The organism is Pseudogemmobacter hezensis (assembly GCF_013155295.1).
Taxonomy (GTDB): Bacteria; Pseudomonadota; Alphaproteobacteria; order Rhodobacterales; family Rhodobacteraceae; genus Pseudogemmobacter; species Pseudogemmobacter hezensis.
Window position 1 is genome coordinate 1 of the sequence record NZ_JABJXT010000023.1, and the last position, 53,857, is coordinate 53,857.

At 61.6% G+C, this 53,857-nt stretch carries 64 protein-coding genes; 50 read left to right on the forward strand and 14 right to left on the reverse strand.

Annotation, left to right across the window (positions count from 1 at the left end):
• From HOY34_RS18580 to HOY34_RS18700, 25 genes are all read left to right on the forward strand, one after another.
• Positions 1–318 (forward strand): EF-Tu C-terminal domain-related protein (locus tag HOY34_RS18580; RefSeq protein WP_495553237.1); only part of this gene is annotated, 318 nt, incomplete at its 5' end.
• Positions 319–674: 356 nt separating this feature from the next.
• Positions 675–983, forward strand: a complete 309-nt coding sequence (gene rpsJ / locus HOY34_RS18585) for a 30S ribosomal protein S10 (protein WP_092899250.1) — start codon at positions 675–677, stop codon at positions 981–983.
• A gap of 10 nt (positions 984–993) precedes the next feature.
• Positions 994–1,716 (forward strand): 50S ribosomal protein L3, encoded by a 723-nt coding sequence (gene rplC, locus HOY34_RS18590; protein ID WP_172365642.1) that lies wholly within the window; start codon positions 994–996, stop codon positions 1,714–1,716.
• A complete protein-coding gene (rplD, locus tag HOY34_RS18595) occupies positions 1,713–2,333 on the forward strand; it encodes a 50S ribosomal protein L4 (RefSeq protein ID WP_172365644.1) in 621 nt (206 codons plus the stop codon). The genes rplC and rplD overlap by 4 nt, the downstream gene beginning before the upstream one ends.
• Positions 2,330–2,626, forward strand: a complete 297-nt coding sequence (locus tag HOY34_RS18600) for a 50S ribosomal protein L23 (protein ID WP_172365646.1) — start codon at positions 2,330–2,332, stop codon at positions 2,624–2,626. Before rplD ends, HOY34_RS18600 begins: the two co-directional genes overlap by 4 nt.
• A 114-nt stretch (positions 2,627–2,740) precedes the next feature.
• Entirely contained in the window at positions 2,741–3,343 is a 603-nt protein-coding gene (locus HOY34_RS18605) for a hypothetical protein (protein WP_172365648.1), read from the forward strand.
• 141 nt (positions 3,344–3,484) lie between these two features.
• A complete protein-coding gene (locus HOY34_RS18610) occupies positions 3,485–4,000 on the forward strand; it encodes a hypothetical protein (protein WP_172365650.1) in 516 nt (171 codons plus the stop codon).
• A 298-nt stretch (positions 4,001–4,298) separates the two neighbouring features.
• The gene (gene rplB, locus HOY34_RS18615; RefSeq protein WP_172365652.1) at positions 4,299–5,138 is read left to right on the forward strand and encodes a 50S ribosomal protein L2; all 840 of its coding nucleotides are present in this window, start codon (positions 4,299–4,301) and stop codon (positions 5,136–5,138) included.
• A gap of 3 nt (positions 5,139–5,141) precedes the next feature.
• On the forward strand, positions 5,142–5,420 hold the full coding sequence (gene rpsS / locus HOY34_RS18620; protein WP_172365654.1) for a 30S ribosomal protein S19: 279 nt from the start codon (positions 5,142–5,144) through the stop codon (positions 5,418–5,420).
• Positions 5,421–5,423: 3 nt separating this feature from the next.
• Positions 5,424–5,804: a 50S ribosomal protein L22 gene (rplV, locus tag HOY34_RS18625; protein ID WP_092899236.1), complete on the forward strand. Its 381-nt coding sequence runs from the start codon at positions 5,424–5,426 to the stop codon at positions 5,802–5,804.
• Positions 5,804–6,529, forward strand: coding sequence for a 30S ribosomal protein S3 (gene rpsC / locus HOY34_RS18630; protein WP_112311934.1), 726 nt, complete (start codon positions 5,804–5,806; stop codon positions 6,527–6,529). The genes rplV and rpsC overlap by 1 nt, the downstream gene beginning before the upstream one ends.
• 13 nt (positions 6,530–6,542) lie before the next feature.
• A complete protein-coding gene (rplP, locus tag HOY34_RS18635) occupies positions 6,543–6,956 on the forward strand; it encodes a 50S ribosomal protein L16 (protein WP_172365656.1) in 414 nt (137 codons plus the stop codon).
• Between the two features lie 192 nt (positions 6,957–7,148).
• Positions 7,149–8,432 carry a Hint domain-containing protein gene (locus HOY34_RS18640; RefSeq protein WP_172365658.1) on the forward strand — a complete coding sequence of 428 codons (1,284 nt, stop codon included), beginning with the start codon at positions 7,149–7,151 and terminating at the stop codon, positions 8,430–8,432.
• A gap of 213 nt (positions 8,433–8,645) precedes the next feature.
• Positions 8,646–8,846: a 50S ribosomal protein L29 gene (gene rpmC, locus HOY34_RS18645; RefSeq protein WP_112311936.1), complete on the forward strand. Its 201-nt coding sequence runs from the start codon at positions 8,646–8,648 to the stop codon at positions 8,844–8,846.
• 11 nt (positions 8,847–8,857) lie between these two features.
• The gene (gene rpsQ, locus HOY34_RS18650) at positions 8,858–9,091 is read left to right on the forward strand and encodes a 30S ribosomal protein S17 (RefSeq protein WP_112311937.1); all 234 of its coding nucleotides are present in this window, start codon (positions 8,858–8,860) and stop codon (positions 9,089–9,091) included.
• An 89-nt stretch (positions 9,092–9,180) separates the two neighbouring features.
• The gene (rplN, locus tag HOY34_RS18655) at positions 9,181–9,549 is read left to right on the forward strand and encodes a 50S ribosomal protein L14 (RefSeq protein WP_112311938.1); all 369 of its coding nucleotides are present in this window, start codon (positions 9,181–9,183) and stop codon (positions 9,547–9,549) included.
• Between the two features lies 1 nt (position 9,550).
• Entirely contained in the window at positions 9,551–9,856 is a 306-nt protein-coding gene (gene rplX, locus HOY34_RS18660) for a 50S ribosomal protein L24 (protein ID WP_172365660.1), read from the forward strand.
• A gap of 1 nt (position 9,857) precedes the next feature.
• Positions 9,858–10,418, forward strand: a complete 561-nt coding sequence (gene rplE / locus HOY34_RS18665) for a 50S ribosomal protein L5 (RefSeq protein WP_172365662.1) — start codon at positions 9,858–9,860, stop codon at positions 10,416–10,418.
• 18 nt (positions 10,419–10,436) lie between these two features.
• Positions 10,437–10,742: a 30S ribosomal protein S14 gene (rpsN, locus tag HOY34_RS18670; RefSeq protein ID WP_172365664.1), complete on the forward strand. Its 306-nt coding sequence runs from the start codon at positions 10,437–10,439 to the stop codon at positions 10,740–10,742.
• Between the two features lie 12 nt (positions 10,743–10,754).
• Positions 10,755–11,153: a 30S ribosomal protein S8 gene (rpsH, locus tag HOY34_RS18675; protein ID WP_092899217.1), complete on the forward strand. Its 399-nt coding sequence runs from the start codon at positions 10,755–10,757 to the stop codon at positions 11,151–11,153.
• A gap of 10 nt (positions 11,154–11,163) precedes the next feature.
• Complete coding sequence (rplF, locus tag HOY34_RS18680; RefSeq protein ID WP_172365666.1) at positions 11,164–11,697, forward strand: 50S ribosomal protein L6; 534 nt, start codon at positions 11,164–11,166, stop codon at positions 11,695–11,697.
• Positions 11,698–11,708: 11 nt separating this feature from the next.
• The gene (gene rplR / locus HOY34_RS18685) at positions 11,709–12,068 is read left to right on the forward strand and encodes a 50S ribosomal protein L18 (protein WP_172365668.1); all 360 of its coding nucleotides are present in this window, start codon (positions 11,709–11,711) and stop codon (positions 12,066–12,068) included.
• A gap of 138 nt (positions 12,069–12,206) precedes the next feature.
• Positions 12,207–12,776, forward strand: a complete 570-nt coding sequence (rpsE, locus tag HOY34_RS18690) for a 30S ribosomal protein S5 (RefSeq protein ID WP_172365670.1) — start codon at positions 12,207–12,209, stop codon at positions 12,774–12,776.
• 5 nt (positions 12,777–12,781) lie between these two features.
• On the forward strand, positions 12,782–12,973 hold the full coding sequence (gene rpmD, locus HOY34_RS18695) for a 50S ribosomal protein L30 (RefSeq protein WP_112311946.1): 192 nt from the start codon (positions 12,782–12,784) through the stop codon (positions 12,971–12,973).
• A gap of 72 nt (positions 12,974–13,045) precedes the next feature.
• A complete protein-coding gene (locus HOY34_RS18700) occupies positions 13,046–14,074 on the forward strand; it encodes a glycosyltransferase family protein (protein WP_172365672.1) in 1,029 nt (342 codons plus the stop codon).
• On the opposite strand, the gene HOY34_RS18705 is transcribed toward HOY34_RS18700, so the two are convergent.
• Positions 14,071–14,652 (reverse strand): TonB family protein, encoded by a 582-nt coding sequence (locus HOY34_RS18705; RefSeq protein WP_172365674.1) that lies wholly within the window; start codon positions 14,650–14,652, stop codon positions 14,071–14,073. The two genes, HOY34_RS18700 and HOY34_RS18705, sit on opposite strands and share 4 nt — an antisense overlap.
• Positions 14,653–14,873: 221 nt before the next feature.
• Here HOY34_RS18705 and rplO point away from each other — a divergent pair, with 221 nt between their 5' ends.
• The 14 genes from rplO to yihA all read left to right on the forward strand — a co-directional run bounded on the left by rplO (position 14,874) and on the right by yihA (position 29,298).
• Positions 14,874–15,350 carry a 50S ribosomal protein L15 gene (rplO, locus tag HOY34_RS18710; RefSeq protein ID WP_172365676.1) on the forward strand — a complete coding sequence of 159 codons (477 nt, stop codon included), beginning with the start codon at positions 14,874–14,876 and terminating at the stop codon, positions 15,348–15,350.
• Between the two features lie 113 nt (positions 15,351–15,463).
• Complete coding sequence (gene secY / locus HOY34_RS18715) at positions 15,464–16,822, forward strand: preprotein translocase subunit SecY (RefSeq protein ID WP_172365678.1); 1,359 nt, start codon at positions 15,464–15,466, stop codon at positions 16,820–16,822.
• Between the two features lie 15 nt (positions 16,823–16,837).
• Entirely contained in the window at positions 16,838–17,425 is a 588-nt protein-coding gene (locus tag HOY34_RS18720) for an adenylate kinase (RefSeq protein WP_172365680.1), read from the forward strand.
• Between the two features lie 179 nt (positions 17,426–17,604).
• Positions 17,605–17,973: a 30S ribosomal protein S13 gene (gene rpsM, locus HOY34_RS18725; protein ID WP_172365682.1), complete on the forward strand. Its 369-nt coding sequence runs from the start codon at positions 17,605–17,607 to the stop codon at positions 17,971–17,973.
• A gap of 15 nt (positions 17,974–17,988) precedes the next feature.
• Positions 17,989–18,387, forward strand: a complete 399-nt coding sequence (gene rpsK, locus HOY34_RS18730) for a 30S ribosomal protein S11 (protein WP_172365684.1) — start codon at positions 17,989–17,991, stop codon at positions 18,385–18,387.
• A 145-nt stretch (positions 18,388–18,532) separates the two neighbouring features.
• A complete protein-coding gene (locus HOY34_RS18735) occupies positions 18,533–19,549 on the forward strand; it encodes a DNA-directed RNA polymerase subunit alpha (protein ID WP_172365686.1) in 1,017 nt (338 codons plus the stop codon).
• Between the two features lie 146 nt (positions 19,550–19,695).
• Entirely contained in the window at positions 19,696–20,106 is a 411-nt protein-coding gene (gene rplQ, locus HOY34_RS18740; RefSeq protein ID WP_172365688.1) for a 50S ribosomal protein L17, read from the forward strand.
• Between the two features lie 377 nt (positions 20,107–20,483).
• A complete protein-coding gene (locus HOY34_RS18745) occupies positions 20,484–21,941 on the forward strand; it encodes a trypsin-like peptidase domain-containing protein (RefSeq protein WP_172365690.1) in 1,458 nt (485 codons plus the stop codon).
• Between the two features lie 23 nt (positions 21,942–21,964).
• Entirely contained in the window at positions 21,965–23,281 is a 1,317-nt protein-coding gene (locus tag HOY34_RS18750; protein WP_172365692.1) for a replication-associated recombination protein A, read from the forward strand.
• Between the two features lie 73 nt (positions 23,282–23,354).
• Positions 23,355–24,227, forward strand: a complete 873-nt coding sequence (ttcA, locus tag HOY34_RS18755) for a tRNA 2-thiocytidine(32) synthetase TtcA (protein WP_172365694.1) — start codon at positions 23,355–23,357, stop codon at positions 24,225–24,227.
• Positions 24,228–24,313: 86 nt separating this feature from the next.
• Positions 24,314–25,852 (forward strand): putative bifunctional diguanylate cyclase/phosphodiesterase, encoded by a 1,539-nt coding sequence (locus HOY34_RS18760; RefSeq protein ID WP_172365696.1) that lies wholly within the window; start codon positions 24,314–24,316, stop codon positions 25,850–25,852.
• Between the two features lie 160 nt (positions 25,853–26,012).
• Entirely contained in the window at positions 26,013–27,893 is a 1,881-nt protein-coding gene (yidC, locus tag HOY34_RS18765; protein ID WP_172365698.1) for a membrane protein insertase YidC, read from the forward strand.
• Complete coding sequence (locus tag HOY34_RS18770; RefSeq protein ID WP_172365700.1) at positions 27,890–28,651, forward strand: MOSC domain-containing protein; 762 nt, start codon at positions 27,890–27,892, stop codon at positions 28,649–28,651. The genes yidC and HOY34_RS18770 overlap by 4 nt, the downstream gene beginning before the upstream one ends.
• Complete coding sequence (yihA, locus tag HOY34_RS18775; protein WP_172365702.1) at positions 28,648–29,298, forward strand: ribosome biogenesis GTP-binding protein YihA/YsxC; 651 nt, start codon at positions 28,648–28,650, stop codon at positions 29,296–29,298. The genes HOY34_RS18770 and yihA overlap by 4 nt, the downstream gene beginning before the upstream one ends.
• A 79-nt stretch (positions 29,299–29,377) precedes the next feature.
• On the opposite strand, the gene HOY34_RS18780 is transcribed toward yihA, so the two are convergent.
• The 4 genes from HOY34_RS18780 to HOY34_RS18795 form a co-directional block, all read right to left on the reverse strand.
• Entirely contained in the window at positions 29,378–30,109 is a 732-nt protein-coding gene (locus HOY34_RS18780; protein ID WP_172365704.1) for an SDR family oxidoreductase, read from the reverse strand.
• A 64-nt stretch (positions 30,110–30,173) separates the two neighbouring features.
• Complete coding sequence (locus HOY34_RS18785; protein WP_172365738.1) at positions 30,174–31,037, reverse strand: 4-(cytidine 5'-diphospho)-2-C-methyl-D-erythritol kinase; 864 nt, start codon at positions 31,035–31,037, stop codon at positions 30,174–30,176.
• Entirely contained in the window at positions 31,018–32,952 is a 1,935-nt protein-coding gene (locus HOY34_RS18790; protein ID WP_172365706.1) for a tetratricopeptide repeat protein, read from the reverse strand. The genes HOY34_RS18785 and HOY34_RS18790 overlap by 20 nt, the downstream gene beginning before the upstream one ends.
• Positions 32,953–33,289: 337 nt before the next feature.
• Complete coding sequence (locus HOY34_RS18795; protein WP_253944546.1) at positions 33,290–34,972, reverse strand: electron transfer flavoprotein-ubiquinone oxidoreductase; 1,683 nt, start codon at positions 34,970–34,972, stop codon at positions 33,290–33,292.
• Positions 34,973–35,288: 316 nt separating this feature from the next.
• On the opposite strand from HOY34_RS18795, the gene greA reads away from it, so the two are divergent.
• On the forward strand, positions 35,289–35,759 hold the full coding sequence (gene greA, locus HOY34_RS18800; protein WP_172365708.1) for a transcription elongation factor GreA: 471 nt from the start codon (positions 35,289–35,291) through the stop codon (positions 35,757–35,759).
• Positions 35,760–35,839: 80 nt separating this feature from the next.
• The gene (locus HOY34_RS18805; protein ID WP_253944547.1) at positions 35,840–36,955 is read left to right on the forward strand and encodes a hypothetical protein; all 1,116 of its coding nucleotides are present in this window, start codon (positions 35,840–35,842) and stop codon (positions 36,953–36,955) included.
• An 18-nt stretch (positions 36,956–36,973) separates the two neighbouring features.
• On the opposite strand, the gene HOY34_RS18810 is transcribed toward HOY34_RS18805, so the two are convergent.
• The 7 genes from HOY34_RS18810 to HOY34_RS18840 all read right to left on the reverse strand — a co-directional run bounded on the left by HOY34_RS18810 (position 36,974) and on the right by HOY34_RS18840 (position 41,265).
• The gene (locus HOY34_RS18810) at positions 36,974–37,543 is read right to left on the reverse strand and encodes a GNAT family N-acetyltransferase (protein ID WP_172365744.1); all 570 of its coding nucleotides are present in this window, start codon (positions 37,541–37,543) and stop codon (positions 36,974–36,976) included.
• Positions 37,544–37,583: 40 nt separating this feature from the next.
• Positions 37,584–38,084 (reverse strand): molybdopterin-guanine dinucleotide biosynthesis protein B, encoded by a 501-nt coding sequence (gene mobB / locus HOY34_RS18815; RefSeq protein WP_172365710.1) that lies wholly within the window; start codon positions 38,082–38,084, stop codon positions 37,584–37,586.
• A complete protein-coding gene (gene mobA, locus HOY34_RS18820; RefSeq protein WP_216654837.1) occupies positions 38,081–38,752 on the reverse strand; it encodes a molybdenum cofactor guanylyltransferase in 672 nt (223 codons plus the stop codon). Before mobA ends, mobB begins: the two co-directional genes overlap by 4 nt.
• 83 nt (positions 38,753–38,835) lie before the next feature.
• Positions 38,836–39,462: a hypothetical protein gene (locus HOY34_RS18825; protein ID WP_172365714.1), complete on the reverse strand. Its 627-nt coding sequence runs from the start codon at positions 39,460–39,462 to the stop codon at positions 38,836–38,838.
• A 61-nt stretch (positions 39,463–39,523) separates the two neighbouring features.
• Positions 39,524–39,673, reverse strand: a complete 150-nt coding sequence (locus HOY34_RS18830) for an aa3-type cytochrome c oxidase subunit IV (RefSeq protein WP_172365716.1) — start codon at positions 39,671–39,673, stop codon at positions 39,524–39,526.
• Positions 39,674–39,835: 162 nt separating this feature from the next.
• Entirely contained in the window at positions 39,836–40,249 is a 414-nt protein-coding gene (locus tag HOY34_RS18835) for a DUF6173 family protein (protein ID WP_253944548.1), read from the reverse strand.
• Entirely contained in the window at positions 40,246–41,265 is a 1,020-nt protein-coding gene (locus HOY34_RS18840; RefSeq protein ID WP_172365718.1) for an MBL fold metallo-hydrolase, read from the reverse strand. Before HOY34_RS18840 ends, HOY34_RS18835 begins: the two co-directional genes overlap by 4 nt.
• Positions 41,266–41,467: 202 nt before the next feature.
• Here HOY34_RS18840 and HOY34_RS18845 point away from each other — a divergent pair, with 202 nt between their 5' ends.
• The gene (locus HOY34_RS18845; protein WP_172365720.1) at positions 41,468–41,614 is read left to right on the forward strand and encodes a hypothetical protein; all 147 of its coding nucleotides are present in this window, start codon (positions 41,468–41,470) and stop codon (positions 41,612–41,614) included.
• Positions 41,615–41,787: 173 nt separating this feature from the next.
• On the opposite strand, the gene HOY34_RS18850 is transcribed toward HOY34_RS18845, so the two are convergent.
• Both HOY34_RS18850 and HOY34_RS18855 read right to left on the reverse strand, forming a co-directional pair.
• Positions 41,788–43,764: a DNA gyrase/topoisomerase IV subunit B gene (locus HOY34_RS18850; protein ID WP_172365722.1), complete on the reverse strand. Its 1,977-nt coding sequence runs from the start codon at positions 43,762–43,764 to the stop codon at positions 41,788–41,790.
• 82 nt (positions 43,765–43,846) lie between these two features.
• Positions 43,847–44,881, reverse strand: coding sequence for a GlxA family transcriptional regulator (locus tag HOY34_RS18855; RefSeq protein WP_172365724.1), 1,035 nt, complete (start codon positions 44,879–44,881; stop codon positions 43,847–43,849).
• 122 nt (positions 44,882–45,003) lie between these two features.
• Between HOY34_RS18855 and bcoG the strand changes: the two genes are divergently transcribed.
• The 8 genes from bcoG (at position 45,004) to HOY34_RS18895 (ending at position 53,770) form a co-directional block, all read left to right on the forward strand.
• Positions 45,004–45,918 carry a 3-dehydrocarnitine:acetyl-CoA trimethylamine transferase BcoG gene (bcoG, locus tag HOY34_RS18860; RefSeq protein WP_172365726.1) on the forward strand — a complete coding sequence of 305 codons (915 nt, stop codon included), beginning with the start codon at positions 45,004–45,006 and terminating at the stop codon, positions 45,916–45,918.
• Positions 45,919–46,038: 120 nt separating this feature from the next.
• Entirely contained in the window at positions 46,039–47,505 is a 1,467-nt protein-coding gene (locus HOY34_RS18865) for a carnitine 3-dehydrogenase (protein WP_172365728.1), read from the forward strand.
• Between the two features lie 4 nt (positions 47,506–47,509).
• Entirely contained in the window at positions 47,510–48,673 is a 1,164-nt protein-coding gene (locus HOY34_RS18870) for an acyl-CoA dehydrogenase family protein (protein ID WP_172365748.1), read from the forward strand.
• A 5-nt stretch (positions 48,674–48,678) separates the two neighbouring features.
• The gene (locus tag HOY34_RS18875; RefSeq protein WP_172365730.1) at positions 48,679–48,987 is read left to right on the forward strand and encodes an Rdx family protein; all 309 of its coding nucleotides are present in this window, start codon (positions 48,679–48,681) and stop codon (positions 48,985–48,987) included.
• Between the two features lie 281 nt (positions 48,988–49,268).
• A complete protein-coding gene (locus HOY34_RS18880) occupies positions 49,269–51,269 on the forward strand; it encodes an acetate--CoA ligase family protein (protein WP_172365732.1) in 2,001 nt (666 codons plus the stop codon).
• Complete coding sequence (locus HOY34_RS18885) at positions 51,262–52,065, forward strand: carnitinyl-CoA dehydratase (protein ID WP_216654838.1); 804 nt, start codon at positions 51,262–51,264, stop codon at positions 52,063–52,065. The genes HOY34_RS18880 and HOY34_RS18885 overlap by 8 nt, the downstream gene beginning before the upstream one ends.
• Before the next feature lie 265 nt (positions 52,066–52,330).
• Positions 52,331–52,735, forward strand: a complete 405-nt coding sequence (locus HOY34_RS18890; protein ID WP_172365734.1) for a hypothetical protein — start codon at positions 52,331–52,333, stop codon at positions 52,733–52,735.
• A 408-nt stretch (positions 52,736–53,143) separates the two neighbouring features.
• On the forward strand, positions 53,144–53,770 hold the full coding sequence (locus tag HOY34_RS18895; RefSeq protein ID WP_172365736.1) for a hypothetical protein: 627 nt from the start codon (positions 53,144–53,146) through the stop codon (positions 53,768–53,770).
• Positions 53,771–53,857 lie beyond the last annotated feature (87 nt).

Sequence of the window (53,857 nt, forward strand, 5' to 3'; positions counted from 1 at the left end):
GGTCAGGTTCTGGCGAAGCCGAAATCGGTTAACCCGCACACCCAATTCGAGGCTGAGGCCTATATCCTCACCAAAGAAGAGGGCGGCCGCCACACCCCGTTCTTCGCGAACTACCGTCCGCAATTCTACTTCCGCACCACCGACGTGACCGGCATGGTGAAACTGCCGGAAGGCACGGAAATGGTTATGCCGGGCGACAACCTGAAGTTCGAAGTCGAGCTGATCGCTCCGATCGCCATGGAAGAGAAGCTGCGCTTCGCTATCCGTGAAGGCGGCCGCACCGTTGGTGCAGGCGTTGTTGCGAAAATCATCAAGTGATCCGCAAGTGATCTGGGGGCCACAAGCCCGCAGATGACGACCTGATTACGAAAGGCCGCCCCGAAACGGGCGGCCTTTTTCGTGGCCACTCATCATCAGGTCTGCTTTGGTGCCTGACGGCCTGGGCCTTTGCCTGCTTTGCGGTCCTGTCGGGAAAACTGCGGGCTGGCGGCATCGGCGCCCTTGCTTTTGAGGGGGATTGGTGCAAAAGGGGCGCGTGGCAGGAAAACTGCCATATGCCTGATTCTTCGGGTGGGTTGGTCATTCCGCCCGTTCAGAGAAAAAGACCGTCAACAATGTGAACCTATCGGGTGCGGCCATCCTGGCTTTACCATGACGTTCCGAAGGAAGAAGCAATGCAAGGTCAGACCATTCGCATCCGCCTCAAGGCCTTCGATTACCGCGTGCTGGATGCCAGCACCCAGGAAATCGTTTCCACGGCCAAGCGCACCGGTGCAGAAGTCCGCGGGCCGATCCCGCTGCCGAACAAAATCGAGAAATTCACGGTTCTCCGTGGTCCGCACATCGACAAAAAGTCGCGCGACCAGTGGGAAATCCGCACCCATAAGCGTCTTCTCGACATCGTCAATCCGACCCCCCAGACCGTGGACGCGCTGATGAAGCTCGACCTCGCCGCTGGCGTGGATGTCGAGATCAAGGTGTAAGGGGGCAAAGATGCGTTCCGGTATTATCGCAAAGAAGCTGGGCATGACCCGGCTGTTCCAGGAAGACGGCAAGCAGATCCCGGTCACGGTTCTTCAGCTTGACGCGCTTCAGGTCGTGGCAAACCGCACCGACGAAGTTGACGGCTATACCGCTGTTCAGCTGGGTGCAGGCACGGCAAAAGTTTCGCGCACCACCGCCGCGCAGCGTGGCCACTTCGCCAAAGCGAATGTTGCCCCCAAGCGCAAGCTGGTTGAGTTCCGCGTTTCGGCTGACAACCTGATCGAAGTGGGCGCCGAGCTTTCGGCTGAGCACTACGTCGCAGGCCAGTTCGTCGACATCGCCGGCACCTCGATCGGTAAAGGCTTTGCCGGTGCGATGAAACGTCACAACTTCGGTGGTCTGCGCGCCTCGCACGGTGTGTCGATCTCGCACCGTTCGCATGGTTCGACCGGTCAGTGCCAGGACCCCGGCAAGGTGTTCAAAGGCAAGAAAATGGCTGGTCACATGGGTGCCGTGCGCGTCACCACCCAGAACCTGCAAGTGGTGAAAACCGATGCAGAGCGTGGCCTGATCCTGGTCAAGGGCGCAGTCCCCGGTGCAGCCGGTGGTTGGGTCACTGTCAAGGATGCCGTGAAAAAAGCTCCGCATGCTGATGCACCGCGTCCGGCGGCTCTGCGTTCGGCAGCTGCAGCTGCTCCGGCTGTGGAAGCAGTCGAAGGGGGTGAAGCATGAAACTTGATGTGATCAAACTCGACGGCGGCGCCGCTGGCTCGGTTGACCTGGATGAAGCTCTGTTCGGCCTTGAGCCGCGCGCAGACATCCTGCACCGCGTTGTGCGCTGGCAGCGTGCAAAGTCGCAGGCAGGCACCCATTCGACGCTGACCCGCGGCGAAGTGTCTTACTCGACCAAGAAGATCTATCGCCAGAAAGGCACCGGCGGCGCACGTCACGGTTCCAAGAAGGCCCCGATCTTCCGTCACGGTGGTGTGACCAAGGGCCCGACCCCGCGCTCGCACGCCCATGACCTGCCGAAGAAGTTCCGTGCGCTCGGTCTGCGCCACGCGCTTTCGGCCAAGGCCAAAGCTGGTGAACTGGTGATCCTCGACAGCCTCGCGCTGGCCGATGCGAAAACCGGCGCTCTGGCAAAGACCCTGGGCGAGCGTGGCTGGAAGCGTGTTCTGGTCATCGACGGTGCGACGGTTGACGCGAATTTCGCGCTGGCTGCCCGCAACATCGAAGGCGTGGACGTTCTTCCGACCATCGGCGCCAATGTCTATGATATCCTGAAGCGTGACACCCTGGTGATCACCAAAGCAGGTATCGAAGCTCTGGAGGCTCGCCTGAAATGAGCGTTAAAGCTGAACATTACGACGTGATCCGCAAGCCGATCATCACCGAGAAGGCAACGCTTGCCTCGGAAAATGGTGCGGTTGTGTTCCAGGTTGCGATGGATTCGACCAAGCCGCAGATCAAAGAGGCCGTTGAGGCTGTCTTTGGCGTCAAGGTCAAAGCCGTCAACACCACCATCACCAAAGGCAAGGCCAAGCGTTTCCGCGGCCGCGCCGGTGAGCGTTCGGACGTGAAAAAGGCCTATGTTACCCTCGAAGAGGGCAACACGATCGACGTGTCGACCGGCCTCTGATCGTTTGATATTCCTATCGGAAAGCCCCTGCGCAAGCGGGGGCTTTTTTCTTTGCGCGAAGCCTGGGTCAGGCTAGCATTGCGCCATGTGTAAAGCAGAGGTGCGGTTGTGATTTTGCGATGGATATCCAGGCTTTTCGGCCGCAAGCCTGCGCCTGCGCCAGAGTTTCCCCATTACGTCACCGCGAAGCTGAACGCGAAGCTGCAGCCGCTGGATCGTGGCTTTGTCTTTGAGGAGCCGCTGACTGCGCAGCTTGAGGCGCGGGGCCTCGGCACTGTCAGCGGCGGCGGCACCATGTTTTCCAGGGAAACGGGGATCGACTGGATTGACCTGGAGATTGGTCTGCATGACCTTTCGGATACAACCATCACGACGGTGCTTGAGACACTTTTGCAGATTGGGGCCCCGAAGGGGTCAGAGCTGCAGTTTTCCGACCGGGATCCCATCCCCTTTGGCAAAACCGAAGGTCTGGGCATCTTCCTCAATGGCACCGATCTGCCGAAAGAGGTCTATGAGACTTCGGATGTGAACAGCACGATTGAGGCGATTGGCGCGGCTTTGGCCGATATCCCGCATTACTGGGGGTATTGGCAGGGACCGACCGAGACGGCGCTTTATTTCTACGCAGACAGCTATCAGGCGATGGTTGCGGCGGTGACGCCTGTTCTGGCGCGGGATCCGCTTTGCGAAAAAGCCCGGTTAGAGCAGGTCGCCTGAGCGCCCGGCTGAGCAACTGGCGGGTTTTGTCAACCCAGGGGATACCTGCATTGTAAGCCTGCCCTGATGCGGGCAAAAGAGGGCAGGTGCCCAGGCCTCAATGCAGCTGCCCGGGCATGGCATCCTCATATCGGAGTGAACATGTCATTCTCAAAAACCGCCCTTTTCGCCATCGGGCTTTCGCTGGCGCTGCCCGCGGCTGGCAATGCGTTTATCTTCTCGTCAACCCTGCCGGAATTTCAGGTCAGCGGTGGTGATGCCGTGACCGACAATCCGGTGGGAATCCAGGCCCAAAACGAATGCTATCCGGCCAGCGACGATCTCTCGGAGCCGGGGAAGATCCTTGCGGATGGCGACTGGGTGGTGACCAGCGAAGTCTCTTTCTATGATTTCGAGCTGGTCAGCTTCGCCGCCATTGCCACCCCGAAAGAGGGCGGGGCCTGCGAGTTCTTCGACGGCAAGATCGCGGTCTGGAAGGATGGTGCCTTTGTTGCGCTGATCGAGGAAGGCGTCGCTGACCAGCTGCTGATCGGCCACATTCGCCCCGTCGATGGCACGGTGGTCGAGATCCGCAGCGGTGCCGCCCAGCCTGAAACGGTCGGCTATGTCGCCTATGACGCCGCAGCAGAAGAGCTGTTCCTGTCGAAAACGCCCTGAGAAAGATGGCGCCCCCCGGCTCTGGTTCCCTGTGCCCCCTGCCGGGGCAGGGCTTTTGCGGAAAAAGGCGGATTGGGCTGTTGCTGCGCAGACCGCTTTCTGTTACGAGCCATCCATTCCAGAGCCCCCCGGATTCGTCCGGGGGTCTTTGGTTTTGTCCGAATCCTTTCCTGGAAGGGATAAGGACATTTCAGCCGGGGATCTTCGGAGCCCTTAACCCAGGGCCGAAAAGCCGACCAAAGGTCATCAGACCACCGGGCGGCACTTATGGCCCAGAAGCAAACGGAAGACAGAGAACATGGCACTCAGGTCTTATAAACCTACGACGCCAGGCCAGCGCGGGCTGGTTCTGATCGACCGTTCGGAGCTGTGGAAAGGCCGTCCTGTTAAAGCGCTGACCGAAGGTCTGCGCAAACATGGTGGCCGGAACAATACCGGACGGATTACTGTGCGCCACCAGGGCGGCGGGGCAAAGCGCCTCTACCGTATCGTGGATTTCAAACGCGCAAAATGGGATGTCGCAGCGACCGTCGAACGGATCGAATACGACCCCAACCGCACCGCATTCATTGCACTGGTGCGTTATGCAGACGGCGAGCAGGCCTATATCCTCGCGCCGCAACGTCTTGCAGTTGGTGACCAGGTGGTTGCCGGTGCAAAGGTCGACGTGAAGCCCGGCAATGCGATGCCTTTCTCGGGCATGCCGATCGGTACCATCGTGCACAACGTGGAACTGAAGCAAGGCAAGGGCGGCCAGCTGGCACGCGCTGCAGGCACCTATGCACAATTCGTCGGTCGTGACGGTTCCTATGCTCAGATCCGCCTGTCCTCGGGCGAGCTGCGTCTGGTCCGTCAGGAATGCATGGCCACCATCGGTGCCGTGTCGAACCCCGACAACTCGAACCAGAACTTCGGTAAAGCCGGTCGTATGCGCCACAAAGGCGTGCGCCCGACTGTCCGCGGCGTCTCGATGAACCCGATCGACCACCCGCATGGTGGTGGTGAAGGCCGGACCTCGGGTGGCCGTCACCCGGTTACGCCCTGGGGCAAACCCACCAAGGGCGCCCGTACGCGCAGCAACTCGACCACGGATAAATACATTGTCCGCTCGCGTCACGCCAAGAAGAAAGGGCGCTGATCCATGGCACGTTCCATCTGGAAAGGCCCGTTTGTCGATGGCTATGTCCTGAAAAAGGCAGAGGCGTCGAAGGCTTCGGGCAAGAACGAAGTGATCAAGATCTGGTCGCGTCGCTCGACCATCCTGCCGCAATTCGTCGGGCTTACCTTCGGCGTCTATAACGGCAAAAAGCACGTCCCGGTCGCTGTGACCGAGGAAATGATCGGTCAGAAATTCGGTGAATACTCGCCGACCCGTACCTACTACGGGCATGCTGCCGACAAAAAAGCCAAGAGGAAGTAAGCCATGGGTAAGGAAAAAAATCCGCGCCGCGTGGCGGATAATGAGGCGATGGCCGTTGCACGTATGCTGCGCACCTCGCCCCAGAAACTGAATCTGGTTGCGGGCCTGATCCGTGGCAAGAAAGTCGACAAGGCGCTGGCCGACCTGACCTTCTCCAAGCGTCGTATCGCTGGCGAAGTGAAGAAAGTCCTGCAGTCCGCGATTGCGAACGCCGAGAATAACCATGGTCTCGACGTTGACAACCTGATCGTGGCCGAAGCCTGGTGCGGCAAGAACCTGGTGATGAAGCGGGGCCGTCCGCGGGCTCGTGGCCGGTTCGGCAAGATCATGAAGCCGTTCTCTGAGATCACCATCAAGGTTCGTCAGTCCGGGGAGTCCGCATAATGGGACAGAAGGTCAATCCGATCGGCATGCGTCTTCAGGTCAACCGCACCTGGGACAGCCGCTGGTTCGCTGAATCGAAAGACTTCGGCAACCTGCTTCTGGAAGATCTCCGCATCCGCGAGTTCATCCACAAAGAAGCCAAACAGGCCGGCATCTCGAAAGTCGTCATCGAGCGTCCGCACCGCAAGTGCCGCGTGACCATCTACTCGGCACGTCCGGGTGTGATCATCGGCAAAAAAGGCGCTGACATCGAGACCCTTCGCAAGAAGGTCGCTGCTTTCACCGCCTCGGAACTGCATCTGAACATCGTCGAAGTGCGCAAGCCCGAAGTCGATGCCCAGCTGGTGGCCGAGTCGATCGCACAACAGATGGAGCGTCGCGTGTCGTTCCGTCGTGCGATGAAGCGTGGCGTTCAGAACGCGATGCGCATGGGCGCCCTGGGCATCCGTGTGAACGTGGCTGGTCGTCTGGGTGGTGCGGAAATCGCGCGTACCGAATGGTACCGTGAAGGCCGCGTGCCGCTGCATACGCTTCGTGCTGACATCGACTATGCGCTGTCGGAAGCCGAAACCCCCTACGGGATCATCGGCGTGAAAGTCTGGATCTTCAAAGGCGAAATCCTTGAGCATGATCCGCAAGCACACGATCGTCGCCTGGCAGAGGCAGCGGATGCTCCGGCACCCCGCGGTCCGCGCCGTGAGCGTGGCGACCGTGAGCGCGCCTGAGGAGTATTGAACAATGCTGCAACCAAAGCGCACTAAATTCCGCAAGATGCACAAGGGCCGGATCTCCGGCGAGGCAAAAGGCGGTTCCACCTTCAACTTCGGTTCCTTCGCCCTCAAAGCGACCGAGCCGGAGCGTGTGACGGCCCGTCAGATCGAGGCGGCTCGCCGCGCGATCACCCGTTACATGAAGCGTCAGGGCCGTGTCTGGATCCGTATTTTCCCGGATACCCCGGTTTCGGCCAAGCCGACCGAGGTCCGGATGGGTTCGGGCAAAGGTTCGGTGGATTACTGGGCAGCCCGCGTGAAGCCGGGCCGCATCATGTTCGAGATCGACGGTGTGGGCGAGGAAATCGCCCGTGAAGCACTGCGTCTCGGCGCGATGAAACTGCCGGTGACCACCCGCATCATCCAGCGCGAAGACTGGTAAGTCACAGCGCCTGAAATTTCTGCAAACCCCCGCTTCGGCGGGGGTTTTTGTTTTGCGGGGGGGGCATCGGGAAATCTGAGGTGATTTCGCAATGGCAAACACAACTCAACGATGTATCCTGCGGCCCGAAGACCCTGCGACAGCATTTGAGGTCTGAAACATCGGACACAGATCCGAGGCCAGGAGGACAGAATGGCGATTTACACTCCGACCTATATCTATCTGGGCAATAAGCCCGCCCTGATTAACCCTGACTGGAATGGGGTGGGTGCGGCGCGCAGCACCTCGGAAACAGAGGCGCAGGTCGTTGCCGGCTGGAGTTTTGACTCCGACGGCATGCAGGGCGTTCAGGTCACTGGCAACGTGCCGACGGGCAACAATTTCCGGCGTGGCATTGATGAGCTGACCTATACGCTCAACGACGGAAGTGGCGGCAGCATCACCAGGCATGCGGTCTATACCAGCCATGTCGTGGTCAAGGTGACGATTGACGTGGTGCGCTATGAACCAGGCAATCCGGCCGCCAATGCGCAGGGACATGTCCATAGCACCGTCGATCTGCGCGGTGTCGTCGTGCAGATGGAAAATGGCGATATCTTTATGCGCCCATATTATCTGGACCAGTCAGCCTGGGAAACGACACTGAATTCCTGGGCGATTGACCAGATCCATATCACGAGCGTCGCAAACCAGTCTGACAATACCGATGCCGCGACTGGCGGCTTCAGTGCTGCGACAAGCTTCCCGCCTGAATTCGTCGGCGATCTTCCGGTCGCGCCCTGCTTTGCCGCCGGAACCCTGATCGCCACCGCAACGGGTGAACGGGCAATTGAGGATCTGGCGGCTGGCGATCAGATCATGACCGCCAGCGGAGAGGCACGCCCGATCCGTTGGATCGGCAAACGCAGGGTTTCAGCCCTGCAGCTGCAGGTGGCGGGATATCTGCGTCCGGTGCGTATTGCGGCAGATGCGTTTGGGCCGGGGCGTCCGGCGCAGGATCTGCTGGTATCACCTCAGCATCGTGTGGTGGTCAGCTCGCATATCGCAGAGCGGATGTTTGGTCAGGGACAGGTGTTGATCGCCGCCAAACATCTGGTTGGATTGCCGGGGGTCACGATTGCCGCAGAGGTGACAGAGGTTACCTATTTCCACCTGCTGCTGGATCAGCATCAGATCATTGCGTCGAATGGGCTGCTGACGGAAAGCCTTTTGCCGCGCGATCAGGTCTTGTCAGGCCTGGGCACTGAGGCCGAACGCGAGTTGCGCCACCTTTTCCCGCAGCTCTTTGCGGCCGAGGCTGAGGTCGAGGCGGCGCTGCCCTGCATCGCCGGGCGTCGGGCACGCTCGTTGCTGCGCCGCCACAGCAAGAACCAGCATCAGCTGGCTGCTCCTTCTGTTGCTGCTTCCCTGGGGAAGGCCACCTGCGTGGCTGCCGCCTGCGTGACTGCAGCCTCTGTGGCGTTCGCTGCGTGTTAAGCCGCCTGCTCCCGGCGAGGGCAGGGGGCTGGCCTCGCCTGGAATATGCGATTTTCCTGAGGTTTTGCTTGCCTCGGGGGGGCTTGCCTGGTATCAGACGCCATCCACGGCTCCGGGGCGACTCGGATTCGGGGGTATTTCATTGATCCACCAGGTCAAAGGTCACCCGGCCATATGCCGGGGCTCTCTGGTGAATGTAAAAGGAAAAGGCGCATGACCGCCAAAGAACTGACCGGGAAAACCCCGGACCAGCTGCGCGACCAGCTTGTCGCGCTCAAGAAGGAAGCCTTCAATCTGCGCTTCCAGCAAGCGACCAATCAGCTTGAGAACACCGCCCGCATGCGCACCGTGCGCCGCGAAGTGGCCCGTATCAAAACCGTTCTCGGCCAAAAAGCCGCTGAAGCTGCGAAGTAAGGATCAGACCCATGCCGAAGCGCATCCTGACTGGCACCGTTACCTCGGACAAGAACGAGCAGACCATTACCGTTCTCGTCGAGCGTCGTTTTAAGCACCCGCTGCTGCAAAAAACGGTCCGTAAGTCGAAGAAATACCGCGCCCATGACGCGGAAAACAAATTCAAAGTGGGTGACACTGTTCGTATCGAAGAGTGCGCGCCGATTTCGAAGACGAAGCGTTGGACGGTGGTGGTCGAGGCCTGAGCAATCAGTCCTCTCCATACCGTTCAGCTTATAACTGAGCGATACCCCGGGGCGGTTGATCGCTGTCCCCGAAGGTCGGGAGAAACCAAATGATCCAGATGCAGACCAATCTGGATGTAGCTGATAACTCCGGCGCCCGCCGGGTTCAGTGCATCAAGGTTCTGGGCGGCTCGCACCGCCGCTACGCATCCGTGGGCGACATCATCGTGGTGTCGGTCAAGGAGGCGATTCCTAAGGGTCGCGTTAAGAAAGGTGACGTGCGTAAAGCCGTCGTCGTTCGCACCGCGAAAGAAGTTTTCCGCGAAGATGGCACCGCCATCCGCTTTGACCGTAACGCTGCCGTCATCCTGAACAATCAGGGCGAGCCGGTTGGCACCCGTATCTTCGGGCCGGTCGTTCGTGAGCTGCGCGCGAAGAACTTCATGAAGATCATCTCGCTGGCGCCGGAGGTGCTGTGATATGGCTGCTAAGCTGAAAAAAGGCGATACCGTTATCGTTCTGACCGGCAAGGACAAGGGCAAGAAGGGCGAAATCTCGTCCGTTTCGCCCAAGGACAACAAAGCCGTGGTCGATGGCGTGAACATCGCGATCCGTCACACCAAGCAATCCGCAGGCAGCCAGGGCGGCCGCATCCCGAAAGCGATGCCGATTGACCTGTCGAACCTTGCTCTGCTCGACAAGAATGGCAAAGCGACCCGCGTCGGCTTCCGTGAGGAAGACGGCAAGAAAGTCCGTTTCGCCAAGACCACCGGGGAGGCTATCTGATATGCTCGACACCGCTGCATATACCCCGCGTCTGAAAGCCGAGTATAAGGCAAAGATCCGCGCCGCTCTGAAAGCCGAATTCGGCTATAAGAACGACATGCAGATCCCGCGCCTTGACAAGATCGTCCTGAATATGGGCGTCGGCGAAGCGGTGAAAGACACCAAGAAAGTCAAGCAAGCCTCCGAGGAACTCTCGCAGATTGCTGGCCAGAAGGCTGTCATCACCAAGGCCAAGAAATCCATCGCAGGCTTCCGCGTTCGTGAAGAGATGCCGCTCGGCACCAAAGTCACGCTGCGCGGCGACAAGATGTATGAATTCCTTGATCGTCTGATCAACGTGGCTCTGCCCCGCGTCCGCGACTTCCGCGGCGTGAAAGGCACCTCGTTTGACGGCCGTGGCAACTATGCCATGGGCCTGAAAGAGCACATCGTTTTCCCGGAAATCGAATTCGACAAAGTCGATGAGGTTCTGGGTATGGACATCATCATCTGCACGAACGCCAAGTCGGATGCCGAAGCAAAAGCCTTGCTGAAGCATTTCAACATGCCGTTCACGGCCTGATCGCGAGGAACCTGAAACATGGCGAAGAAATCCATGGTGAACCGCGAAGTGAAGCGCGAAAAGCTGGTTGCACGTCACGCAACCAAGCGCGCTGCACTCAAGGCGGTGATCAATGATCAAGAGAAGCCGATTGAAGAGCGCTTTGCTGCGACTCTGAAACTGGCTGAAATGCCCCGCAACTCTTCGGCTGTGCGCATGCACAACCGTTGCCAGCTGACGGGTCGTCCGCATGCTTACTACCGTAAGCTGAAACTGTCGCGGATCATGCTGCGTGAACTGGCCTCGTTCGGCCAGATCCCGGGCATGGTCAAGTCGAGCTGGTAAGGGAGAGAGCAGATGCCTGTTAATGATCCCATCGGCGATATGCTGACCCGTATCCGTAACTCGTCGCTGCGCGGCAAGTCCACGGTTTCCACCCCGGCTTCGACCCTGCGTGCCCGCGTCCTGGACGTGCTGCTGGCAGAAGGTTACATCCGCGGTTATGAAAAAGCTGAGACCTCGAATGGTCAGGGCGAATTCACCATCAGCCTGAAATACTACGAAGGCGAGCCGGTCATCCGCGAGTTGAAGCGGGTCTCGAAGCCGGGCCGTCGCGTGTATATGGGCGTTGAGCAGCTTCCCTCGGTCCGCAATGGCCTGGGCGTCGCTATCGTCTCGACCCCGAAGGGCGTTTTGTCGGATGCAAATGCACGCGCAGCCAATGTTGGCGGCGAAGTGCTTTGCACCGTGTTCTGAGGAGGGTTTAATGTCTCGTATCGGCAAGAAACCCGTCGAACTGGTGAAGGGCGTTACCGCGTCCGTCTCTGGTCAGACCATCGAAGTCAAGGGGCCGAAAGGCACCCGTTCCTTCACCGCTGGCGACAATGTGTCGGTCACTGTTGAGGGCAATGAAGTGAAAGTCACCCCGCGTGGCCTTTCCAAAATTGCCCGTCAGCAATGGGGCATGTCGCGCTCGATGATCGAAAATCTTGTGATCGGTGTCAGCACCGGCTTCAAGAAAGAGATGGAAATTCAGGGCGTTGGTTATCGCGCGGCGATGGCTGGCAATGTTCTGAAACTGTCTCTCGGCTTCTCGCACGAAGTGAATTTCGAAGTGCCGAAGGGGATCACTGTTACGACCCCGAAGCCCACCGAGATCACCGTCGAGGGCATCGATCAGCAGGAAGTCGGCCAGGTGGCAGCGAACATCCGCGACTGGAAGCGTCCCGAGCCCTATAAAGGCAAAGGGATCCGCTACAAGGGCGAGTTCGTCTTCCGCAAGGAAGGCAAGAAGAAGTAAGGGGCGCAAAAATGGCTTTGACAAAAAGAGAGCTGTTCCTGAAGCGCCGCTTGCGCGTACGGAACAAAATCAAATCGGCGAATGCAGGTCGTCTGCGTCTCTCCGTTCACCGCTCGTCGAAAAACATCAGCGTTCAGCTGATCGACGATGTGAATGGCGTGACCCTGGCCGCAGCATCCTCGCTGGAAAAAGAACTGGGCGTCGTTGGCAAGAACAACGTCGAAGCAGCCGCGAAAGTGGGTGCAGCGATTGCAGAACGCGCCAAAAAGGCCGGTGTGGAAGAAGTTTACTTCGACCGCGGTGGCTTCCTCTTCCACGGCAAGATCAAGGCTTTGGCCGAGGCTGCCCGTGAAGGTGGTCTGAAGTTCTGATCCATGCGGGCGGCGCTGGTTGTTTAATCAGCCTGGGCCGCCCCGATGATCCGGGGGTGTCGCTTTGGTGGCGCCCACCTGGATTGACCCTAATCAGGCGCGGCTAGCCCCGTGCCATTCACGGAAAGGTACTGTCACATGGCAGAACGTGAAAACCGCCGGGATCGCCGCGAAAGCCGCGAAGAAACCCCGGAATTCGCAGATCGTCTGGTTGCGATCAACCGCGTGTCGAAAACCGTCAAGGGCGGTAAGCGCTTTGGCTTTGCTGCTCTCGTCGTTGTTGGCGACCAGCGTGGCCGCGTCGGCTTCGGCAAGGGTAAAGCGAAAGAAGTGCCGGAGGCCGTCCGCAAGGCGACCGAGCAGGCCAAGCGTCAGATGATCCGTGTGCAGCTGAAAGACGCCCGCACCGTTCACCACGACATCGAAGGCCGTCACGGTGCAGGTCGCGTTGTGATCCGCTCGGCAGTTCCCGGTACCGGGATCATCGCCGGTGGTCCGATGCGCGCTGTGTTCGAGATGCTGGGCGTGCAGGACGTTGTTGCGAAGTCGCTCGGCTCGCAGAACCCCTACAACATGATCCGCGCAACCTTCGAAGGCCTCTCGAAAGAGAACTCGCCGCGTTCGGTTGCTGCACGTCGTGGCAAGAAAGTGGCTGACATCCTGCGCAAGCCGGAAGCTGAAGCTGCGCCCGAAGCTGTGGAGGGCTGATCGAAATGGCTAAGAAAACCATCGTCGTCCAGCAATACGCCTCGGCAGCCCGTCGCCCGGCGATCCAGACCCAGACCCTGATCGGTCTTGGCCTGAACAAGCTGAACCGCACCCGTGAGCTGGAAGATACCCCTTCGGTTCGCGGCATGGTCAACAAGATCCCGCATCTTGTGAAGATCATCGAAGAGCGCGGCTGAGCCTCTTCACATTTCTGAAAACGCCCCGGTTTCTGACCGGGGCGTTTTCATTTTTGCGCCGCTGCGGTTACAATGGCCGGAAAGAGGGGGCGCCAGAAAGAGGGGGCGGGCGTGCATCTGGTGAATTATTCCGAGCTGATGGGGCCTGACTGGCGCTTTCCCGATCCCTCGTGCCAGATCCCTGGTCTGACCTCTGAATGTCATGTGATCGCGCCTGGCAGCCGGTCATGGGGGCTGCGGCTGAATTCCTGGGCGGCGGCGCGGCGGGCGGTGCGGGCGGCGCGGATGCGGGTTGATGCGACCCTGGTCAGTCACCTGCCGGGGGCCACGCTGCGGGTGGCGGCGCTGGCAGGGCAGGGGGCGCGCCATATCGCGTTTGCCTTCAATTTTACCGATCTGCCGCAGGGGCGGAAGCTGCGGGCCTACCGCGCTGCATTGTCGCGGGTTGATGAATTCGTGATCTTTTCAAATTTCGAGCGTGATCTCTACTCACGCCATTTCGGCCTGGAATCCCAGCGTTTCAGCTTTCTGCCCTGGGCGATGCAGGCCCCGCAGCCCGGTCCGGTCGAGTCGCCCTTTGATCGCCCCTGGCTGGTGGCGCTTGGCGGTGAGGGGCGTGATTATCAGACGCTGCTGGCCGCGGCCCGGCTGCGGCCCGATCTGCGGCTGGTGGTGATTGCCCGGCCCTATAACCTGGCCGGGCTGGATCTGCCCCCGAATGTCCGCGCCTTTACCAATCTGCCCGCGCCGCAGGCCTGGGGGCTGGTTGCCGGGGCCGCCGGGATGCTTTTGCCGCTGCGTGAGGGGCGCACGCCGAACGGGCATATCACCCTGGTCGGGGCGCAGCTTTTGGGGGTGCCGCTGGCGATTACCGACTCGCTTGGTGTCAGGGATTATGTTGATGAGACCAACAGCCTGCTGCTGCCGCCCTCAGACACCGGGGTGCTTGCCGAGGCGATGGACCAGCTGAGTGCAGCTGGCCCCGCTGTTGCAGCCCTGGCCGCCCGCGCGCAGCAGACCGCCAGAGTGCGCAGCAACCCGCAGGTCTGGTGCGACTGGTTCAAAGCCCGGGCGGCAACCGCCACCGAAGGGTCCGTTTAGTCGGCGGCGGGTTCGGGCGCAGCCGGTGTCGCGGGCGTTTCAGCGTCAGGCACATTTGCAGACCCTTCCGCAGGTACATCGGAGGGCACCTCGGGGGCGACCGGGTCCGTCAGCACCGCTTTGAGGGTGATTGAGTAGGTGACGCTATCTTCGGTGATATCGGGTGAGAATGCCGGGAAAGGCTCGGCCCTACGCAGCGTCGCCATTGCCAGATTGTCGAAATCGGTGTTGCCCGAGCTTTCGCCAATACGGCTGCTGATCAGGCGGCCGTCCGGGCCTGTTGTAAATACGACGAGGGTGCTGAATTCGCCGCGCAACCCCTGATCGCGCAGGGCATTCGTGTTCAGCCTTTGTCTTTGAAGGCGCTTCATCAGCGCCGCCTTATAGGCGTCGAGGTTCTCCGGCGGCGCGGCCTCGGACCCGGCCGCGGGTGCCAGTTGATCGGCAGGCTGCGCCTGTGCCTGCTCTGCGGTTGGCGAGGCGGCCTCATCCTGCGCACTGGCGCCAAACGGGGTAACGGCCAGCGCAAAAGCGGCTGCAAACGACAGGAACGGGGCACGGCTGGAACGGGCGGTCATTTCTTATCCTGAAAAAGGGCCGGGCTTGCTGTCCGGCCCGAGGTTGGCTGACTTTACCGTGCATAATGGTCGCAGTTCCGGCGGTGACGCCGGACTTGCCACAGGCTGGGTGGTGGTCTATAGGCCCCAGGGTGGCCCATCGGGCTGCGACTCACAACCAAGAAATGCCGTGTTGGCCCCATCCGTCGCAGGCGGGGCTGTTCCGGCCAGGAGTATGCGACATGAAACTGAATGAACTTCACGACAACGAAGGCGCAGCCCGCAAGAAAAAGCGCGTGGCACGCGGCCCGGGTTCGGGCAAAGGTAAAACCGCAGGTCGCGGTATCAAGGGTCAGAAATCCCGTTCGGGTGTGGCTCTGGGTGGTTACGAGGGTGGCCAGATGCCGCTTTACCGTCGCCTGCCCAAGCGCGGCTTCTCGAAGCCGAACCGCAAGGAATTTGCAGTCGTCAACCTGGGTCTGATCGAGAAATTCATCGGTCTGGGCAAGCTCGACATCAAAGCCGAGATCAACGAGGACGCGCTGGTTGCAGCTGGCCTGACCACCAACAAGCGCGACGGTATCCGCATCCTGAACAAGGGCGAGATCAAATCGGCTGTCAAACTGAACGTGACCGGCGCTTCGGCTGCTGCTGTCGAGGCCATCAAGGCTGCTGGCGGCTCGATCACGGTGAAAGCAGAGGCTGCTGCGGCTGCATAAGCCCAATAAAGCGGTTGTGAGCGGCGAAATCGTCGCTTACATCTCCACTCAGTTTTCCTGCGCCGCCGGATCGGAGAACGGTCCGGCGGCGCTGTCCATGAAAGAGACCGGAAATGGCATCTGCCGCAGAGCAAATGGCCGCCAACCTCTCCTGGGGGGCACTGGCCAAGGCGACCGATCTTCGCCAACGCATTTTCTTTACGATCGGCCTGCTGATCATCTATCGGCTTGGCACCTATATTCCGGTGCCAGGGATCGAAGGTCAGGCGCTGAAGAATACCTGGGCAGAGATCGGGCAGGGGATCGGCGGCATGCTGAACCTCTTCACCGGCGGCGCCATGAGCCGGATGGGCATCTTCGCCCTTGGCATCATGCCCTATATCTCGGCCTCGATCATCGTCCAGCTGCTGGGCACGATGTATGAGCCCTGGAAGAACCTGAAAAAAGAGGGTGAGCTGGGCCGCAAAAAGCTGAACCAGTACACCCGTTACGGCACCGTGATCCTGGCGATTGCCCAGGGCTATGGCATCGCCGCCTCGCTGCAGGCTGGTGATCTGGCACATAATCCGGGGATGTTCTTCATCGCGGGTGTGGTGATCACGCTGGTTGGTGGCACCATGTTCCTGATGTGGCTGGGTGAGCAGATCACCGCACGCGGCATCGGCAATGGCATCTCGCTGATCATCTTCGTCGGCATCGTCGCCGAGATCCCGGCCGCGCTGATGCAATTCCTGGCGCAGGGCCGCTCGGGCGCGATCTCGACCCCGGTGATCCTGGGTGTGATCGTCATGGTCGTGGTGGTTATCGCCTTTGTCGTGTTCATGGAGCGTGCGCTTCGCAAGATCCACATCCAGTATCCGCGCCGTCAGGTGGGGATGAAGGTCTATGACGGCGGCTCTTCGCATCTGCCGATCAAGGTGAACCCGGCGGGCGTTATCCCGGCGATCTTCGCCTCGTCGATCCTGCTGTTGCCGACCACCATTGGCACCTTCTCGGGCAATACCACCAATCCGGTGCTGAACTGGATCGCGCTTTACATGGGCTATGGCACCCCGCTGCATGCGGTGATGCTGGCGCTGATGATCGTCTTCTTCAGCTATTTCTACACCCACAACGTCAGCTTCAAGGTTGATGAGGTGGCTGAGAACCTGAAGAATCAGAACGGCTTTATTCCGGGCATCCGTCCTGGCAAAAAGACCGAGGATTACCTGACCTATGTCACCAACCGGGTTCTGGTGCTGGGCGCGGCCTATCTGACCGCCGTCTGTCTGCTGCCCGAATTCCTGATCGCCAACCTTGGCCTGCCTTTCTACTTTGGCGGTACCTCGGTTCTGATCGTGGTTTCGGTGACCATGGACACGATCAATCAGGTGCAGTCGCATCTGCTGGCGCATCAGTATGAAAGCCTGATCGAAAAGTCGCAGCTGCGCGGCAAGCGCAAAACCGGCCCGCGTGCGCCGGCCCGTCGATAAGCGAGAGGATTAGCCTTGGCGAAGAACATCATCCTGCTCGGCCCCCCCGGGGCCGGCAAAGGCACCCAGGCCAAGCGGCTCGTGGACGGGCGCGGCATGGTTCAGCTTTCGACCGGCGATATGCTTCGCGCGGCCAAAAGCTCGGGCACCGAAATGGGAAAAAAGGTCGCAGCGATCATGGATGCCGGGCAGCTGGTAACCGATGAGATCGTGATCGGCCTGATCGCCGAGCAGCTGGACAAGGGTGCGCCCGGTGGGTTCATCTTCGACGGCTTCCCCCGCACCCTGGGGCAGGCGGATGCGCTGGCGGCACTGCTGGCGGCCAAAGGCACCGGGCTGGACGCAGTGATCGAGCTGGTCGTCGATGATGAGGCTCTGGTTGGTCGCATCGTGAAACGTGCCGAGGAAACCGCTGGGGCGGGCCAGCCGGTGCGCCCCGACGACAATCCCGAGGTCTTTGCCCGCCGCCTGCGCGAGTATTACAAGCAGACCTCGCCGCTTTTGGGCTATTACTATGCCAAAGGCGGCCTGACCCAGGTCGACGGTATGGCCGCGATGGAGAGCGTTGCCGCTGCCATTGCGAAAGTTCTTGACAAGGCATGAAAATATCCCTGCGGGCCTTGACCCGCAGGGCTTTTGACCATATTGCACAGCGTCCCGGGTGGAATCACCATTCCGGGGTTTCCCTTTGCAGGGAAGATCGAATCGGCCGGGGCAGATTATCTGGCCGGTTGTGAAAAAAGGTTCTGGAGCTACGGAACCGCAACGAAAGGAATATACGCGTGGCACGTATTGCTGGCGTCAACATCCCCACCAACAAGCGCGTTCCGATTGCGCTTCAGTATATCACCGGCATCGGCCCGCATGTTGCAGGTCAGATCGTCACCGCGCTGAACATCGACCCGGCTCGCCGCGTCAATGATCTCTCGGATGCTGAAGTTCTGGCGATCCGCGAATATATCGACGCAAACTTCACCGTTGAGGGTGACCTGCGCCGTGAAGTTTCCATGAATATCAAGCGTCTGATGGACCTTGGCTGCTATCGCGGCCTGCGCCATCGTCGCGGTCTCCCGGTGCGTGGTCAGCGGACCCACACCAACGCTCGTACCCGCAAGGGCCCGGCGAAACCCATCGCTGGCAAGAAGAAGTAAGGGGAGGCCTGACACATGGCACGTGATCCGAAAGCCGCCCGTGGTGGCAAGCGTAAAGAGCGCAAGAACATCGCCGCTGGCGTTGCTCATGTGAACTCTTCGTTCAACAATACCAAGATCCTGATCTCTGACGTTCAGGGCAATGCTATTTCTTGGTCGTCGGCTGGCACCATGGGCTTCAAGGGTTCGCGCAAATCGACCCCTTATGCTGCTCAGATGGCTGCTGAAGACGCAGGCCGCAAGGCGCAGGAACATGGCGTGAAGACCCTTGAGGTCGAAGTGCAGGGCCCGGGCTCGGGTCGTGAATCGGCGCTGCGGGCTTTGGCCGCTGTCGGTTTCTCGATCACTTCGATCCGCGACGTGACCCCGCTGGCGCACAATGGTTGCCGCCCGCCCAAGCGTCGCCGCGTCTGATCTGTTGCGATAAAGGCCGGGCCGTGCGATTGCATGGCCCGGTTGTTCCTGTTTGACGCTCTCACTTTGAGAATTTCGTTAAAGACCCTCGGGCGCCCTCGCTTCACCCGGAACATGGAAGCGCTGGCAGGTATGGAGGCATAGCATGATCCACAAGAACTGGCAGGAACTGATCAAGCCGACGCAGCTGGTTGTGAAGCCTGGCAATGACGCATCGCGCGTGGCCACGGTCATCGCAGAGCCGCTGGAGCGTGGCTTTGGTCTGACGCTGGGGAACGCGCTGCGCCGCGTTCTGCTGTCGTCGCTGCAAGGCGCGGCTATCACCAGCGTTCAGATCGACAATGTCCTGCATGAGTTCTCCTCGGTGCCGGGCGTTCGTGAGGACGTGACCGATATCGTGCTGAACCTGAAAGGCGTTTCGCTGAAGATGGAAGTCGAGGGGCCGAAGCGCCTGTCGATCTCTGCGCGCGGCCCGGGTGTTGTCACCGCCGCGTCGATCTCGGAAACCAATGGCATCGAGGTCCTGAATAAGGATCACGTGATCTGCCACCTGGATGACGGCGCTGACGTCTTCATGGAACTGACGGTGAATACCGGCAAGGGCTATGTCTCGGCCGATAAGAACCGCCCCGAGGATGCGCCGATCGGTCTGATCCCGATCGATGCGATCTATTCGCCGGTCAAGCGCGTGTCTTACGAAGTGCAGCCGACCCGTGAGGGCCAGGTGCTGGACTATGACAAGCTGACGATGAAGATCGAAACCGACGGTTCGCTGACGCCGGATGACGCTGTGGCCTATGCTGCGCGCATTCTGCAGGACCAGCTGGCGGTGTTCGTGAACTTCGACGAGCCGGAAGCGGCACGTGGTGGCGAAGTGGATTCGGGCCTCGAATTCAACCCGCTGCTCTTGAAGAAGGTCGACGAGCTGGAACTGTCGGTCCGTTCGGCGAACTGCCTGAAGAACGACAATATCGTCTATATCGGCGATCTGATCCAGAAAACCGAAGCCGAGATGCTGCGCACCCCGAACTTCGGCCGCAAATCGCTGAACGAGATCAAGGAAGTGCTTTCTGGCATGGGCCTGCATCTCGGGATGGAAGTCGAAGACTGGCCGCCGGAAAATATCGAAGATCTGGCCAAGCGGTTTGAGGATCAATTCTGAACAAGGCCGGGGGGCTAAGGCCCCCCGGACCCCCCGCCGCCCGCTATGTGTGTGAGGGCAGTGAGGATCCCCGGGCAATTCCGCCCCAACGACGTCGGTCCAACGCAGGCCGGCAACACAAAGTAAAAACGCTATAGGAGATTTCCATGCGTCACGCCCGCGGCTACCGTCGCCTGAATCGCACCCATGAGCACCGCAAGGCGCTGTTCTCGAACATGTCCGGCTCGCTGATCGAGCACGAGCAGATCAAGACTACCCTTCCGAAAGCGAAGGAACTGCGTCCGATCATCGAGAAGCTGATCACGCTGGCAAAGCGTGGCGACCTGCACGCCCGTCGTCAGGCTGCTGCCCAGCTGAAAGAAGACAAAGACGTCGAGAAGCTCTTCGCTATCCTCGGCCCGCGCTACAAAGACCGTCAGGGCGGCTATGTGCGCGTTCTGAAGGCTGGTTTCCGTTATGGCGATATGGCTCCGATGGCGATCATCGAGTTTGTTGACCGTGACACCTCGGCGAAAGGTGCGGCTGACCGCGCCCGTCTGGAAGCTGTCGAAGAATAAGTGCAGGCTGTGCCCGGTTCCCGGGTGCAGGTGCAGATTACGCAAAACCCGCCCCTTGTGGCGGGTTTTGTCGTTTTGGCCCTTTGATGCGGGCGGGGGCATCCCCGGATTGCGCAGGCTGTGGTTGCCGGAAGGAAATATCGGCGCCTTACCGTCAGATTTGGCGCGACCGGACAGAAAGCCGTTGCCCGGGCCCTCTGGCGATGGTGTGTCGCGCAGTGTGCAAACTGCGCGACAGCGGTTGGCAGCCAGATCGACGATGGATGCGATCCGGAAGGCGGTCAGCCTCAGGCTTCTGTGATGGATCGTGCAGTTGTCTGGCAGCCATGCGGGGGCCATATTGGCAGCGACAAGAACAGGCTGATCGGAGAGATGCGATGCGCCCCTTTACCTTTTCGTGCCGGACCACGCCGGCCCTGATTTTGCCAGCCCTGACTTTGCCGATCCTGCTGGCGGCGCTGGTTGCGGGCGGCCCCCTGGGGGCGCAGACCAGCCCGCCAGTCACCCTCCCCGAAAACCAGGCGCAGATGGCGATGTCTTTCTCGCCGGTGGTGAAATCGGCCTCGCCTGCGGTGGTCAATATCTATGTGCGCCAATTGGTTGAAACCCGGCGCAGCCCCTTTGCGGGGGATCCCTTTTTCGATCAGTTCATGCGGGGGATGGGGCATGAATTTGGCCCCTCGCGCCAGCGGATGGAGAATTCGCTGGGCTCGGGTGTGATCGTCTCGCCCGATGGAATCGTGGTTTCGAATTTCCATGTGACCGGCAATGCCACCGATATCCGCGTCGTGCTGTCGGATCGGCGCGAATATCCGGCGCGGGTGCTGCTGTCGGATCGCCAGAGCGATCTGGCGGTGCTGAAGATCGACGTGGATACGCCGCTGCCTGCGCTGGAGATCGCCGACAGCGAGGCGCTTGAGGTCGGTGATCTGGTGCTGGCGATTGGCAACCCCTTTGGGGTGGGGCAGACGGTCAGCTCTGGCATCGTTTCAGGGCTGGCGCGTTCGGCTTTGCAGGTGGGTGACGGGTCGGGCTATTTCATCCAGACCGATGCGCCGATCAATCCGGGCAACTCGGGCGGTGCGCTTGTCGATATGCAGGGGCGGCTGATCGGCATCAACTCGGCGATTGTGACGACCAGCGGCGGCTCGAACGGGATTGGTTTTGCGATTCCGTCGAACCTGGTGGCGCGGGTGGTGGCCGAGGCCCGTGAGGGCGCCAGCAGTTTCACCCGGCCCTGGGCGGGGATTTCGGGCCAGATCGTCGATGGCGGCATGGCCGAGGCGCTTGGGATGGATGTGCCGCAGGGCGTGCTGATCTCGGACCTGCACCCGCAAAGCCCCTTTGCGGCGGCCGGGCTGGTTGAGGGGGATATCGTCCTCAGCCTTGGCAGTCAGGCGATCAACTCTCCGCAGGAATTTGTTTACCGCCTGTCGGTTTCGGGGGCAGGGCAGGGGGTGCCGCTGACCTGGCTGCATGATGGTGAGACCCATTCCGGCGAGGTGCTTTTGGGCCCGGCCCCCGATACCCCCGACCGTGAGGCGCTGACGCTGGATGCGGGCGACGGCCTGCAGGGCCTGTCTCTGGCGCGGATCAACCCTTCGCTGATTGCGGAATATGGGCTGCCCTTGCAGGCCACCGGCGTCATCGTGACGGGTGCCGAGGGGATTGCCGCCCAGGCCGGGCTGCAGCCGGGCGATATCCTGACGGTGCTGAATGATCACCCGGTCATGGTGCCGGGCGATGTGCAGGCGGTGGCACAGCTGGGCGCAAGGCGCTGGCAGGTCGAGCTGATCCGCGACGGTCGCCCGATCAGGCTGCGCTTTCGGCTGTAAGCGCTTCGTGCAAAGCTGGGCGCATGGCTGATCTCTTTGATTCCAACGACCCCAAACCTGTCGCGCCTTTGGCCCCCCGGCCTCTGGCCGACAGGCTGCGTCCGCGCAACCTGTCAGAGGTGATCGGGCAGGGCCATGTGCTCTCGCCCGAGGGGCCCTTGGGCGCGATGCTGGCTTCGGGCAGCCTGTCCTCGCTGATCCTCTGGGGGCCGCCCGGGGTTGGTAAGACCACGATTGCGCGGCTGCTGGCCGATCATACCGACCTTGCCTTTGTGCAGATCTCGGCGATTTTCACCGGGGTGCCAGAGCTGCGGAAGGTCTTTGAACAGGCGAAAATCCGGCGCGGCAATGGCCAGGGCACGCTTCTATTCGTTGACGAGATCCATCGTTTCAACAAGGCGCAGCAGGATGGCTTCCTGCCCTATATGGAGGATGGCACCATTCTTCTGGTCGGTGCCACCACCGAAAACCCGTCGTTTGAGCTGAACGCCGCGCTTTTGTCGCGCTCACAGGTGATCGTGCTGGAACGCCTCAGCCTGACCGATCTCGAACATATGACCCAACGCGCCGAGCGCGAGCTGGCCCGCGCCCTGCCGCTTTCGGGCGAGGCGCGTGATGCGATGCTTGAGATGGCCGATGGTGACGGGCGGGCGCTTTTGAACCTGATCGAGCAGGTCGCAGCCTGGAAAGTCACCGCGCCGCTGTCACGTGATGAGCTGTCAAAGCGCCTGATGCGCCGGGCGGCGCGTTACGACAAATCCGGCGACGAGCATTACAACCTCATATCCGCGCTGCATAAATCGGTGCGCGGCTCTGACCCGGATGCGGCGCTTTACTGGTTCGCCCGTATGCTGGAAGGCGGCGAGGATCCGCGTTTTCTGGCCCGTCGTTTTACCCGCATGGCCATCGAGGACATCGGCCTGGCCGACCCCCAGGCGCAATCGGTTTGCCTTGACGCCTGGAACACCTATGAGCGGCTTGGCTCGCCCGAAGGCGAGCTGGCGCTGGCCAATGCGGTCGTCTATCTGGCGCTGGCCCCGAAATCGAATGGGGTCTACGTCGCCTATAAGGCGGCGCGGGCGGCGGCGAAAGAGACCGGATCGCTGATGCCGCCGCGCCACATCCTGAACGCGCCGACAAAGCTGATGAAGGAAATCGGCTATGGTGGCGGCTATGATTACGATCACGATGCCGAGGATGGTTTCTCGGGACAGGATTATTTCCCCGAGGGCATGAAGCGCCCGGTCTATTACAATCCGCCCGAACGTGGGTTTGAACGTGAACTTCGCAAGCGAATCGAGTATTTCGCAAAGCTGCGCACCAGGCGTCAGGGCGGGTAAAGGGCAGCCAGAGGGCTTGACCTGTTAACCGTCCGGGGCCATTTCTCCGCAGCATTTGAATATGAGGCAGCCGATGCTGGACGAAGCCGACGACATCCATCCGCTGTTTTACGGGGCGCCAAAGTCCACCGAATTTCGCAAATTGCGCAAGCGGCTGGTGCAGCAGGTGCGCGAGGCGATGGACGCTTACGGCATGATCCAGCCCGGCACGCGCTGGCTGGTTTGCCTCTCTGGCGGCAAGGACAGCTACACGCTGCTGGCGGTCCTGCACGAGCTGAAATGGCGCGGGCTTTTGCCTGTCGATCTGCTGGCCTGCAACCTTGATCAGGGCCAGCCCGGCTTTCCCTCAACTGTGCTGCCCGAGTTTTTGCAGAAGATGGGCGTCGAGCACCGGGTCGAGTATCAGGACACCTATTCGGTGGTGACCTCAAAGATCAAGCCTGGCGGCACGATGTGTTCGCTGTGCTCTCGGCTAAGGCGTGGAAATCTTTACCGTATTGCACGCGAAGAGGGCTGTTCGGCGGTGGTCCTGGGCCATCACCGTGACGATATTCTCGAGACGTTTTTCATGAACCTTTTCCATGGTGGCAGGCTGGCCAGCATGCCGCCGAAACTGGTGAATGAAGAGGGCGATCTCTTCCTTTACCGCCCGCTTGCCTTCGTGGCCGAGGCCGATTGTGACCGCTTTGCCCGGGCGATGAATTACCCGATCATCCCCTGCGATCTGTGTGGCAGCCAGGAGGGGTTGCAGCGCGCCCAGGTCAAGAAACTGCTGGATGAATGGGAGGCCCGCACGCCCGGCCGCCGCCAGGTGATGTTCCGCTCGCTGATGAATGTGCGGCCATCGCATCTGGCCGACCCCGGGATCTTCGATTTTCTGGGCCTGGCATTGGGTAAGCCCGGAGAAGTTGATGAAAATTCGAAGCAACTTCGTCTGCCGGATTAAGAAAGCCCATACCGGTTTCGCCAATGCTCTTCTGCGGTGGTCACGGGCTTTGCCCTGGCCAATGCCTTCGTGGAAAGGGTTTCAGGATGTCGGTTCTTCAGCTTTCAGCCCGCACGCGCCGGATTCTGAGGCCCTTTGGATGGTTCCGGCGGCCTGAGTTCCTCTTGTTCCTGCCCGCGCTGACCCTTGCCGGCTTCTGGCTGGGCGGTGAGCGGGCGCTTATTCTGATCGCTCTGGGACTTCCCCTGATCATTGCCATCGCAGGGCCCGACCCAGGGCGGACCGCGCTGATCGCCGGGGATCAGGACGAGGGCAGCTCTTTGCAGCGCGCGATCTCGGCTATGGATCGCATGCTGCCTTCGGTTTCCGAAAATGGCCGAAACACCGCCTGTGTGATCGTTCAGTTCGACAATCTCTCTGTCATCCTGGAACGCCATGGTCGCGCAGCCCATGCCGAGGTGCTTGAAAGGGCGACGGATCGTATTCGCGGTGCGCTGCGGGCGGGCGATTTCGTGACGAACCCCTTAGGCGCATCGGCGGTTGTGGTAATGTCACCAGTGCGGCGGCTGGATCTTGAAAGCATGATCCAGCTTTGCTCGCGGCTGCAGGATGCCGTGGCAGAGCCGATCTCGCTTGGGGGCGCGCGCCTTTACATCACCTGCTCGATCGGCTTTTGCATCGGTGGCCTCTCGCCCGAGGCGACGGGGCGCTCGTTGCTGGATGCGGCTCAGGCCGCAGCGGATGAGGCGATGGCGCATGGGCCGGGGGCGATTCGGGCGTTTTCGCGCGATATGGCCGAACGCAAAGTGGCACGGGCGGCCCTGCGCGACGATCTTGAAGAGGCGCTGGACAAGGGTGAGATAAAGGCCTGGTTCCAGCCGCAGATCTCAACGGATACCGGCGAGATCTCCGGGCTTGAGGCATTGGCCCGCTGGCATCATCCGACACGGGGGGTCATTCCGCCAGGAGACTTCCTGCCTCTGGTCGAAAGCAGCGATCTGAGTGATCGCCTGAGCGAGGCTATGCTGTCCAATTCGCTGATCGCGCTTAGCGCATGGGACAAGGCCGGGCTGCAGGTGCCCTCGGTCTCGGTCAATTTCTCGGCGGCAGAGTTGCGAAATCCGCGGCTGCCTGACCGGATCCGCTGGGAGCTGGACCGCTTTGCCCTGAAGCCCGCGCGTCTGACCGTCGAGATCCTTGAAACGGTAGTCGCCCAGGCCGAAAACGATGTGATTGTTTCAAACATTGCCCAGCTGGCTGCGATGGGCTGCGGGATTGATCTTGACGATTTCGGCACCGGACACGCCTCGATTTCTACGATCCGTCGCTTTGCGATCCGCCGCCTGAAGATCGACCGCAGCTTCGTGACCCGTGTCGATCAGGACCGCGATCAGCAGCGTATGGTCGCTGCGATCATTTCCCTGTCCGACCGGCTGGGGCTGGAGACCCTGGCTGAGGGGGTGGAAACGGCGAATGAGCACTCGATGCTTTCGCAACTGGGCTGTGGCTTTGTGCAAGGCTACGGCATTGAGCGCCCCTTGCAGCCCGAAGACGCGACCGAGTGGATCCGCAAGCATCAAAGCCGCCCTGATCGCATTCCCCGGATCGGGGCCAGCGGCAGATGAATATGCCCGTGTCCCGGGGGCAAAAACCTGGCCATAAGATCGCAAAACCCTGAGACCGGGCTGACGAAGGCAGGCTTTTGCGGCGAAAGCGCTTGACCTTTCGCCCCCCCTTCTGTTGAACACCGCTGATCTTTCCTTATATGCGGCGGCGGTTCAGAATATGGACGAGAACAACTCTAAGAACCTCATTCTCGCCATGGTGCTCAGCGCTTTGGTGATAGTCGTCTGGTTCTATCTCTTTCCGCCGCCTGAGCCAGAGGTCCAGGCCGAAGCGCCGGTCGCAACGCAAACGACAGGTGGCGAGACCCCGGTTGCCGAAGGATCGGCCACTTCGGAACCTGTGCCAGAGGCACCGCGCCTTCGCGTTGATACGCCGCAGCTGGAGGGCAGCATCTCGCTGCTCGGCGGCCGCATCGACGATCTGCGCCTGAAAAACTACCGTGAAGCCATCGAGCCCACGTCTCCGATCGTTCGGCTGCTGACGCCGCAAGGAGAAGAGGGGGCCTGGCTTGCGCTTTTCGGCTGGGGCCGCAGCGGATCGCTGGCTGCCGAAGATGTACCGGGGGCTCAGACGGAATGGCGGCTTGCATCTGGCGGAACGCTTTCCCCGGGCAATCCGGTGACCCTGATCTGGGAAAACAGCAAAGGCCTGACCTTTACCCGTGAACTGGCCGTCGATGATGAATTCATGTTCACGATCAAAGATTCTGTCGTCAACGGCGGTGCAGGCGATGTTTCCCTGTTCCATTACGGCCAGATTCGCCGCTACGGCAAACCCGCGGGCCTGAAAGGCTTCTTCATCCTGCACGAGGGCGCAATTGCACGGGCAGACGGCAAGCTGACCGAGACAACCTACAACAATATGACCGAGCTCGACCTCAACGAGCGCGAGGGGGCACCTGCCTCGGTTGTCGATGCCACGACCGATGGCTGGATTGGTTTCACCGACCATTACTGGATGTCGGTTCTGGTGCCCGAGCAGGGCAAGCCGGTCACCCAGGTCACCAAATATCTGCCTGCAAGCAATCTTTACCTCACCGAGGCGCGCCAGCCGCTGACGATTGTCACGCCGGGCGAGACCCTCAGCACCTCGACCCGGTTCTTTGCCGGTGCCAAGGAATGGGAGGCGATCCGCGACTATCAGAATGAGCCGGGCTTCTTCGCACGTCTCTTCGGTGACAAGGTCGATGAGACACGCGCCCCGATCCCTGGCTTTATCGACTCGATTGACTGGGGCTGGTTCTACTTCCTGACCAAACCGATCTTTGCACTGCTGCACCTGATCCACGGGCTGATCGGCAATATGGGTCTGGCAATTATCGCGCTGACCTTCGTGCTGAAGCTGATCGTGCTGCCGCTGGCCTATAAATCTTACGTCTCGATGGCGCGGATGAAAGAGCTGCAGCCCGAGATGGAGGCTCTGAAAGAGCGTGCTGGCGAAGACAAACAGCGGCTGCAAAAGGAAATGCTTCAGCTTTACCGCGATAAAAAGGTCAATCCGGCGGCCGGCTGTCTGCCGATCCTGATCCAGATTCCGATTTTCTTCTCGCTGTATAAAGTGATTTTCGTCACCATCGAGCTGCGCCAGGCCCCTTTCTTCGGTTGGCTGAAAGACCTTTCGGTGCCGGATCCCTCATCGCTTTTCAACCTGTTCGGCGCGCTGCCCTGGGCGGCACCCGCAACCGGCTCGCTGCTTCATCTGGTCTTTATTGGCGTGTTGCCAATCCTGCTGGGCGTTTCGATGTGGCTGCAGCAAAAGCTGAATCCGGCCCCCGCTGACCCGGTGCAGGCCTCGATTTTTGCCTGGATGCCCTGGGTATTCATGTTCATGCTGGGCGGTTTTGCCTCGGGGCTGGTGGTGTATTGGATTACCAACAATATCATCACCTTCTCGCAGCAATATGTGATCATGCGCAGCCATGGGCATAAGCCGGACCTGTTTGGAAACATCAAATCCGGGTTCCGCAAAAAACAGGCCGCGGCCAACGCAAATGCAGCACCTTCTGCAAAGGCAGGCACGAAAAATACCGGGAAGAAATGAGCCAGGCCGCCAGCCTTGCCCATATTTTCCGCCATCCGATAAAGGCGCATGGCCGCGAAGAGCTGGCTTCGGTTCAGCTCTTCGCGGGCGAGGCTATGCCCTGGGACAGGCATTGGGCGGTGGCGCATGATTTGTCAAAGTTCAGCGCCGATTCCCCCGCCTGGATGCCCTGCATCAACTTTCAGCGTGCGGCGCGCAGCCCGGCGCTTATGGCAATTGAGGCGCGGTTCGACGACAGAACAGGCGTCATGGAGCTGCGGCACCCGGCGCTGGCCCCGCTCAGGTTTCACCCCGAGACCGAGGGCGACAGGCTGGTCGAGTGGGTGCGGCCCATCAGCCCGCAGGAACGTTTTCGTCCGGTATCGCTGGTTCGTGCGCCCGGTCGGGCGATGACTGACACCGCGTTTCCCAGCATCTCGGTGAAGAACCTCGCGTCAAATCGGGCACTGGGCGAAAAGGTCGGGCGCGATCTGTCGATCCATCGCTGGCGCGGCAATCTGTGGATTGACGGCCTTGCGCCCTGGGCAGAGATGGGCTGGATCGGCAGGCGGCTGCGCATCGGTGAGGTCGTGCTTGAAATTTGCGAGCCCGTCGGGCGTTGCCGGGCGACCATGGCCAATCCGGAAACGGGTGAAGTTGACGTCGACACGCTTGAGGCGCTGAAAGAGGCTGTCGGCGTGCAGGATTTTGGCGTATTCGGCACTGTTCTTGAAGGCGGCGAAATTCGCCCGGGCGATCACGTGGAGGTGCTTGCATGACGATGGTTTTCAGCCTTGCCCCTGAGGCAGAAGAGCCGGCGCGTGAAACGGGCCGACTGCTGTTCGCGGGCCCGGTGGATTTCGTCAAAGGCGTGACGACGATGGCGGCTTTGCCGCCTGCAGATCGCGTTGAGATCTGCTTTGCGGGGCGTTCGAACGTTGGAAAATCCAGCCTGATCAACGCGCTGACCAATCGGAAAAACCTGGCGCGGGCGTCAAATACGCCTGGCCGCACCCAGGAGATCAACTTTTTCGCGCTTGGGGAAAGCCGCTATCTCGTCGATCTGCCCGGCTATGGTTTTGCCGAGGCACCGGTGGCGATTGTGCGCAAGTGGCAAGAGCTGCTGAAATCCTATCTGGCAGGCCGTCAGACCCTGCGGCGTGCTTTCGTTCTGATCGATACGCGGCATGGCGTTAAGGCGGTGGATGATGAGATCATGTCCTTGCTTGATCGTTCCGCCGTTACTTTTCAGGTGGTTATGACGAAGGCAGACAAGGTGAACCAGGAAATCCGGGACGCCAATATCGCTCAGGTTAAAGAAGCGTTGCAAAAGCACCCGGCTGCCTATCCAGAGTTGATTGTCACAAGCTCAGAAAAAGGCCTTGGGATAGAGACCCTTCGCGCCGTAATCGCAACGCTGGAATAGGCGCCGGTTTCTTATAAGAAACCGGGCCGGAGTTTTCAAAAACTCCGGCTTCGCGGCGCGCCAATATCGGACGCCAATATCAGACGTGCTGGGCACCGTTCACTTCGATTTCGGCACCGGAGATATAGCTGGCCTGGTCAGAGCACAGGAACCAGATGGCGTCCGCCACTTCTTTCGGCTGGCCAAGACGCTGCATTGGCAGTTTTTCGACAATCTTGTCGGTGCCCGGTGACAGAATTGACGTTTCGACCTCACCGGGGGCGATCGCGTTCACCCTTACACCCAGGGGGCCGAAATCATGGGCCATCTCGCGGGTCAGCGCGGCCAGGGCGGCTTTTGAGGTCGCATAGGCAGCGCCTGCGAAGGGGTGAACACGCGAGCCTGCAATCGAGGTCACGTTTACGATGGCGCCCTTGGTTGCCGTCAGTTCTTCACGCAGGCCGCGAGCCAGAATGACGCTGGCAAAGAAGTTGACGTGGAACACATGGCCCCAGGTCCGCAGATCGGTGTCCAGCGTGTTCAGCCTGGCGTTTCCTGGTCCCTTTGGGCTGATCCCGGCATTATTGACCAGGGCGTGCACCCGGCCATTCACCCGTTCGCGGATTTTTTCAATCGCGGCGATGGTCATATTCGGGTCGGCAAGGTCGATCTCGATATGGTTCGCCTCGGCGTCGGGCCAGGGGCAACGCGGGTCAAAGGGTTGGCGCGAACAGGTCAGAACCCGCCAGCCTTCGGATGAAAAACGCTTAACAGTTGCGTGTCCGATGCCGCGTGAGGCGCCGGTCAGCACCAGGACTTTCTGCTCTGACATCTCTGGCTCCTTCGGAATGTCTGCCTCTTTGTCTCTGCTATTCGCAGCGACTGCAATGGCGACCTTAGCCGATGAGGCGGCCCGGCGCGATCCACCAGCCCGGCTGGCGGATCTGCAAAGCATGTGCCGCAGCTGCGGCGCGGGCCTCGTCCTGGAAAAGCGCGAAACATGTCGCACCAGAGCCGGACATGCGGGCAATCAGCGTCTGTGGCTGCGCGCGCAAAGCGCAAAGCACATCACGGATGACGGGCGCGATAGCGCTGGCGGGGGCTTCGAGGTCATTGCGCTGCCCGCCCAGCCAGGTGGCCAGCGCGGCGGGGTCGGGCCAATGGGGCAGGGTTTTGGGCAAAGGCGGATGGTTTTTCTCGGGCAGGGCGCGGAACACGGCGGGCGTTGCCACCTCGACGCCTGGATTGACCAGAACGACGCCGCATTCGGGGAAAGAGATCAGCGGCTCCAGGTGTTCGCCGACGCCGCGCATACGCACAGGCCCCGGGCTGAGGCAGACCGGCACATCCGCGCCAAGTGCGGCCGCCCGCTGCGCCAGATCCGCCGGGGGCGGCATGCCCGTCAGACGCAGCACCGCCCGTATTGCCGCCGCCGCATCAGAGGAGCCGCCGCCGATACCAGAGGCAGGGGGCAGGTGCTTTTCCAGCGTGAAGCGGCCCGTAACCCCTGGCATCACGGCTTTGGCGGCCTGCAAAACCAGGTTGTCGGCGCCTGAGGGCAGTTTTGGCCCGAAAGGCCCTTCCAGGGTCAGCGCCAGCTCTTGTGAGGGCCGCAGCCAAAGCCGGTCGCCGATATTGGCAAAGGCCACAATACTGTCGAGCAGGTGGTAGCCATCCGCCCTTTGCCCGGTGACGTGCAGGCAAAGATTGATCTTGGCGGGCGCAAATTCTGCGATTGCGTCAGTCTGCAGCAGGGTCATCATCCGTGTCATCAGGGCTTTGTTCTGCGGGCGCGGCAGGCTCTGTCGGGGCGTCCGGTGCTACCTCTGGCGCGGCCTCAGGCAGGATTTCGGGCAGGATTTCGGGCCGGGGATCGGTGGGCGCAGCCGGGGCCTGGGGTGGGGCCGGGATGGCGGCGGCGGGCGTGGTTCCCTCTTCGGCAAGGGTCGCATCCAGCCCGATCTCCAGCTTGCGGCGGATACGGGTCGCGTCTTTTTCTTCCGGCCCGTAAGACAGCGCCCGGTGCCACTGGAATTCCGCCTCGCGCTTGCGGCCGTTCATCCAGTAGACATCACCCAGATGGTCGGTGATCACCGGCTCGACCGGCTCCAGCAGCGAGGCCCGCTCCATCGGGGCCAGCGCCTCTTCGTAACGGCCCAGGGTGAAATAGGCCCAGGCCAGGCTGTCGAGGATATAGCCCGCATCGGGGGCGGCGGCGACGGCCTCTTCGATCAGCTGCAGCGCCTCATCCAGGTTCTGCCGGCGCTCAAGCAGGCTATAGCCCAGGTAATTCAGAACCTCGGGCTGGCCGGGGTTGATCTCAAGCGATTTGCGGAAATCGAGATCGGATTCGTCATAGCGCTGCTGCCGCTCTTTGGTGATGGCGCGGCTGAAATACAGAACCCAGCTGCCGCGCGGCGGGTTGGCGGGCAAAAGCGCGATGGCCGCGTCATAGGCGGTCTCCGCCTCGGCCCAGCGTTCCTCACGCCGGAGCGTGTCGCCAAGCGCGGCCTGAACGACCAGCATATCGCCATGGCTTTTGGTCAGATCCTGCAGCGCCTCGATCGCGGCATCTGCACGACCTGCCGCATAAAGCGCGGCCGCCCGGCCCAGCTGTGCGTTGTACCAGGAGGGGTGGTCGGGTGCGAAACCGGAATAGGTTTCCTCGGCCAGATCATATTGACCCTGCTCTTCCAGCATGGCCGCGCCCAGCAAAATCGCATCGTCATGATCGGGTTTCAGCGCCACCGCGATGCGGCAGTTCAGCTGCACAAAGGCGGGATCGGCCTCGCCATTGAGCAGGGTGGCGAGCGACCAGAATACCTCTGCCATGCCCTCACGGGCGTCTTTGATGGTGTCAAAGGGGATCGTCTCGCCCGCCTCAAGCCGGGCGCGCAGGGCATCGGCCACCGGCTCTGAGCCATTGGCCCAGGTGCGGTCGATCAGCGCGATGGCATCCTGATTGCGCTCAAGCTGCGAGAGGATCTGCACATGTGCCAGCACGCCGCGCCGGTTCAGACCCAGGCCCTGGGTTGAAAGCGCTTTGTCGGCGCCCTCAAAGTCGCCCGCCAGCGCGAAAGCCAGCGCCTTGTGGTAAAGGCCATGCGCCTCAAGCCCGCGGGTTGCGGCGATTTTGTCGAATTCGGTCACGGCCTCGGTCATATTGCCTTCGCCGAAATCGGCCCAGGCGCGGGCCAGTCCGTCGACCAGCGGGCCGACTGACTGCCCGGCATCCAGTGCGGTGGTCACCGCCGTGAAATCGCCTTTGATCGCATCCTGCGAGATCAGCGCGAGATCGGCGAGCTGGGTTTCCTCGTCCGGGGTGGCAAGCGCCTTGCGATGCGCGGCGACCACTGCGGCCCCGTCGATATTGCCAAGGCTGAGCTGGGCGAAAATGGTGCCATCCATCAAAAGCGCGTTGTCAGGATCCTCGGTCAGGGCCTGGCTGAACCATGCGGCAGCGGCGCGGAAATCGCCTGCGGTTTCGGCGTTGCGGGCGGCGAGGAAGGCACCGGAATCAGTCGGCTGCACCGGGGCGGGGGCGGCATCTGCCGCTGCGGTCTGGTCTGCGGTCTGGTCTGCGACCTGCGGCTGATTTTCCTGGGCGGAGAGCGGCAGCATCGCAAAAAGTGTCAGGCCAAGCGCCGTTGTCAGCGTGAGGAGAGAACGGGTCATGGCGGAATACTCCCTGGACTGCGACAGGCCGGGTGGCTTTCGCCAGGCCCCAGCCTTTGCCGGGGCTTACAGATGCGCCCGTGCTGGGAGAGAAGCTAACGCCCCGTTTTGCCACACGCAATGCGGCGCGGCACAGATCGCGGTGGGGATCTGCAATGCGGGCCTGTGGCGGGGTGAACTCTTCGTGAGACGGCGCTCAGCTTGCAGGCCAGACGAGGATTCCTGCCTCGCCTGATCTGCCTTGCCTGGCCTTTCTGGTCTGCCCCGCCCGGTTCTGCCCCGCCCGGTGCTGTCGTGCCCGGTCTGGTTCGCGGTGTTCCGGAGAGCTTCCGGCATGTCACATATTCGGGTAATTCGGCCCGCCGCCGCCCATCGGTGTGGTCCAGTTGATGTTTTGCGACGGGTCTTTGATGTCGCAGGTTTTGCAATGGACGCAGTTCTGGAAGTTGATGCGGAAACTGGCCTCTGCCCCTTCGCCCAACACCTCATAGACGCCTGCCGGGCAATAGCGCTGCGCGGGCTCGTCATATTCGGGCAGGTTGACGCTGATCGGGATGGCAGGATCTTTCAGCCGCAGGTGGGCGGGCTGTTGTTCGTCATGGTTGGTGAAGCTGTAAGAGACATTGGTCAGGCGGTCGAAAGACAGAACACCATCCGGTTTCGGATAGTCGATCTTCTTGTAATCTTTTGCCTTTCCGGTCGCCGCAGCGTCGGTTTTACCATGTTTGAGGGTGCCGAAGAAGGAAAAGCCAAGCGTGTTGGTCCAGAGGTCGAGGCCGCCCAGCATCAGGCTGGCGGTCAGGCCCCATTTCGACCAGATCGGCTTCATGTTGCGGACCTTTTTCAGATCCTGGCCGATGGCGCCGGCCCGCACCTCCGTCTCGTAATCGGTAAGCTCATCGCCCTGGCGCCCCGCCTTGATCGCCGCATGCGCGGCTTCTGCGGCGGCTTTTCCCGAGAGCATCGCATTGTGGTTGCCCTTGATGCGGGGCACGTTCACGAGGCCCGCCGAGCAGCCCAGCAGCGCCACACCCGGCGCCACCATTTTCGGGATCGACTGGAAGCCACCTTCCGAGATCGCACGCGCACCATAAGCCACGCGTTTGCCGCCTTTCAGCAGTTCCGCCACCATCGGGTGATGCTTGAAGCGCTGGAATTCCATATAGGGGTAGAGATGGGGGTTCTTGTAGTTCAGGTGAACCACGAAACCGACATAGACCTGATTGTTTTCAAGGTGATAGATGAAGGATCCGCCGCCTGCATTGCCGCCCAGCGGCCAGCCCATCGTATGGGTGACCGTGCCCTCGCGGTGCTTTTCGGGATCAATCTCCCAGATCTCTTTCATGCCGAGGCCGAACTTTTGCGGCTCATGCCCCTCGGAGAGGTTGAATTTCTGGATCACCTCTTTGGCGAGGCTGCCGCGCACGCCTTCGGAGAGGAAGACATATTTGCCGCGCAGCTCCATCCCGGGCTCATAGGCGGGGCCGGGCAGGGCGGTTTCCGGGTCAAGCCCAAACTCGCCTGCGACCACGCCCGCAACGCGTTCGCCGTTTTCGTCTTTGGTCCAGACCAGCTGCGAACAGGCCATGCCGGGGAAAATCTCGACGCCCAGCCCCTCGGCCACGCCGGCCATCCAGCGGCAGACATTCGCCATCGAGACGATGTAATTGCCGTGATTGTTCATCAAAGGCGGCATCGGGAAATTCGGCACCCGAATTTTCCCTGCCGCGCCAAGGATGTAGAAGTTATCCTCTTTGACCGGAACTTTGATCGGCGCATCCATGGTCCGCCAGTCGGGCAGCAGCGCGTCCAGGCCGACCGGGTCCAGAACCGCGCCGGAAAGGATATGCGCGCCGACCTCAGAGCCCTTTTCCAGCACCACCACGCTGAGATCGGGGTCCAGCTGTTTCAGCCGGATCGCGGCCGAGAGGCCCGAGGGCCCCGCGCCAACGATCACAACGTCATATTCCATCGACTCGCGGGTGATCGCAGTGCTGGGCTCGGTGCTGGGCTCGGTCATCGGCTTCTTTCTCGCTCCTGGCTGCGGCCTGTTGGCACCGCATACTTTGGCTTGGACTTTGTGTCTGATGGCCCCATGCGGGCGATTTGTGATTGCCCTAAGGGCAGGCGCACGTCAACCTTGACGCAACATCACCGCCATTGCGCCCGTGTCATGGGTAAGATTCTTGCCGTTAAACGACCACAGTGCGCGGCCATGCGCCATGGCTCTTGCTTTTTGTGCGCCCATGGGGTGAGGTTACCGGAACACGAGGCGCGAAGTCATGACCCGGGCGACCGGATCGTGGCTTCTGTTTTTTTAAAGTGACGACAAAGATATGGAAAAAATTCCGGTAACCCGGCGTGGCTTTGACAGGCTGGACGAAGAGCTCAGGCAGCTGAAGACCGAGGCGCGGCCCGCGATCATCCGCGATATTGCCGAGGCCCGCGCCCATGGCGACCTGTCGGAAAATGCCGAATATCACGCCGCGCGTGAAAAGCAGGGCTTTATCGAGGGCCGGATCAAAGAGCTTGAGGGCATTATCTCGCTGGCTGATGTGATCGATCCGACGCAACTGTCGGGGCCGATCAAATTCGGCGCCACGGTGACGGTGGTCGATGAGGACAGCGATGAGGAAAAGACCTGGCAGATTGTCGGCGAGGTCGAGGCCAATATCGAGGCCGGGCTTTTGAACCTGCGCTCACCGATTGCGCGGGCGCTGATCGGCAAAGAGGCGGGCGATAGCGTGGAAGTGACCACGCCCGGTGGCCAGAAAAGCTACGAAATCCTCTCGGTGCGGTATATCTGAGCGGATAAAGAACCCTTTAGCCTCAGATCTGTAACCCCGGATCTGAGACCCGACTGGCAATGGCGGAAGAGATCCCGACGATGAGAAAGCCCGCGCAAGGCTATTTGGCGGCTGAACCCGAAGGCGGGGCGGGCTCCCGGCTGGCCCGGCGCCTGGGGCTTTCGCCGGTGACAGAGATCGCCGCCGGTGTGGTTTCAGGGATCTGGGTGGTGGCGGTGCTGGCCTGGGTCTTTACCTCTTCTCCGGGGGGTGATTCGGAGAGGCTGGGCCTGGTTCTCACCCTGTTGATTCTGTTCCTGCCGCTGGTGCTGATCTGGGTGGCGGTGATCACGCTGCGCTCGGTGGCCGAGCTGCGGACCGAAGCCGCCAGCCTGCATGCCGCAATCGAGGCGATGCGTGGCTCTTTCTCAGAAACGCAGGGAGAGATTCGCGCAGCCATGGGGCGCAGCGATCTTGCGGGGGCTGCGGGGCTTGCATCGGGGCATGCGGCGCAGGGCGCGCCGCAAACCCTGTCAGGGGGCGGATCAGCGGGCACATCGGGTGGCACATCAGGGGGTGGCACATCAGGCGCCGGGAATGCCACCGCCACCTTTTCCTCGCGCCGTGATCAGGCCTTGTCGGTGCCATCGGCTGATCGCAAGGCTGCATTGACGCCACCGCGCGAAGAGCCCGAGGCCGAGCAGCCCGCTCTGGCGCTTGGCACGCCCGCTGACAGCAATCGCGCGCCGCTGTCGATTGAGGATTTCATCACCGCGCTGCAATTTCCCGAAAGCCCCGAGGATAAGGCGGGCTTTCGCGCCCTGCGCCTGGCGCTGGAGGATCGTGAGATCGCGCGCCTGATCCGGGCGGCGCAGGATGTGCTGACGCTGCTCAGCCAGGAGGGCATCTATATGGATGACCTCAAGCCCGAGCTGTGCCACCCCGACATCTGGCGTCGCTTTGCTGCAGGAGAGCGGGGCCGGGGCGTCGCGCCGATTGGCGGCATCCGTGACCGCGCCTCGCTGGCGCTGGCGGCCGGACGGCTGCGCGAAGACACGATTTTCCGTGACGCGGCCCATCACTTCCTGCGCACGTTTGATCGCGTTTTCCAGGTGTTTGAACAAAATGCCAGCGACAATGAGCTGATCCATTTCGCCGATACCCGCACCGCCCGCGCCTTTATGGTGCTGGGCCGGGTGGCCGGGGTGTTTGACTGATCAGGGATCAGGCGCGGCTCAGATATCGGGCTGGCCAAGCACCCTGATCATCGTGGTCGCCGCATCAAAGCCAAAGGCATAGCGCAAAAGGCCCAGCCGATCGGTATGGGTGGCGACAAAGCCCTGGCGCTCATAAAGGGCGCGGGCGCGGGGATTGCCGTCGATCACCTCAAGGCGTGCCTCTCTGTAGCCGCGCCGCAGGGCCTCATCACAAAGCGCGTTGATCAGCGCGGTGCCGATGCCTTTGCCGCGGGCCGCAGGCGAGACTGCGATGCCGTCGATAAGAAAGCGTTCATTGTCGACCTCATTGCTGAGCAGCCGCAGCAGACCCGCCCGCCAGGCCGAGCCAAAGCGGCCATAGGCCCGGCGCAGATCGCTGCGCGTGCCGCCCGAAAAGCTGCCCTGCACCGATTTATACCCCGCCAGCCCGACCAGCCTGCCCTGCCAGTCCATCGCGGCAAAGCAGTGATCGGGCCGCAGGCCGCGGTTCAGAAAGGCCAGCGCGCGCGCATCGGGCCCCATGACCCGGCTCAGCTTGCCGCCAAAGGCCTGCCAGTAGATGCGGGCGGCCTCTTCGCGCTGATCCATCGGAAAGCCGCGCCGGATTGAGAAGGGGGCAGCGGCGGTGTCAGCGAACAAGGCCGGTTTCCTTCAGGATGAAATCGGCAATCGCGCCCGGGTCATTCAGGTCCAGCCTGGGCACAGAAAGCCCTGGCAGGGGCGCATCCGAGGCCACCGCCCGCACCAGCGGATCGCCGGGCTGGATCATCGGGCGGTCGCTCACGCCCTGGCGCCAGACCTCGATCTTTGGATGGGCGTCGCGCTTATAGCCCTCGACCAGCACCAGATCGACGGGGGCCAGCCGCGCCAGTACTTCGGCCAGATCGGGCTCTGGCCCGCGATGTTCGCGCAGGATGGCAAAGCGGTTGGCCGAGGCCAGCACCACCTCGGACGCGCCCGCCTGACGATGGCGCCAGGTGTCCTTGCCGGGCTGGTCGAGATCGACATCGTGATGGACGTGTTTGACGGTCGAGACGCTTAGCCCGCGCCCGGTGATATCCGTGACAAGGCGTTCCATCAGGGTCGTCTTGCCGCTGTTTTGCCAGCCGATTACGCCATAGACCCTCATGATCGGCCCACCTGATCTGCGGACATACGGGATTCGGCGCGGGCCAGGTCCTCGGGGCGGTTCAGGTTCGCAAAACCCTCGGGATCAGGGAAATCCACCGCCACCGCCCCATGCATGGCGGCGAAATCGGCGATCTTCGGCTTTGCGCCAGAGGCAAGAAAAGCCGCGAGCGGGTCGGCCAGCGCCACAGGCCAAAGCGCCGAGGCATTGTGATCCCGCCCGCCCGCCCGTGCAAATGTGGGGTGAAGAAACGCCGCGTCCTTCGTGCTTCCTGCGGGGCTTTGGACGGCTGCCATCAGGGCGCTGACAAGGGTATCCGGCAGAAAGGGCGCATCAACCGGGGTTGAGATCACCGCCGCTGCCCCGGCCGCCTGAGCCGCCCGCAAACCGCTGAGGATCCCGGAAAGCGGCCCATAAGAGGCCTCATCCGCCAGCACCTTTAGGCCTGTTGATGAAAAACGTGCGGGATCGCCATTGGCGGAAATCATTATACGGCAGGCGGGGTCCGGATCGGCATCGGCGGATGCAGGATCGGCCCAGGCGGCGCTGATTTGCGGCGAAAGCCTTGCGATCACATGGGAAATCAGCGGCCTTCCGGCCAGCATGAGGTGCGCCTTATCGGCGCCGCCCATCCGGCGGCCCTCACCTCCGGCAAGTATGACAGCCATCACGCTCACGCCAGGGGCCTTTCGTTCGGATGGAAGACCAAAGCAGACGGAAAGGGCCGCTATCGCTGCGGCCCTTATGCCGCTTAATTGACGCGGTCACCCTTTTTGTTAATCAAAACAACGCCGTGGCCTTCGCCCGGATTGTCGTTTTCCTCAGTCACGATACGTTCCTGCACGCCCGGCAGCTTGCCGAAATCGGCGGCCAGTTTTTTCGGGAACCAGGTCCGCGACAGGCCCTCGAAGCCAGGCACACCGCGCAGCAGGCCAGAGATCGAATTGGCACAATGCGCCTTTGGCACCGCGCCGTTTTGCAGCGCTTTTTGCAAGATCATCTCGGCCACCTCGGGCGAGAGCAGCAGCTTTTGCTCGATCACGTGGAACTGCTCTCCATCGCCGTCGCGGGCGTGGTAGTCGAGGTAGAAGTTCACCAGCCGGTCGCTCATGCCGAAATGCACATCGTCACGCTCGGGCGAGCGGGGATGGCTGAAGGTGCCCGCCGGGTCGAAGAGCACGCGCTGCGAGCCATTGATCAACAGCGCCGAATGCGCGCCGCTGCCATTGCGGTCATTGATGGTGGTGAACAGCGTGATCGCAGGCGGCGGCCCGGCAACATAGGTGGCGCGGGCAATCTCTTCATCACTGGCCCAGATCGATTCTGCGCAGGCGGACAACAACAGAGAAACTGCGAGCGCAGCAAGCATACGAAACATCGGGCGATCTCCAGACCCGGATCGTCAAAAGATCACCGGGCCCCCGTTATGAAGCTGAGGCTCAGGCGCCGGACAGGCCGACGAAAACCAGGGCGACGATGATCGCAACAAGGCTCCATTTCACCAGGCCGATAAAACCTGCGAAGGTTTTTTCCTGGGCGCGGATGTCCATGCTGCCCGCCTGATAGTCACCGTGATTGTGTTCAGCCATTCTTCATATATCCCGCTGATGATCGCTTTTCAGCCTGTTAGCCGATTCAACCGCCGCTGTCACCTGTTGGGCGGGGGGGGACCGGAATTTCCCCCCGGCTTCGGGATCACTGCGGCCCCAGTATATGGCCCCACGGTGGCTTCACTGTTGCTCTGCTGCGGCTCAGACCGAGCCGTCGCCGGATTCGCCGCCGCCCCAGCCACGCAAAAGCTGAAAGCCGATGCGCAGCGGCGGCTCTTCGGGGGTGGCTTTGGGCACCGCCCGCAGCAGGACCGAAAGCTGGCTGACATGCTGCACCATCTGTGTTTTCAGCCCGCTTTCATCCTGGCCGTAAAAGGTCAGCAGATCGGGGTCGGAAAAGCCAAGCCCCTCGATCCTGAGCACCCCGGCCTGGCTGCCGGTAAAGCCCATGGCGACCTCATGATCCTGGTCAAGCTGGCTTTCAAAATGGCGGATATAAAGGACGATCCGCTCGCAGGCGGATTCGGCGGGCGATTTCTCAGGCACCTCAGCCGCGGCTTTTGCGGGCGGGGCCGCGGCTTTGCCGGTTGCCACTGCTTTTGACGTTTTGCTCATTTTTGCTGCCATATCCATGCGCCATCCGGGTCGAGAGAACGGGAAACCTCGCCCCGGTGCAAGAGATGGTTCAGATGTGCAACCGTCTCTGCCAGTGCCAGGCCCTGCTCGGCCTGGCCGATCTGGCGGCGGAAAAGCGCGGGGAAACAGTCAAAGGCGCGGCGTGGCGCGGCCAGATGATCGCGCAGCCTGTCCAGCCCCGAGAGGTGGTTCGCCACCATCTGCTGCAGCCGGAAGGGCAGGCCCGTGAAGGGCAGTTTATGGCCGGGCAGCACCAGCTGGCGGTCATTGGCAAAGGCCCTAAACCGGGTGCAGCTTTCCAGCCATTCCGCCAGCGGATCGGCCTCTGGCTCGGCCGGGTAGACGCCGATATTGGCCGAGATGCCGGGCAAAAGCTGATCGCCGCCCAGCACGAGATCATCGCTCCAGAATGTGGCATGGGCGGGGGCATGGCCGTGACCGATGCGGATCTGCCAGTCGCGCCCGGCCATGCGCAGGCGCTGCCCCTCTTGCAGGCGGGTATAGCCCAGCGGCAAGGGCGCCACGCAGTCAGAGGCGTTGAAGGGGCGCTCGCCCATGCGGCGGGTGATCTCGGGCTGGGGCAGGCCCGTGCGGCGCCAGAAGGTGACGGCCTCGGGCGAGGGGCGCTCTTCCTGGCTTAGCAGCAGCATCCGCGCGTAAAGCCAGGCGGTGCGGGTCATCATCAGCTCGGCCCCCTGGGCCATGAACCAGCCCGCCATGCCGATATGATCGGGGTGGTGATGGGTGCCGATCACCCGGCGCACCGGACGCCCGGCCAGAGGCCCCGCCAGCAGCGCCTGCCAGCCCGCCACGGCGCGGCGCGAATGCAGGCCGGTATCGATCAGCGTCCAGCCATCGCCCTCGTCCAGCGCATAGACATTCACATGATCCAGCGCCCAGGGCAGCGGCAGCCGCAGCCACAGGATACCGGGCGCGACCTCGGTCGCAGAGCCGGGTTCAGGGGGATCGGGGAAGGGAAAGCGGATTTCAGTCATGGGGGTTTGATGACCGCCAGGCGTTGCTTGCACAAGAGGCATGACGGCACCGCTATGGCGCTGTGCGACGCGTGGATCTGCCTGCGGGCGTGCCCACGCCTTCACAAAACGCGGTGGATATGGCAGTTGAGTTATGCGTGTCCGAGGGGCATGCCAGATGGCTTCTTAACACTTTAGCCAGCCGATTTCAGGAGCTTACCCGATGGATGAAGAAGAGCGCGCCGCCCGGGCGGATCGTGCCGCACAGGGGGATGAGCGCGGCGCGGGCGGGATCAACCTGGCGCTTGCGCTGATTGTTCTTTCGGCCCTGGTGGCCGTTGTGGCCCTGTCCTGGGTTTTTCTGGCCTGACAGATCTGCTGGCCTGACAGATCTGCTGGCCTCTCAGATCTGCCGGGCTGACCGATCTGCCAGGCTGACAGCGGAAGATGGCTGCCCGGGGCTTACGGGAACAGACTTACCGGGGCTTTGGTTTTCGGCCCCACCGCAGCTGTGGCGCGGGGCCGAAATGAGATCACTGGCGATCAGACGTCCAGCTCTTCGGCATCGGCAAAGCGGGCGTTTTCCTGGATGAACTGGAAGCGCAGCTCTGGCTTTTTGCCCATCAGACGCTCGACCAGATCGCCGGTGCTGTCGCCCTCATCCGCGCCGATCGAGACCCTGATCAGCTTGCGCGTCGCGGGGTTCATCGTGGTGTCTTTCAGGTCTTTCGCATCCATCTCGCCCAGACCCTTAAAGCGCTGAACGTCGATTTTTCCTTTGCCACCCAGACCCTTGGCCAGCCATTCCTCTTTCTCGGCATCATTAGCCACGTAAAGGCGGCGTGCCCCCTGGGTCAGGCGATAAAGCGGCGGGCAGGCCAGATAGAGGTGCCCCTTGTCGATCAGCGGCCGCATCTGGGTGAAGAAAAACGTCATCAGAAGCGAGGCGATATGCGCCCCGTCAACATCGGCATCGGTCATGATGATGATCTTGTCATAGCGCAGATCATCGACGTTGAACCGCGCCCCCATGCCGACGCCAAGCGCCTCGCATATGTCGCGGATCTCGGCATTGTCGCCCAGCTTGCTGGCGGCAGCCCCCAGCACGTTCAGCACCTTGCCGCGCAAAGGCAGCAGGGCCTGGAAGGTGCGGTCGCGCGCGCCCTTGCCGCTGCCGCCGGCCGAATCGCCCTCGACGAGGAACAGCTCGGTTCCCTTGCGGTTCGAGGCCGAGCAATCGACCAGCTTGCCGGGCAGCCGCAGCCGCTTGGTCGCCGATTTGCGCTGCGTTTCTTTTTCGGCGCGGCGCTTCAGGCGCTCTTCGGCCCGCAGCACCAGGAAATCCAGGATCGCGCCCGCCGATTTCGGGTCATTGGCCAGCCAGGTGTCGAAATGGTCGCGGACCGCGTTTTCCACCCATTTCGCCGCCTCTTCGGTGGCCAGACGGTCTTTGGTCTGGCCGACGAATTGCGGCTCGCGGATGAAGATCGAGATCAGCGCACAGCCGCCGGTCAGCATATCCTCGCGGGTGATCTGATCGGCTTTGCGGTTCTTGACCCGTTCGCCATAGGCGCGGATGCCCTTGAGGATTGCGGCCCAGAAGCCGGTCTCATGGGTGCCGCCCTCGGGCGTCGGCACGGTATTGGTGTAGGACGAGATGAAGCCGTCGCGCATCGGCGTCCAGTTGATCGCCCATTCGACCGAGCCGGGGACGCCGTATTTTTCCTTGAAGCTGACCTTCCCGGCGAAGGGGCGCTCGGCATAGGTCTGGTCTTTTTGCAGCTGCTCTGAGAGGTATTCGCCAAGCCCGCCGGGATAGTGGAAGGTGGCCTCCAGCGGCATATCGCCATCCGGGATTGCCGATTTCCAGCGGATCTCAACACCCGAATAGAGATAGGCCTTCGAGCGGACCATCTTCATCAGACGCGCCGGTTTGAACCCCTGATGGCCGAAAATCTCGGCATCGGGGTGGAAGATCACCGTGGTGCCGCGGCGGTTCGGGGCAGGGCCGATTTTCTGCACCGGGCCCAGTGGTTTGCCGCGCGAAAACTCCTGCACGAAAAGCTCACGGTTGCGGGCCACCTCGACGCGCATATGATCGGAAAGCGCGTTCACAACCGATGAGCCGACGCCGTTCAGCCCGCCCGATGTTTCATAGGCGTCGCCGTTGAACTTGCCGCCCGCGTGCAGGGTGCACAGAATCACCTCAAGCGCGGATTTGTCGGGGAATTTCGGATGCGGGTCGACGGGGATGCCGCGCCCGTTGTCCTTGATCGAGACCGAGCCATCGGCCAGCAGTTCCACCTCGATGCGATTGGCGTGGCCTGCGACGGCCTCATCCATCGAGTTGTCGAGGATCTCGGCCGCCAGGTGGTGATAGGCGCGTTCGTCAATGCCGCCGATATACATGCCCGGCCGCATGCGCACCGCCTCAAGCGGTTCCAGCACCTCGATCGACGAGGCATCATAGGTCTGCTGGTTCGGCGCGGCGAGAAGATCGCCGGAATCGTTCGGGGCCATGCGCTGCTCTTATTGTTTCTGAGGGCGCATTAGACCACCTGGCGGGGCAGGGGCGCAAGATCCAGGGGTGATTTTCCTGAGGTCATATCCTGTCGCCAGTTTTGTCACCATTTTTGGGGCCATCTTCTGCACCGTTTGCGGGCCCCGTGCCCGGGCGGCGCCGCAGGGCCCCCGGCGGGTGGCCCCAGAGGCGGCGAAACGCGCGGGACAGGGTGGCGGGGCCAGAGAACCCGGTGCGCAGCGCGATTTCTGCCAGCGGGTGGCTGGTATCTGTCAGCATGCGCCGCGCCGCCTGCAGGCGCAGGGTCAGCGCCCAGGCGGCCGGCGTGGTGCCAAGCGAGTCGCGGAACAGAACCTCAAGCCTGCGCGGTGACAGGCCGATGGCGCGGGCGGTGGCGGCGGCGCTTTCGGGCTGGTCGATCCGCGCCTCCATCCGTTTCAGTGCCTGGGTCACGCGCGGATCCAGCGCAGGGTCGCGGCGTGGGGCTGCGATCTGCGGCTCGTGCCCGGGGCGGGCGTCGGTCAGGAAGGAATTGGCCACCTGCCGCGCAAGGCCCGCGCCATGGCGGGCGCGGATCAGATGCAGCATGAAATCCTGCGCAGGCTGCGCGCCGCCGATGGTCACGCGGTTGCGGTCGATCACGAAACGGTCTGGGACGACCTCGATCTGCGGGTGGCGGTCAGCCAGATCCTCCAGTTCCTCCCAATGCACGGTGGCGCGGTAGCCGTTCAGAAGGCCCGCACGCGCCAGCACCCAGGGGGCTGAGTCGATGCCGCCAACCAGCCGGAAGCGCGGCGCGATGCGGGTCAGCTCGCGGATCAGCGGGCGGGTGGCGACCTCATCCAGCTTATAGCCCGAGATCACGATCAGCAGATCAGCCCCCACCGCATGACCGGGCGGCCCGTCCGAGGGCAGCGAGATGCCGCAGGTCAGCGGCACCGGCTGGCCGTCGGGCGAGACGACGCGCCATCGAAAGGCCTCATGCCCCAGCTGGCGGTTGGCGTTGCGCAAAGGGTCCAGCGCCGAGGCCACTTCGAGGATCGAAGCCTGGGGCAGGACCAGCAGTGCGATGGTCAGCGGTGCGCGTGCCAGGGTGAAGATTGCGTTTTCCGTCATGAGAGTTTCGTAAAATGCAAAGCGCGGCCTGGCAAGGAGGATAGACTTGCTGTCAAACGGTGCCCGGGCGAAAGAACTGGGCGAAAGATCTGCGCCGTATCGAAGAACCGGAGGACCACCCAATGCCGCTGACCATGAACCGCGAGGTTTTCATCACCTGTGCCGTGACCGGATCGGGCAGCACGCAGGACCGCAGCCCGCATGTGCCACGCTCGCCCGAGCAGATCGCAGCCTCGGCGATTGATGCGGCAAAGGCGGGCGCAGCGGTGGTGCACTGCCATGTGCGCGATCCGGAAACCGGCAAACCGGCGCGTGACCCGGCACTTTACCGCGAGCTGACCGAGCGCATCCGCGATTCTGGCACCGATGTTGTGCTGAACCTGACCGCTGGTATGGGCGGCGATATGATGTTCGACGGCACCGAGAATATGGGCCGGATGGCGGCGCATTCCGACATGATCGGCGCGACCGAGCGGGTGGCGCATATCGTCGAATGCCGCCCTGAGATCTGCACGCTCGACTGCGGCACGATGAATTTTAACGAGGCCGATTATGTGATGGTGAACACGCCCGGCATGCTGCGCGATATGGCGAAACGCATGGTGGCCTCGGGCACGCGGATCGAGATCGAGGCCTTTGACACCGGGCATCTGTGGCTGGCGAAAGCGCTGGCGGATGAGGGGATCATCCCCGATCCGGTGCTGGTGCAGCTGTGCATGGGCGTGCCCTGGGGGGCGCCGGATGATCTGAACACCTTCATGGCGATGGTGAACAATGTGCCGAAAAACTGGCACTGGTCGGCTTTCGCGCTGGGCCGCAATCAGATGGCCTATGTCGCGGCAAGCGTGCTGGCGGGCGGCAATGTGCGGGTGGGTCTTGAGGATAATCTCTGGCTGGAAAAGGGCGTGCTGGCGACCAATGCGCAGCTGGTAGAGCGGGCGGTGACCATCATCGAGAATCTGGGCGCGCGGGTGATCACGCCGGCTGAGGTGCGGGCGCGGCTGAAGCTGGAAAAGCGGGCGCCACTCGCAAGGTGAATCGGGCCGAAGTGAGGTGCCTCTGGCCAGGGGCGGATGCCTCCGGCGGGGATATTTAGAGACAGATGAAAAAGCACCCCGCTGTAATCGGGGGCGAGGATCAGGGAAGGGAGCGCGTTCATGGCGCGTAAGGCGGCGATTGTTGGCGGCGGCGTGATCGGTGGTGGCTGGGCGGCGCGGTTCTTGCTGAATGGCTGGGATGTGGCGGTTTTTGACCCCGACCCCGAGGCTGAGCGCAAGATCAATGCGGTGCTCTCGAATGCGCGGCTGGCGCTGCCCGCTTTGTCGGATGTGCCAATGCCGCCAGAGGGGCGCTTAAGTTTCGCGGGCACCATGGCCGAGGCGGTTGAGGGGGCGGAATATGTGCAGGAATCGGTCTCTGAACGGATCGAGCTGAAGCACAGGGTCTATGCGCAGCTGCAGCAGGCCAATCCGGGCGTGCTGATCGGGTCATCGACCAGCGGTTTCAAGGCGTCGGATCTGCAGGCTGGCAGCCCCGCGCCCGAGAACATCATTGTCGCCCATCCCTTCAACCCTGTCTATCTGCTGCCTTTGTCGGAAGTGTCGGGGTCGGAGAAGAATACGCCAGAGACGGTGGAAAAGACCGTGCAGATCATGAAAGACATCGGGATGTTCCCGCTGGTGATCCGCAAAGAGATCGATGCGTTTCTGGGCAACCGCTTCCTTGAGGCGGTCTGGCGCGAGGCGCTCTGGATGCTGAAAGACGGGGTCGCCACCACGGAAGAGATCGACGAGGCGATCCGCATGGGGTTCGGGCTTCGCTGGGGGCAGATGGGGCTTTTCGAGACCTATCGCATCGCGGGTGGTGAAGCCGGGATGAAGCATTTCATGGCGCAATTCGGCCCCGCGCTGAAATGGCCCTGGACCAAGCTGATGGATGTGCCGGAGTTCAATGACGAGCTGGTCGAACTGGTTTCCTCGCAATCCGACGCGCAATCGGGGATGTATGGCATCCGCGAGTTGGAGCGGATCCGCGATCAGAATCTTGTGGGCTTTCTGCGGGCGCTGAAAGAACGCAACTGGGGCGCGGGCAAGGTTTTGCGTGAGCATGACGAGCGCCGTGCGGCGGTGTTCTATGCGGATACCGATCAGGGGCCGAAGGCGGCGCCGCTCGTGATGGCGCATATGCAGGTGCTGCCGGGCTGGATCGACTATAACGGCCATATGACCGAGAGCCGCTATTACTTCTGCAATTCCGAAGTGGCGGATGCGTTTTTGCGGCTGATCGGCGCGGGGATGGCTTATGTCGGGGCGGGGCACAGCTATTACTCGGCCGAGACCCATATCCGCCATCTGGGTGAGGCGAAGCTGGGTGATCGGCTGACCGGCACGATGCAGATCATCTCAGCCGATGAGAAGCGGTTCCGGTCTTTTGTGCGGATCCTGAAGGGCGATGAGGTGGTGGCGACGATTGAGCAGCTTTGCCTGCATGTCGATATGAAAGCGGGGAAAACCGTGCCCGCGAGCCCTGAGGTCTGGGCAAAGCTGAAGGCGGTGGCGGAGGCCCAGGCCGGGCTGCCGCTGCCCGAAGGCGCAGGCCGCGCCGTTGGCCAGAAGAAAGGTTGAGGCGATGGATTTCGGGCTGAATGAAGAACAGCAGATGATCGTCGAGGCGACGCGTGCCTTCGTCGAAAACGAGCTTTACCCGCATGAGGCAGAGGTCGAGCGTTCGGGCGTCCTGCCGCTGGAGCTGATCCGCGAGATCCAGAAAAAGGCCATCGCTGCCGGGCTTTATGCGGCGAATATGCCGGTTGAGGTGGGGGGCGCGGGCCTCGATACCCTGTCCTGGCTGCTTTATGAGAAAGAGCTGGGGCGCGCGAATTACGCGCTGCACTGGACCTGTGTGGCGCGGCCCTCGAACATCCTGCTGGCGGGCAACGCCGAGCAGCGCGAGCAATACCTTATGCCCTGCATCCGGGGCGAGACCTGGGATTGTCTTGCGATGACTGAGCCGGGGGCGGGATCAGATCTGCGCGGCATGAAGGCCTCTGCACGGGAAGACGGCGATGACTGGATCCTGAACGGGACCAAGCATTTCATCTCGCACGCTGATCTGGCGGGCTTTGCGATTGTCTTCATGGCGACCGGCGAGGAAGAAACCCCGCGCGGGCCGAAAAAGCGGATCACTGCGTTTTTCGTGGATAAAGGCACGCCGGGGTTCAATGTGCGCGAGGGGTACCGCAACGTCTCGCACCGCGGCTATACCAATGCGGTGCTGGAGTTTGATGACTGCCGCGTGAACAAGCGGCAGGTGCTGGGCGAGGCGCATAAGGGCTTTGAGGTCGCCAATTCCTGGCTGGGGGCGACGCGGTTGCAGGTGGCATCAACCTGTCTTGGCCGGGCGGAACGTGCGCTGGATCACGCGGTCTCCTATTCCGCCGAGCGAAAGCAATTCGGCCAGCAGATTGGCAAATTCCAGGGCGTGAGCTTCAAGCTGGCCGATATGGCGATGGAGCTGAAAGCGGCGGAACTTCTGACCCGCGAGGCCGCCTGGAAATACGACCAGGGCACGGTGAGCGAGGCCGATATGTCGATGGCCAAGCTGAAAGCGACCGAGGTGCTGGCGATGGTGGCGGATGAGGCGATCCAGATCCATGGCGGCATGGGACTGATGGACGAACTGCCGCTGGAACGGATCTGGCGCGATGCCCGTGTCGAGCGGATCTGGGAAGGCACGTCAGAGATTCAGCGCCATATCATCTCGCGTGAGCTGCTGCGGGCGGTAGGGGGGTGACGGTTATGGCCGATGACAAGGGTGCGGGACCAAAAATCCGCTTCACCTATTGCACCCAGTGCAACTGGATGCTGCGCACAGCCTGGATGGCGCAGGAGTTGCTGCAAACCTTCGGACAGGATCTGGGTGAAGTGACCCTGATCCCATCAACGGGCGGCGTTTTCCGGATCGAGCTTGATGGTGTGCTGGTCTGGGACCGCAAAGATCAGGCCGGTTTTCCGGATTCGAAACAGCTGAAAAAGCTGGTGCGCGATCATGTCTGGCCAGAGCGTGATCTTGGCCATCTTGATCGTGGCGCCTTGCCGGAGGCCTGAGCCCGACTGGTCCGCGCCGGGGGCTGTCTGCCCCCGGACCCCCGAGGATATTTTCAGACAGATGAAAACCATATGTTAACCAATGATCCTGATATTGGCATTGCGGTACAGGCGGGGACGCCGATGACCGCGACGGGTGAAACCCTGCCCCGCTTCGGTGGGGCAGGGGACAGCCCCGTCCGTTTCATCTGTCTGAAAATATCCTCGGGGGGAGGTGCCGCTTCGCGGCACCGTGGGGGGCAGACAGCCCCCCTTGACCGGCAAGAGTGCGGGGGGGACGCATGAAACGCCTCGACCGGCTGCTGCGTCCTCGCCATATTGCTGTTCTTGGCGCGGGATGGGCTCTTAACGTCATTGAGCAGACCCGTAAGATGGGATTTGATGGGCCAGTCTGGCCTATCCACCCCAGCAAGGCCGAGATTGGCGGGCTGAAGGCCTATGCCTCGGTTGCCGATCTGCCCGAAGCACCCGATGCGACTTTTGTCGGTGTGAATCGTTTCGCGACGGTTGATGTCACCCGCGAGCTTGTCGAACGAGGCGCCGGTGGGGCGATCTGTTTCGCGGCAGGCTGGACCGAGGCGGGTGAGCCGGAGCTGCAGCAAAAGCTCATCGCCGCAGCTGGCGATATGCCGATCCTCGGGCCAAATTGCTATGGGGTAATCAATTACCTCGACGGTGCGCTTTTATGGCCCGATCAGCATGGCGGCGTTCGGGTTGAAAACGGTGTCGCCCTGATCAGCCAATCCTCGAACATCGTGGTTAATCTGGCCATGCAGCAGCGTGGCCTGCCGGTTGCCTATATTGCCTGTCTTGGCAATGCTGCGGTGGTTGGCCTGGCCGAGCTGGCCGGGGCCTTGCTGGATGACCCCCGCGTGACGGCGATCGGCATGTATATCGAGGGGATTGACGACGCCCCGGCCTTTGCCCGGTTTGCGGCGCGGGCTGAGGCGCTTGGCAAAGGGGTCGTGACAATCAAATCTGGCAAGACCGAGGCCTCGCGCAGCGCGGCGGCCTCGCATACGGCTTCTCTTGCCGGGGGCGGTGCGGCGTCCTCGGCTTTCCTTGCGCAGCTGGGGGTGGCCGAGGTCAACAGCCCTGCAGAGATGATAGAGACGCTGAAGATCTTCCATATTCACGGGCCGCGTCTGGGGTCTCGCCTGTGCTCACTGTCCTGCTCGGGGGGCGAGGCGGGGATGGTGGCTGACCTGGCCGCGCCTTTCGGGCTACAGTTCCCGCCGGTGCCAAAGCTGACGTCTGAGCGGCTTTCCAACACGCTGGGGCCGATTGTATCGGTTGCCAACCCATTGGATTACAACACCTTCATCTGGGGTGACCTGGAGAAAACCACCGAGGTTTTCTCTGCCATGCTGGAGCCTTACGACGCCGGGCTATATGTCATCGACCTGCCGCGGGAGGATCGTTGCGATCCCTCAAGCTATTTCCCGGCGCTTGAGGCGATCAGCAACGCGCAAAATGCCTGCGGCAAGCCCGCCTTCCCGGTGGTCACGATTTCCGAGAATATGAACGAGGCGCGGGTGCAGGCCCTGATGGCGCAGGGGCTTTGCCCGCTGATGGGCTTTGAAACCGCGCTGGCGGCGATCCGGGCGGCGCAGACTCCGGCCGGGATTGAGGGCTGGCAGCCGCTGGCCGCTTTGCCCGCACGCCACACACGGCTTTTGTCTGAGGCCGAGGGCAAGGTGCTTTTGGCGGCTGCAGGCGTGCCGGTTCCACGCTCGGTGACCGGGGCGACGCTGCAGGATGTGACGCAGGCGGCCGTCGGGCTGCAGCCCCCCTTCGCGCTGAAGGGCCTTGGCTTTGCGCATAAGACCGAGGCCGGGGCGGTCAGGCTGGGGCTGAATACGCTGGAAGGGCAGGCCGGGATGCCTGGCGCCACCGGCTATCTGGTCGAGGAAATGGTGACCGGCGCCCTGGCTGAGATGCTTTTGGGGATCAGCCGCGATCCGGTCTATGGCATCACGCTGACCCTGGGGATGGGCGGCGTCACGGCCGAGGTGCTGGCCGATACGGTGACGCTTGTCTGGCCGTTGGATGAGGCGGCGATCCTGACTGCGCTGCGGCGGTTGCGGCTTTGGCCCTTGCTGGATGGCTATCGCGGCAGGCCGCGTGCAGATGTGGCGGCATTCGCGCGGATCGCCTGCAGCCTTGGGGCGCTGATGGCGGGCGATGACCGGCTGGAAGAAATCGAAATAAATCCGGTCCTCTTGCGAGAGACGGGCGCGGTGGCGGTGGATGCTCTGATCCGGAGGGACGAGAATGACTGAGATGCAGATGCGGGTTGATGGCCCGGTAAAAACCCGCCGCGAGGGCGCGATCCTTGAGGTCACTCTGGATGCGCCCAAGGCCAATGCGATCAGTCTGAAAACCAGCCGTATCATGGGCCTGGTGTTCCGCGATTTCCGCGATGACGACAGCCTGCGCATCTGCATCCTGCGCGCGGCGGGTGAGAAATTCTTTTGCCCCGGCTGGGATTTGAAGGCCGCAGCCGAGGGGGATGCGGTTGATGGCGATTATGGCGTTGGCGGCTTTGGCGGCCTGCAGGAGCTGCCAAATCTGAACAAGCCGGTGATCGCGGCCGTCCAGGGCATCTGTTGTGGCGGCGGGCTTGAGCTGGCGCTATCTGCCGATCTGATCATGGCCTCTGAGACGGCGACATTCGCACTGCCAGAGATCCGCTCGGGCACGGTGGCGGATGCGGCTTCGATTAAGCTGCCAAAGCGGATCCCCTATCATGTGGCGATGGATCTCTTGCTGACCGGGCGCTGGTTTGACGCCGAAGAGGCGCTGCGTTGGGGGCTGATCAAAGAGATTTGCGCGCCCGATCAGCTGCTTGCCAAAACATGGGAACTGGCGCGGCTTTTGGAATCGGGGCCGCCGCTGGTCTATGCAGCGATCAAGGAAGTGGTGCGCGAGGCCGAGAATATGCGCTTTCAGGATGCGCTGAACCGGATCACCAAGCGCCTGATGCCGACGGTCGACCGGCTCTATTCCAGTGAAGACCAGCTGGAAGGTGCCCGGGCATTCTCTGAAAAGCGCGACCCGGTCTGGAAAGGCCGCTGAGGTCGGCGGCGGCGCCCCGCCATGCTGACCAGGATAGTGGCGGCGGCAGAGCAGGGCAAAACTGGCCGGGCGGCGAATAGAGGTCGATGATCACAGCGAGACAGGCGAAGCCCGTCACTGGCCTCAACGCTGTTCATCGACGCGCTGATGGTGTGGCAGTGAAGCGGCCTCGGCTGGAAACTCATATTTCCATCTAAGCGATAGAAATAAAAAGAAAATAATCAGTATATCTAACCTTGGGGCGAAGGCCCCAGAAGAAGGACGCATGCCCTGGCTGCATAAATACCTCTGCAAGGATCAGGGTATAGGGATGATGTTCACCGACTCGCAGATCGTCGAGCGGGTCATCAAACGCTGCACTGACTCCGGGCTTCCGGTGCTGACTGTGCATGACAGTGTGTTCGCGCCCTATACGCATAGCAGACTGGTTAACGCAGTTATGGTTCAGGCCGCAGAGGAGGCGGTTGGTCGGCCTTTGCCTTTGGAGGCTGAGCATGCTGGTCTGGATGACGTGCGAGATAAGCTATTGGAAATTCAACAGGATTTCCAATGGTGGAGGGAAGCGGCTCGCTGCGAAGGATATTTGCAGAGGCTAAAGGCCTGGGAAGGATCGCATGGGCAGGAGGTTGTTTCTCTGGGGATGAAGCAGCGTAAGGCAAGGGCAGGCTAATCCCTTTGAATCAGCAGCAACAGCCTTGTCTTTTGCAGGCTCTTTCCATCCCCCGTCCCCCATATTTATACCTATTGATCCCTCTGTCCCCATCCCTCCATGCACCCTGTCAGCTCAATGTTCCGATGCGATAACATGCTGATAGATATTGGTTTTTATCAGTCATTTTTATGAAGTGACTGAGGGCACGCTGGTATGCTTCCTGACCGCATCTGCCTGACCTGACCCTTTCAGAGGCTTCCCATGACCGCGAATGTCCACCTCGGCGCCCAGCTTGACGCCTATGTTGCCCTGAAGAAACCCGGCTTTGCACTGATGGTCGATGCGCCTTGGGGCGGGGTACGCTCCCCTCTTGACTAGCGGCGGCTAAGGCACTTCCATGCGGAGATTACAGTAGGGCAAGTGCATATGCTAAGATTTTTCTGGCGTTTGAGCAGGTTTTTAATCCGGTCGTTCTGGAAGATCAGTTTCGTTCTCACTTTCCTGCTATTTATTGCTGCCCAACTTATAGCTGGCGTCTCTGGCTTGGTTGGGAGTGTTTTTAAATCAGTCTTTGGCACGGATACCGTGGCCACGTTAGCGGATGAGCGTTCCAGGAAGGCTGCCTCGGAGGCGGAGAACCTTCGGAAGCAGAATGTCGATCTGAACGACAAGAACACTCAAGCGGCGCGTGATCTTGATGATGCGCGTGCGAAGAACAGGCAACTCACTGCAACGGCTGACCGAGTAGAGCTTGAAAACAGATCACTCCGAAAGGACGCGGCAGAGCTTAGGGCTAGGGCCAGCAGAGAAGTCACCTGGAAGGGTAAGAAGCGCCCACTGGCAGAGGCGGTGACTGATATGGCTGGCGGAGTAGGCAAACGCACCCGCACTGCTGCTGCGGCTAATGTCGCATCGGTGTTTGGCGAAGCTGTGCCGGTCTATGGTGTAGCTGTGATCGTTGCTTCGACGGCATACGAACTCAAGGTTTCGTGCGACAATATGCGGGACATGAGTGTTGTTTCTCACCCAGAACTGAGCCGTTTAAGGGCATAATTTTCACTGAGAACTGAGCCATGTGAACCTTCCTCCAAAGCGGTGAGCGGCGGGGGCAACGGAGTGATCCACATGGGACTTTTGAAC

Excerpts from the sequence above, each read along its gene's own strand:
- rplO (WP_172365676.1), top strand. The coding sequence starts at position 14,874 with ATGAAACTGAATGAACTTCACGACAACGAAGGCGCAGCCCGCAAGAAA.
- rpsH (WP_092899217.1), top strand. The coding sequence starts at position 10,755 with ATGCCTGTTAATGATCCCATCGGCGATATGCTGACCCGTATCCGTAAC.
- HOY34_RS18885 (WP_216654838.1), top strand. The coding sequence starts at position 51,262 with ATGACTGAGATGCAGATGCGGGTTGATGGCCCGGTAAAAACCCGCCGC.
- HOY34_RS18600 (WP_172365646.1), top strand. The coding sequence starts at position 2,330 with ATGAGCGTTAAAGCTGAACATTACGACGTGATCCGCAAGCCGATCATC.
- rplN (WP_112311938.1), top strand. The coding sequence starts at position 9,181 with ATGATCCAGATGCAGACCAATCTGGATGTAGCTGATAACTCCGGCGCC.
- rpmD (WP_112311946.1), top strand. The coding sequence starts at position 12,782 with ATGGCTAAGAAAACCATCGTCGTCCAGCAATACGCCTCGGCAGCCCGT.
- rplD (WP_172365644.1), top strand. The coding sequence starts at position 1,713 with ATGAAACTTGATGTGATCAAACTCGACGGCGGCGCCGCTGGCTCGGTT.
- HOY34_RS18760 (WP_172365696.1), top strand. The coding sequence starts at position 24,314 with ATGTCGGTTCTTCAGCTTTCAGCCCGCACGCGCCGGATTCTGAGGCCC.
- rplF (WP_172365666.1), top strand. The coding sequence starts at position 11,164 with ATGTCTCGTATCGGCAAGAAACCCGTCGAACTGGTGAAGGGCGTTACC.
- HOY34_RS18845 (WP_172365720.1), top strand. The coding sequence starts at position 41,468 with ATGGATGAAGAAGAGCGCGCCGCCCGGGCGGATCGTGCCGCACAGGGG.
- HOY34_RS18735 (WP_172365686.1), top strand. The coding sequence starts at position 18,533 with ATGATCCACAAGAACTGGCAGGAACTGATCAAGCCGACGCAGCTGGTT.
- HOY34_RS18770 (WP_172365700.1), top strand. The coding sequence starts at position 27,890 with ATGAGCCAGGCCGCCAGCCTTGCCCATATTTTCCGCCATCCGATAAAG.
- HOY34_RS18895 (WP_172365736.1), top strand. The coding sequence starts at position 53,144 with ATGCTAAGATTTTTCTGGCGTTTGAGCAGGTTTTTAATCCGGTCGTTC.
- rplX (WP_172365660.1), top strand. The coding sequence starts at position 9,551 with ATGGCTGCTAAGCTGAAAAAAGGCGATACCGTTATCGTTCTGACCGGC.
- rpsQ (WP_112311937.1), top strand. The coding sequence starts at position 8,858 with ATGCCGAAGCGCATCCTGACTGGCACCGTTACCTCGGACAAGAACGAG.
- rpsE (WP_172365670.1), top strand. The coding sequence starts at position 12,207 with ATGGCAGAACGTGAAAACCGCCGGGATCGCCGCGAAAGCCGCGAAGAA.
- HOY34_RS18790 (WP_172365706.1), bottom strand. The coding sequence starts at position 32,952 with ATGACCCGTTCTCTCCTCACGCTGACAACGGCGCTTGGCCTGACACTT.
- HOY34_RS18840 (WP_172365718.1), bottom strand. The coding sequence starts at position 41,265 with ATGACTGAAATCCGCTTTCCCTTCCCCGATCCCCCTGAACCCGGCTCT.
- ttcA (WP_172365694.1), top strand. The coding sequence starts at position 23,355 with ATGCTGGACGAAGCCGACGACATCCATCCGCTGTTTTACGGGGCGCCA.
- HOY34_RS18855 (WP_172365724.1), bottom strand. The coding sequence starts at position 44,881 with ATGACGGAAAACGCAATCTTCACCCTGGCACGCGCACCGCTGACCATC.
- HOY34_RS18795 (WP_253944546.1), bottom strand. The coding sequence starts at position 34,972 with ATGACCGAGCCCAGCACCGAGCCCAGCACTGCGATCACCCGCGAGTCG.
- rpsK (WP_172365684.1), top strand. The coding sequence starts at position 17,989 with ATGGCACGTGATCCGAAAGCCGCCCGTGGTGGCAAGCGTAAAGAGCGC.
- bcoG (WP_172365726.1), top strand. The coding sequence starts at position 45,004 with ATGCCGCTGACCATGAACCGCGAGGTTTTCATCACCTGTGCCGTGACC.
- rplE (WP_172365662.1), top strand. The coding sequence starts at position 9,858 with ATGCTCGACACCGCTGCATATACCCCGCGTCTGAAAGCCGAGTATAAG.
- HOY34_RS18745 (WP_172365690.1), top strand. The coding sequence starts at position 20,484 with ATGCGCCCCTTTACCTTTTCGTGCCGGACCACGCCGGCCCTGATTTTG.
- HOY34_RS18880 (WP_172365732.1), top strand. The coding sequence starts at position 49,269 with ATGAAACGCCTCGACCGGCTGCTGCGTCCTCGCCATATTGCTGTTCTT.
- mobA (WP_216654837.1), bottom strand. The coding sequence starts at position 38,752 with ATGGCTGTCATACTTGCCGGAGGTGAGGGCCGCCGGATGGGCGGCGCC.
- rplP (WP_172365656.1), top strand. The coding sequence starts at position 6,543 with ATGCTGCAACCAAAGCGCACTAAATTCCGCAAGATGCACAAGGGCCGG.
- rplQ (WP_172365688.1), top strand. The coding sequence starts at position 19,696 with ATGCGTCACGCCCGCGGCTACCGTCGCCTGAATCGCACCCATGAGCAC.
- rpsS (WP_172365654.1), top strand. The coding sequence starts at position 5,142 with ATGGCACGTTCCATCTGGAAAGGCCCGTTTGTCGATGGCTATGTCCTG.
- rplC (WP_172365642.1), top strand. The coding sequence starts at position 994 with ATGCGTTCCGGTATTATCGCAAAGAAGCTGGGCATGACCCGGCTGTTC.
- HOY34_RS18640 (WP_172365658.1), top strand. The coding sequence starts at position 7,149 with ATGGCGATTTACACTCCGACCTATATCTATCTGGGCAATAAGCCCGCC.
- rpsJ (WP_092899250.1), top strand. The coding sequence starts at position 675 with ATGCAAGGTCAGACCATTCGCATCCGCCTCAAGGCCTTCGATTACCGC.
- rpsN (WP_172365664.1), top strand. The coding sequence starts at position 10,437 with ATGGCGAAGAAATCCATGGTGAACCGCGAAGTGAAGCGCGAAAAGCTG.
- HOY34_RS18850 (WP_172365722.1), bottom strand. The coding sequence starts at position 43,764 with ATGGCCCCGAACGATTCCGGCGATCTTCTCGCCGCGCCGAACCAGCAG.
- rplR (WP_172365668.1), top strand. The coding sequence starts at position 11,709 with ATGGCTTTGACAAAAAGAGAGCTGTTCCTGAAGCGCCGCTTGCGCGTA.
- HOY34_RS18835 (WP_253944548.1), bottom strand. The coding sequence starts at position 40,249 with ATGAGCAAAACGTCAAAAGCAGTGGCAACCGGCAAAGCCGCGGCCCCG.
- greA (WP_172365708.1), top strand. The coding sequence starts at position 35,289 with ATGGAAAAAATTCCGGTAACCCGGCGTGGCTTTGACAGGCTGGACGAA.
- HOY34_RS18785 (WP_172365738.1), bottom strand. The coding sequence starts at position 31,037 with ATGACCCTGCTGCAGACTGACGCAATCGCAGAATTTGCGCCCGCCAAG.
- HOY34_RS18700 (WP_172365672.1), top strand. The coding sequence starts at position 13,046 with ATGGCCGGAAAGAGGGGGCGCCAGAAAGAGGGGGCGGGCGTGCATCTG.
- HOY34_RS18810 (WP_172365744.1), bottom strand. The coding sequence starts at position 37,543 with ATGGATCAGCGCGAAGAGGCCGCCCGCATCTACTGGCAGGCCTTTGGC.
- yihA (WP_172365702.1), top strand. The coding sequence starts at position 28,648 with ATGACGATGGTTTTCAGCCTTGCCCCTGAGGCAGAAGAGCCGGCGCGT.
- secY (WP_172365678.1), top strand. The coding sequence starts at position 15,464 with ATGGCATCTGCCGCAGAGCAAATGGCCGCCAACCTCTCCTGGGGGGCA.
- HOY34_RS18780 (WP_172365704.1), bottom strand. The coding sequence starts at position 30,109 with ATGTCAGAGCAGAAAGTCCTGGTGCTGACCGGCGCCTCACGCGGCATC.
- yidC (WP_172365698.1), top strand. The coding sequence starts at position 26,013 with ATGGACGAGAACAACTCTAAGAACCTCATTCTCGCCATGGTGCTCAGC.
- HOY34_RS18705 (WP_172365674.1), bottom strand. The coding sequence starts at position 14,652 with ATGACCGCCCGTTCCAGCCGTGCCCCGTTCCTGTCGTTTGCAGCCGCT.
- HOY34_RS18750 (WP_172365692.1), top strand. The coding sequence starts at position 21,965 with ATGGCTGATCTCTTTGATTCCAACGACCCCAAACCTGTCGCGCCTTTG.
- HOY34_RS18805 (WP_253944547.1), top strand. The coding sequence starts at position 35,840 with ATGAGAAAGCCCGCGCAAGGCTATTTGGCGGCTGAACCCGAAGGCGGG.
- rplB (WP_172365652.1), top strand. The coding sequence starts at position 4,299 with ATGGCACTCAGGTCTTATAAACCTACGACGCCAGGCCAGCGCGGGCTG.
- HOY34_RS18865 (WP_172365728.1), top strand. The coding sequence starts at position 46,039 with ATGGCGCGTAAGGCGGCGATTGTTGGCGGCGGCGTGATCGGTGGTGGC.
- rpmC (WP_112311936.1), top strand. The coding sequence starts at position 8,646 with ATGACCGCCAAAGAACTGACCGGGAAAACCCCGGACCAGCTGCGCGAC.
- HOY34_RS18870 (WP_172365748.1), top strand. The coding sequence starts at position 47,510 with ATGGATTTCGGGCTGAATGAAGAACAGCAGATGATCGTCGAGGCGACG.
- HOY34_RS18890 (WP_172365734.1), top strand. The coding sequence starts at position 52,331 with ATGCCCTGGCTGCATAAATACCTCTGCAAGGATCAGGGTATAGGGATG.
- HOY34_RS18825 (WP_172365714.1), bottom strand. The coding sequence starts at position 39,462 with ATGTTTCGTATGCTTGCTGCGCTCGCAGTTTCTCTGTTGTTGTCCGCC.
- HOY34_RS18830 (WP_172365716.1), bottom strand. The coding sequence starts at position 39,673 with ATGGCTGAACACAATCACGGTGACTATCAGGCGGGCAGCATGGACATC.
- HOY34_RS18610 (WP_172365650.1), top strand. The coding sequence starts at position 3,485 with ATGTCATTCTCAAAAACCGCCCTTTTCGCCATCGGGCTTTCGCTGGCG.
- rplV (WP_092899236.1), top strand. The coding sequence starts at position 5,424 with ATGGGTAAGGAAAAAAATCCGCGCCGCGTGGCGGATAATGAGGCGATG.
- mobB (WP_172365710.1), bottom strand. The coding sequence starts at position 38,084 with ATGAGGGTCTATGGCGTAATCGGCTGGCAAAACAGCGGCAAGACGACC.
- rpsC (WP_112311934.1), top strand. The coding sequence starts at position 5,804 with ATGGGACAGAAGGTCAATCCGATCGGCATGCGTCTTCAGGTCAACCGC.
- HOY34_RS18875 (WP_172365730.1), top strand. The coding sequence starts at position 48,679 with ATGGCCGATGACAAGGGTGCGGGACCAAAAATCCGCTTCACCTATTGC.